This is a genomic window from Plantibacter sp. ME-Dv--P-122b, from assembly GCF_030209375.1.
Classification (GTDB): Bacteria; Actinomycetota; Actinomycetes; order Actinomycetales; family Microbacteriaceae; genus Plantibacter.
Map to the genome: position 1 here is coordinate 444,344 of NZ_JARVSC010000001.1, position 57,671 is coordinate 502,014.

The window sequence follows — 57,671 nt, forward strand, 5'->3', positions numbered from 1 at the left end:
GCGGTCGTCGGTCGATGAAGCCCTGCGCGGCGCGACCACACCCGACGTCGACGAGCTGCTCTAGCGGGGCGGACGAACGACCGCCCGCCCACCCGAGGCCGGGCAGGCGGGCGGACCCGTGTCAGCGGACCCGTGTCAGCGCGTGCGGCGGCGACGGATCAGTGCGTCGACGGCGAGTCGGCCCGGGCCGGCGAGCGTGAGTGCGAGCGACGCGAGGGCGAGCAGCATGACGTACTCGAAGCCACCGTCGGCGGCGTAGAACCCCGCCGGCAGGTGCACGAGCACCATCGCCACCGCCATGGTCACCGCGAGCAGGGCGCCCACGATGCGCGTGCCGAGGCCGACGATGAGCAGCAGGCCGCCGACCACCTCGAGACCGGCGACGACGACCGCCGCGACCTCCGGTGCCGGGATGCCCATGCCACCGAACCCGGAGGCGACGCCCGGGATGGAGTCGACGAGGAACTTCTGGAGGCCGTGGGCGATGAAGACCACGCCGAGGGCCAGGCGCAGGAGGAGAAGGCCGGCGTCGATCCCCGCCTGTCCGCGCGGCGCGGCGGGGGAGGCCGGGACCGGTGGGACGGTGGTGGCTTCGCGGTGGTCGGTGTGCTGGTGGTCGGAGAGCGTCGTCATGACGAGCCTTTCGAGTTCGTTTCCGGCGTCGGTGCCCCCGATCGGGACTCCTGTCCTCCGAGCCAAGCACGGCCCGGGTACCCGGCGATGTCCTCCGAATGGTTGTTCGGAGGCCCTTGTCAGGACGTCGATAGCCGGTTCATAGGAAACCGGCCGTGCGCGCGGCCCGCACGGTCCCCGGTAAACTCCAGTGACCGCACGAGGAGAATCCCACCGCATGACTGACACGACGCCAGAGCCGATCGACGACGCAGCAGAGCAGGCAGAGCTCTCCGAGCAGAAGGCCGTCCGGCTCGCGAAGCGCCAGCGCCTCATCGACGAGGCGACGTCGGGTGCCGGTGGCGCCTACCCCGTCACCCTCCCCATCACCGACACGATCCCCGCGGTGCGCGCCCGCTTCGGCGAGCTCCAGCCCGACGAGGCGACCGGCGTCACGGTCGGCGTCGCGGGCCGCGTCGTGCACCTGCGCAACACCGGGAAGCTCTGCTTCGCCAGCCTCCAGTCGGGCGACGGCAGCCGCATCCAGGCGATGGTGAGCCTGGCCAGCGTCGGTGACGAACAGCTCGCCGCGTGGAAGGAGCTCGTCGACCTCGGCGACCACGTCTTCGTCTCCGGCGAGGTCATCTCCAGTCGTCGTGGCGAGCTGTCGATCATGGTGGCCGAGTGGACCATCGCGGCGAAGGCGATCCTGCCCCTGCCGAACCTCCACAACGAGCTCAACGAGGAGACGCGGGTCCGCAGTCGGTACCTCGACCTCATCGCCCGCGACCAGGCACGCAAGAACGTGCTCGACCGGGCGAAGACGGTGGCCAGCCTCCGCAAGACCTTCACGGAGCGCGACTTCGTCGAGGTCGAGACGCCGATGCTCCAGGTCATGCACGGTGGAGCCTCCGCCCGTCCCTTCGTCACCCACTCGAACGCGTTCGACACCGAGCTCTACCTGCGCATCGCGCCCGAGCTGTACCTGAAGCGGGCCGTCGTCGGCGGCATCGACCACGTCTACGAGATCAACCGCAACTTCCGCAACGAAGGCGCCGACTCCACGCACAGCCCCGAGTTCGCGATGCTCGAGGCGTACGAGGCCTACGGCGACTACGGCACCATGGCCGACCTCACGCAGACCCTCATCCAGAACGCCGCACTCGCGACGAGCGGGAGCCACGTCGTCACCTGGGCCGACGGCACGGAGTTCGACCTCGGAGGCGAGTGGGACCGCATCTCGATGTTCGAGAGCCTGTCGGCCGCCGCGGGTGTGGAGATCACGCCGCAGACGCCGATCGAGGAACTCAAGGCGCTCGCCGCGCGTGAGGGCGTCGAGGTCCCGCACCCCATCCACGGCAAGTACGTCGAGGAGCTGTGGGAGCACTTCGTCAAGGGTGGCCTCGAGCGCCCGACCTTCGTCATGGACTTCCCGGTCGACACCAGCCCGCTCGTGCGCGCCCACCGCTCCATCGATGGCGCGGTCGAGAAGTGGGACCTCTACGTCCGCGGCTTCGAGCTCGCCACCGGCTACTCCGAGCTCGTCGACCCGGTCGTGCAGCGCGAACGGTTCATCGAGCAGGCGAAGCTCGCCGCGCAGGGCGACGTCGAGGCCATGCGTCTCGACGAGGAGTTCCTGCGGGCACTCGAGTTCGGGATGCCGCCGTCCGGAGGCATGGGGATGGGCATCGACCGACTCCTCATGGCGCTGACCGGTCTCGGTATCCGCGAGACGATCCTCTTCCCCCTGGTCAAGTAGCGGCCACCCGGCAGCACGACCACCGACAGTCAGGCGCGACGATGAGCATGATGGACCCCGGCGACCACCAGGACCCGAAGAAGCAGGGGCCGACGACGGCGCGCATCACGATCTGGATCGTGGTCGGCGGGATCGGCCTGTACCTCGTCGTCAGCGGTCTGTGGGGCGCCCTCGCCGGAGGCTCCTGAGCGAGCTCCCCGGCCCCGGGGCGAACCTTCCGGTCCCTGAGCCTGTCGAAGGGGGGTACGATTGACGGGTGATCGAAGACTACTGGCTCAACGCGCTCTGGTCGCTGCTGCCCACCGTGGTCGTCGGCATCATCTTCTGGGTCGTCATGCGCGCCATCCTGCGGTCCGACCGCAACGAGCGCAAGGCGTACGCGCAGGTCGAGGCGGAGCAGCGCGCGAAGCTCGGTCTCCCGCCGGTCGAGCCCTCCGCACCTCGCGAGGTCTGATCCGCCCGTATCACGTGGCGAGGTCACCCCACAGCTGTCCGGCATGGTCAGTAGGCTGGAGCCTCGGCAGCTGAGCGGATGGGCGACATGACGATCGAGTTCTCCTGGAACTGGCTGGGCATCACGGCCCTCGTCCTGGACTTCATCATCCGTGTCATCGCGGTGATCGTCGTCCCGCGCAACCGGCGCCCCACCGCCGGGATGGCCTGGCTGCTCGCGATCTTCCTCATCCCGTACGTCGGCGTCATCGCCTTCCTCCTCATCGGGAACCCGAAACTGCCGCGGGTGCGCCGGAAGAAGCAGTACGACATCAACGTCTACATCCGCCAGACGACCCGCGACCTCGTCAAGGCGAACCTGACGTCGAACGCGCCGGCCTGGTTCCGGTCGGTCGTGACGCTCAACCGCAACCTCGGGTCGATGCCCCTGCAGGGCGGGAACACCGCCAGCCTCATCGGTGACTACGAGGCCTCCCTCCACGCCATGGCCGAGGAGGTCGACCGCGCTGAGCAGTTCGTGCACGTCGAGTTCTACATCCTCACCTGCGACCGCACCACGAAGCCGTTCTTCGACGCGCTCGAGCGCGCAGTGGCCCGCGGCGTCACGGTCCGGGTCCTGCTCGACCACTTCGCGAGCTGGCGGACCCCCGACTACAAGCACACGCTGAAACGCCTCACCGCGATGGGGGCTCAGTGGGCGCTCATGCTGCCGCTCCAGCCGTTCAAGGGCAAATTCCAACGTCCCGACCTCCGGAACCACCGCAAGATGGTGATCGTCGACGGCGCGGTCGCGTTCATGGGCTCGCAGAACATGATCGACCGGAGTTACAACAAGCCGGGCAACATCAAGCGGGGTCTCCAGTGGCAGGAGCTCATGACGCGGGTGGAGGGCCCCGGGGTCGCGGGGATCAACACCATCTTCCTGAGCGACTGGTACAGCGAGACGGGCGACGTCCTGTCCCACGAGGTCGGCCTGCTCGAGGCCCGACCGGTGGGCGACCTCGAGCTGCAGGTCGTGCCGAGCGGGCCGGGGTTCGACGGCGACAACAACCTCAAGCTGTTCCTCACGCTCATCTATGCGGCGCAGCGGCGCATCGTCATCACGAGTCCGTACTTCGTGCCCGACGAATCGCTGCTCGCAGCGGTCACGACCGCGGTCCAGCGTGGTGTCCCGGTCGACCTGTTCGTCTCCGAGATCGGCGACCAGGCGATGGTCTGGCATGCGCAGCGTTCGTACTACGAAGCGCTCCTGCGGGCCGGCGTGCGGATCTTCCAATACCCGGCCCCGTACATCCTGCACGCGAAGCACTTCACGATCGACGACGACGTCGCCGTGATCGGATCGAGCAACATGGACATGCGTTCCTTCGGTCTCAATCTGGAGGTCTCGCTCATGGTCCGTGGGCGTGAGTTCGTCCAGGAGATGCGCGGCGTCGAGGACGGGTACCGCGAGATCAGCAAGGAACTGACGCTCGCGGAATGGCTGAAGCAGCCGCTGCGGTCGACGGTGCTCGACAACCTCGCCAGATTGACGTCCGCGCTGCAATAGTCGGACGGTGATCCCGCGGATATCTGTTGCCTCAGACAGAACGACCGCGCTGATACCCCCGAGGGCTGCCTCCTCGAGAAAGCGACGGCCCCCTTCGTCGCGCGCCGCTCGGAGAGCCCGTCCACGACGAGTGTCCGACATCGCAAGAAACTGTGGGTATTCCACATATCAGTCGACCAATTTGTGTATCGTGTGACCGCCCCCTCTCCTCCAGAAGGTCGGACCCACGTGAACACCATCCTCTTCCGCAGGGCGCTCGGAGCCCTGTCCATCGTCGCCGTCGCGGGCGGCTCCATGCTGCCGGTCACGGCACCGGAGACCACCTCGACACCCGCTGCCACCTCGACTCCCACCGCCTCGACCGAGGCGCTCGGGCTCAACACCTCACTGCAGCGCACCGCCACCGGGAGCGTTCCCTTCGATCCGGCGCCCGGCCCAGGACTCGACGTCTCACCCGACGACGCGATACTCCGGTCCCACGACGCCGTGACGTACACGATCGAGGCGCAGTTGCGCGGGGCCGCCCGGGACAACCGGGTGGTCGTCAGACAACGACTGCCCGAAGGGTTGCAGTGGCCCACCGTCGATCAGTTGCCCGGGTACTGCGTCGCGGGATCCACGGTCAGTCCCGACCGGGCCGTCCTCGACTGCGTCCGCTCCGACGTCCTCCCGAACTCGGTGAGTGCGATCGACCTCACCGCGATGCTCACCACCGCGCCACCGAACGGCACGGTCATCAGCGCGCCGCAGGACGGCATCGAGATCATCGCAGTCGATGCCGCCGACGGGTCCGAGATCCGGGCCAGCACGACCGCACCGGATCTGGTGGTGAGCAGCGGCCCGCGCGTCAACGTCGGCGTCCGACGGGGGCCGGTCGTCGACAGCGTGCAGGAGCAGGACGGTGCGCTGGGCTGGTACGTCGCACACGACACGTACCTCTCGATCACGGATTTCGGCACCGATGAGGGACGCGGCGCTCGCGGATCGGGGAACGTCGTGGGCGATGTCACCTTCGTCATCGATCTCAGTGGGTATCCAGCCGGCGCACGACTCGCGACCGTGAACCCCGAGGGGCGACCGGTGCCGCAGCGCTGTCTCACCGGGGCCTTCGACTCCGCGGTCTTCCCGAAGGCGACGGGCGGAGGCGACGACGCGGTCTCGGATTCCGGGACCTGGACCTGTGAGTCGGCAGCCGACGGTCGCTCCGTCCTCGTCACGGTCAGTGGGGCCGACCTGAGCGGCGACCACATCCCGTCGCGGTCGGCCTCCGGCGCCACGATCACCGCGCAGGGCTACCTCGCCGTTGCACGATTCGGCGTGTTCGTGCCTGAAGCGGACGTCCCGGCGAACGGCGCCCTGCCGGTGCGGCTGGACCTCGCCGATCTCCACGTGACCGGTGTCGCCGCCGACGGGACGCCCCTACCGAACGCTCCGGAGCCGCTGGCGGACAACGGCGCCACGGCGACGATCGCGCAGCGTACCGGCGGCGGAGACCACGCGAGCCGGTACTCGGACCGCCGGACCGACAACCGCAGGGTGCCCGGACAGAGCACGGCCGGCTCCGGCGACGGGCCTGTCGCCGGCGGCCAGCGGTTCGAGCAGACCGTCGCCTGGAACAACACCACGACGAGCCCCCTGACCGGCGCCGTGCTCTGCGCGGTGTTCGACCCGGCCACCCAGCAGGTCGGCGAGCGTCCCGGCGGAGGCGACCCGGCGGAGTTCCGCTCCACCGCCGGCGCCGTGATCGTCGACTACGGAACGACGCCCAGCGTCGACGCCGCGGCCGACGCCGAGACCCGGCAGTCGCAGATGGATGCGACCACCTGCGACGACGCCGACGACACCTGGATCTCCGACCCGTCACTCGTCGACACCGATGACATCACGAAGGTCCGGCTCCGTCCCGTCGACGGCGAGCTCCCTCCCCGCACGAGCGTGACCCTGTGGGTGCAACTGCAGGCCAGATCGGGCCTCGACGTCGGCACCATGATCACCGAGACCTACAGCATCAAGTCCTCCGGCAACGGCCCGGACCGGGAGTCGGCGACCGCTTGGGTCGAGGACGGGTGGTGGCACGGCCGCTACCGGGCGTCCGAGGGCAACGCTCAGTACCCCCGCGGTGACCAGCTGGTCGCCGCGAACGCGGCGGTCACGCTCAACAAGCGGGCCACCTCACCGGAGGTCGCGCCTGGCGCTCCGGCGCCGATCGCGGCAGGCTCACCGATCACCTTCGAGGTGCGTCCGCAGATCATCACCCCCGACGGGGTGGCTGATCGAGCCGACGCCGTGACGGTCACGGACTCGCTGCCGGCCGGGTTCCTCTTCGACGAGGGCTCGGCGACCCCGGCGGTCACGACCGCGGTCCCACAGGCGGACGGCAGCACGCTCCTCACCTGGGACCTCGGGCGGATCCGCCAAGGAGTCGAGCCGGTGATCGCCTACACCGCGGTCTCGGACCGGTTCTCAGTGGGACAGTTCCTCAATCGCGCGATCGTCGCGAGCCCGGACGACCCGGGTTCTCTGGCGGATTTCCCGGCGGAGCAGGGACAGCTCGACTCCCACTACTCCTGGCAGTCGATGGTGGTCACCACTCCATCCGGGCTGCAGATCGACAAGCACGTCGCCCGGTCCATCGTCGAGTTCGGCGATGCGATCGACGTCGACGTCGTCTTCGGGAACATGAGCGCCGGGGCCGTGCAGCGCGAGGTCCGGATGATCGACGTCCTCCCGTATCCGGGCGACGACCGGGGCTCGACCGGGCAGGGCGTCCTGGCGGGTCCGGCCTCGTCGGACGGAGCAGACCTCCGCTACACGGCGGCGCCCGGTGATGCGGTCGCGAGTCACGTCGATCCCGTCGTCGACGACGGCTTCGGCACGCTGCCGGACGGAGCGCGGTGGTGTGCGGCGAACGAGTTCGGCATGCCCGGCTGCCCGGCGTCCGTTGTGGAGGTGACCGCGATCGAGGCCACCGTCGCCGAGCTCGCGCCGTTCGCGCCAGTGGTCGTCGACTACGAGCTGACGACCGCCGGTGCCGCGGTCGACGCCCGGTTCGTGAACGACGCCGTCGTACACTCCGCGACGCAATCACTCGGAGCACAATCGCCCCGGGTCGCGGCCCAGCTGGTGAGCTCGGCCCTCGGCGAACGCGTCTGGTGGGATCTCGACGCGAACGGGCTCGACGACGACGGGCTCGACGGGACGCCGGGGCCTGGTGTCGCCGATGTCGAGCTCGAACTGACCGGCACCGACAAGCGCGGTGAGCCGGTCACCCGGTCCGTCACGACCGACGCCGACGGACGGTACCGGTTCGACTCGCTCCTCTCCGGTGCCTACCGGATCGACGTGCGACTCCCGGATGATCTGGTGGCCGACGCCACGTCCCCTCGCGTCGGCGACGACGACCTCCGGAACTCCGCGATCGACCCGGCGGCGTGGGTGATGCCGGACATCGTGATCGCGGACCCGTCGCCGAGCGGAACCGACGGCGAGGACCTCCGGTGGAACGGCGGTCTCATCGCGACCGATCCCGGGACCGTCCCGGATCCCGAGGGGCCGGGCGTGACGCCTGGTGCGCCGGAGGGCACGACCGGCCGGGACACCGCGAGTCCGCTCGCCGTCACCGGCGCCGGGCTCACGACCGGAGCCTTGCTCGCGGGCGGGCTGCTCGTCGTCGCCGGCCTACTCGTCCTGGCGCTGCGGCGGACGCGACGGCTCGTCGCATCGGAGCAGCCGACGGACAGCCCGGCCTCGACCGAGTGACGAGGCCGTGAGTCGGGCCGCGGGATCGATGTCCCGTGGCCCGACCCCGGCTCCGAATGTCCGCAGAATCGACCCCGGATCGAGGGGTGGGCGCTCCCTATACTGGGGTCAAGTCAGGCCCACGACGGCGTCGCCTGCTCCCGGTCGACCCTTCGCCTGACGCGATCGAAGGAGGCATCAGTGCACCACACCGATATTCCGACCCGCTCCGACATCGTCGAGCTCGCCACCGCTCGCGAGCCTGGCAGCGTGTCGATCATCCTCGCGACGAGCACCAACCCCTCGGATACGAGCCATATCCGCCTGGACCTCAAGAACCAGGTGAAGGTGGCGGTCGAGCAGCTGACGGCTGCGGGAGCAGACCGGGCGGCGATCGCTGCGTTCACGGGAACGGTCGACGACCTCCTGGAGGATCCGGACTTCCTCCGCTATCTGTCGTCGAGCCTCGCGCTCTACGTCAGCCCGTCCCTGACGCGCTACTTCAGGGTCCCGAACATCCTGCAGTCGTGCGCGGAGGTGTCGGACCGCTTCTACATCAAGCCGTTGATGCGCGCGCTCACCTTCCCGCAGTCGGCCTACGTGCTGGCGCTCGCGCAGAGCGGGGTGCGACTCGTCGCCGTGTCGCGTGACCTCCCTGCCACCAGCATCGAGCTCGAGGGGGTGCCAGCCGATGTGGCCGAGGCTGCCGGCGTCGACTCCATCCGCGGTCGAGGTTCCGACGGACGCAGCCCCCAGGGACGCATCCAGGGCTCCGAGGGACAGAAGGTCCGGATGCAGGAGTATGCGCAGGCGATCAACAAGGCGTTGTCACCGGTGCTCGCCGGCTCGAAGGAGCCGCTCATCATCGCGGGTGCCGAACCGATGACGGGGATCTTCCGGTCCGTCTCGAGTTACAAGCACCTCGTGAAGCCGGAGATCGAGGGCAACCAGCAGGAGCGCTCGGACGAGCAGCTCGCCGCAGCGGCCCGCCCGATCCTCGACGAGCTGTACGCCGCCGAACTGCACGCGTTGTGCGAGGAGTTCGGCACGCGAGCGTCGAACGGTCGTGCCGTGACCGACCTCGGCGATGTGGCACGCGCCGCGACGGCGAACGCGGTCGACACCCTCTTCGTCGACATCGACAGCAACCTGCCGGGCACGGTCGACGAGACCACCGGTGTCGTCACCCTCGCCGACGACGCCGACGCGACGAACTACGGTGTGATCGACGAGATCCTCCGCCGGGCGCTGCTCTCCGATGCCCGGATCCTCGCCGTCCGCGCCGACGACGTCCCCGGTGGGGGCGCCCTCGCGGCGACCGTCCGGTTCCCGGTCTGACCGAGCCGCGATCAGCCGACACCCGCAGCGCACGTGCCCGGTGCACGTGCGCTGCGGCGTTCCCGGTGGCCGCGCATCACGCCCACGGCGAACAGGGGCGAAGAGAGCTGCGGCGGTCGTTACGCTCCTACTAACGGCATCACCACCCTGCCCGGTGCCGGAGGAGAGTGATCATGTTCGAGAGATTCACCGACCGTGCGCGTCGTGTCGTCGTCCTGGCCCAGGAAGAGGCCAAGATGCTCAACCACAACTACATCGGGACCGAGCACATCCTGCTCGGCCTCATCCACGAGGGAGAAGGAGTCGCCGCCAAGGCACTCGAGTCCCTCGGGATCTCCCTCGATGCCGTGCGTGAGCAGGTCACCGACATCATCGGCACCGGCCAGCAGCAGCCGACGGGACACATCCCGTTCACGCCGCGCGCCAAGAAGGTGCTGGAGCTGAGCCTGCGCGAAGCGCTGCAGCTCGGCCACAACTACATCGGCACGGAGCACATCCTGCTCGGCCTCATCCGCGAGGGCGAGGGCGTCGCAGCCCAGGTCCTCGTGAAGCTGGGTGCCGACCTCAACCGTGTGCGCCAGCAGGTCATCCAGCTGCTGTCCGGCTACCAGGGCAAGGAAGCAGCCCCGGTCGGCGGCAACCAGAGTGAGCAGCAGGCGCAGGGCGGGTCGCAGATCCTCGACCAGTTCGGCCGCAACCTCACGCAGGCCGCGCGTGACAACAAGCTCGACCCGGTCATCGGTCGCGACAAGGAGATGGAACGGGTCATGCAGATCCTCTCCCGTCGCTCGAAGAACAACCCGGTCCTCATCGGTGAGCCCGGCGTCGGCAAGACCGCCGTCGTCGAGGGTCTCGCCCAGGCGATCGTCAAGGGCGATGTCCCGGAGACGCTGAAGGACAAGCAGCTGTACTCGCTCGACCTCGGCTCGCTCATCGCCGGCAGCCGCTACCGCGGTGACTTCGAGGAGCGCCTGAAGAAGGTCACCAAGGAGATCCGCACCCGCGGCGACATCATCGTCTTCATCGACGAGATCCACACCCTCGTGGGTGCCGGTGCCGCCGAAGGCGCGATCGACGCGGCCTCCATCCTCAAGCCGCTGCTCGCCCGCGGTGAGCTCCAGACCATCGGTGCCACCACGCTCGACGAGTACCGCAAGCACTTCGAGAAGGACGCAGCACTCGAGCGCCGCTTCCAGCCGATCCAGGTCATGGAGCCGTCGCTGCCGCACACGATCAACATCCTCAAGGGGCTGCGCGACCGGTACGAGGCGCACCACAAGGTGTCCATCACCGACGGCGCGCTCGTCTCGGCGGCGAACCTCGCCGACCGGTACATCTCCGACCGCTTCCTGCCCGACAAGGCCATCGACCTGATCGACGAGGCCGGTGCGCGCCTGCGTCTGTCGATCCTCTCGAGCCCGCCCGAGCTGCGCGAGTTCGACGACAAGATCGCCGGCGTCCGCGAGGCCAAGGAGACGGCCATCGAGGAGCAGGACTTCGAGAAGGCGGCGTCGCTCCGCGACGAGGAGAAGAACCTCCTCGGCGAGCGTCTGCGCCTTGAGAAGCAGTGGCGCTCGGGCGACGTCAAGACGACCGCCGAGGTCGACGAGGGTCTGATCGCCGAGGTCCTCGCCCAGGCGACCGGCATCCCCGTCTTCAAGCTCACCGAAGAGGAGTCCTCGCGACTCGTCTTCATGGAGAAGGCGCTGCACCAGCGGGTCATCGGTCAGGAGGAGGCCATCTCGGCGCTCTCCAAGACCATCCGCCGCACGCGTGCCGGCCTCAAGGACCCGAAGCGTCCCTCGGGCTCGTTCATCTTCGCCGGCCCCACGGGTGTCGGTAAGACCGAGCTCGCGAAGGCGCTCGCCGAGTTCCTGTTCGACGACGAAGGCGCGCTGATCTCCCTCGACATGTCGGAGTACGGCGAGAAGCACACGGTCTCGCGACTGTTCGGTGCTCCTCCCGGGTTCGTCGGCTTCGAAGAGGGTGGCCAGCTCACCGAGAAGGTGCGTCGCAAGCCGTTCAGCGTCGTGCTCTTCGACGAGATCGAGAAGGCCCACCCCGACATCTTCAACTCGCTCCTCCAGATCCTGGAAGAGGGCCGGTTGACGGATGGTCAGGGTCGCGTCGTCGACTTCAAGAACACCGTCATCATCATGACCACCAACCTCGGTGCTCGTGACATCGCCGGTGGTCCGGTCGGCTTCCAGATCGAGGGCAACGCCTCGACCGGGTACGACATCATGCGCGGCAAGGTGAACGAGGAGCTGAAGAAGCACTTCAAGCCCGAGTTCCTGAACCGTGTCGACGACATCATCGTGTTCCCGCAGCTGTCGAAGCCGGAGCTCCTGCAGATCGTGGACCTGTTCACGAAGCGTCTCTCGGAGCGTCTGCTCGACCGCGACATGACGATCGAGCTCACGCTGCCGGCGAAGGAGCGCCTCATCGAGGTCGGCTTCGATCCGACCCTCGGGGCTCGTCCGCTGCGTCGTGCGATGCAGCGCGAGGTCGAGGACCAGCTCAGCGAGCAGATCCTCCACGGCGAGCTCAACGCCGGCGACCACGTGCACGTCGACTTCGTGAACGGCGCGTTCGCCTTCACGACCTCGGCTCGCGGTGAGTCGGTCGGTGCCGGCGTGAACGCGCAGGCGTCGCTCGGTACGGGTTCGGCCACGCCGGATCTCGCGATCACGGGCGAGTAGCCCCGAGTCGCCGAAGGCCCCCACTCCGCGGAGTGGGGGCCTTCGTCGTGTCGGGACGGGTTCGTTCGCCCACCTTCGGGCGATCCGGGTCTCGCGCGCCCAAACCTGGGCGAACGAACGGCGGTGGTCAGCCGAGGCGGTCGAGGTAGCGGAGGATGATGCCCTCGCGGAGCGCCCAGGGGGAGACGTCGAGCTCGCGGACGCGGAAGGCGGCCATCGCCTCGGACAGGACGATGCCGCCGGCGACGATCTGGAACGTGCGGTCGGCGGTGATCCCGGGGAGCGCGGGGCGGGCGTCGGCGGGGATACGCGCGAGCCGGGGGTTCCAGTCGTCGAGCTGGCTGCGACGGAGCAGCGATCGTTCGGTGCCTCCGATGCCGTCGGCCACCGATCCTGCGAGGCGTGCGAGGGAGCGGATGGTCTTGGACGATCCGACGACGTGATGGGCGTCGGGCTCTTCGGCGAACGCGGGCAGTGCTGCGGTCAGCACCTCGCGGGCGTGCAGGCGGAGCGCCTCCTGCTGCGCGACGGTCGGTGGGTCGTCGTGCAGGAAGCCGACGGTGGAGCGGCCGGCGCCGAGCGGCAGGGAGATCGCGACATCGGGGTACTCGTCGCCGCCGGCCGCGATCTCGAGCGAGCCGCCGCCGATGTCGAGGAGGAGCATCTCGCCGGCCGACCAGCCGTACCAGCGGCGGACGGCGAGGAAGGTGAGCTTCGCCTCGTCGTCACCGGAGAGGACCTGCAGGGCGATGCCGGTCCGCTCCTCGACGAGGGCCAGGACCTCCGGCCCGTTCGTCGCCTCACGGATGGCCGAGGTCGCCATCGAGAGCAGTTCGTCGAGGCCGCTCTCCTGGGCGATCGCCGCCGCTGCACCGATCGACTCGAGGATGACCGCGACGCCCTCATCGCTGATCGATCCGTCGGGCGTGAGGTATCGCATCAGTCGCAGCACCGACTTGTGCGACGACTGGGGGATCGGCCGCGCTCCCGGATGGGCATCGACGATGAGCAGGTGGACGGTGTTCGATCCCACGTCGAGGACTCCGAGTCGCATGCGCTCACAGTACTGCCTGCGCCCCCGGGTCGGCCGTGGTCGGTCGCCAGCGCGGTGCGCTGACGTGAGCGCGGGTCCAGCGCGTGAGCGCGGGTCTCCGGAGGGGTGCGCCCACGTCCCTGACCCGCGGTGAGGCCGATTCTGCGCCACTCGCGTCGGCGCACCGCGCTGACGCCCACAACTTCGCGCTCGCGTCGGCGCACCGCGCTGGGGGGGGGGGGGGGGGACCTCGGGAGGGCGCAAGGCCGCGCGACTTCGTCGGCGCACCGCGTAGGATCGCCGCATGACCGCCGCCACCTCGGAATCGTCCGCTCCTCGAACCCTCGTGATCCTCGGTGCCGGGGGCGATCTCACGGCCCGACTCCTGCTACCGGGACTCGCGTCGCTCCTTGCCTCTCCGCGTGGAGAGTCGGTGCGCCTCATCGGGGTCGACCGCTCCGAGTCGAGCGATGAGGCCTGGCGGAAGCGCGTCGGTACCGCCTTCGCGGACGCCCCGTCGAAGCTCGCCGAGACGATCGTCGCCGAGACCACCTACGTGCAGGCCGACGTCTCCGACCCGGCGTCGCTCGAACGCGTCCTCGTGGCCGCCGGACCGAACGTCGCGCTCTACTTCGCCCTGCCGCCCGCCATCACCCTGCTTGCCTGCAAGGCGCTGCGGAAGCTGGAGCTCCCCAAGGGCATCATGCTCGCCCTCGAGAAGCCGTTCGGCACCGACTACGCCACCGCCCGCTCGCTCAACCGCCTGCTCCAGCACCTGGTGCCTGAGGAGCAGGTGTTCCGCGTCGACCACTTCCTCGGCAAGTCGACGGTCCTCAACCTGCTGGGCCTGCGCTTCGCGAACCGCATCTTCGAACCGCTGCTCTCGGCCGACAACGTCGAACGCGTGGACATCGTCTTCGACGAGCAGCTGGCGCTCGAGGGTCGCGCCGGGTACTACGACCGCGCGGGCGCCCTGATCGACATGATCCAGAGTCACCTGCTCCTCGTCCTCGCGTTCGCGGCCATGGAGCCACCGGCGAGCGTCGACGCCGAGGATCTGCGCGGCGGTATGGCCCAGGTGCTGCGGGCGACCCGACCGTGGAAGGCGAACGGCACGGAGAGTCGGCGTGCACGCTACGGCGCCGGGACGATCGGCGACCGCAAGCTGCCCGCCTACGTCGACGAGCAGGGCGTGGACCCGTCGCACCACACCGAGACGCTCGCCGAGATGACCCTCGCGATCGACAACTGGCGTTGGGCCGGTGTCCCGTTCGTGCTGCGGTCCGGGAAAGCTCTGGCGGACACCCGTCAGGAGATCGTCTTCACCTTCAAGCCGGTGCCGCACCTTCCGTCCGGCCTGCACGGCATGAAGACCCCGGCGCGGCTCCGCATCGGCCTGAAGCCCGCGTCCCTCGACCTCGATCTGATGATCAACGGCGAGGACGACCCCTTCGAGCTGGACCCGGTCGCCCTCCACGCCGAACTCCAGGCCGGGCAGCTCAGTGCCTATGGCGAAGTCCTGTCGAGCATCCTCGAGGGTGACCCGACCCTGTCGGTGCGCGGTGACGTCGCCGAGCAGTGCTGGCGGATCGTCGCACCGGTCCTCAAGGCGTGGCGCAAGGACGAGGTGTCGATCGACACCTACCCGGCCGGCACCGCGGGCCCGAGGTCCTGGCACTGATCCGTCCCCGGCGCCGCGGCTTCGGTGTCCGGCGCCAGCGCGGTGCGCTGACGTGAGCGCGCCCCACCGGACCGAGCGCGCCCCTCTGGAGGCCCGCACTCACACGGGTGGGTCGCGCTGGCGCCGCTTGGGCAGCGCTCGCGCGAGCGCACCGCGCTGACGCCTGACAGCCCGCGCTCGGTCGGGAGCACCGCGCTGGCGTCAGTAGACTTCTCGGAGGTTCTGACAGGAGGAGGCGGGATGGTCGAGCAGGCTCAGCAGGGGTACATCGTCCGTCGCGCCCGCACGAGCGACGTCCGCCGCATCCAGGCGCTCGTCGAGCCCCTGGTGCAGCAGCGCATCCTCCTCGGCAAGGACGACGTCGTGTTCTACGAAGCGGTCCAGGAGTTCCGCGTCGCCGAGACACCCGACGGCGAACTCATCGGATGCGGCGCGCTACACGTCATCTGGGAGGACCTCGGTGAGGTCCGCACGCTCGCCGTCTCCGCAGACCACCTCGGCACCGGGGTCGGCCACGCGCTCGTCGAGCGCCTCGAGCACGACGCGATCGAGCTCGGCCTGCGTCGCCTGTTCTGCCTGACCTTCGAAACCGGCTTCTTCACGAGGCACGGCTATCAGGAGATCGGCGAGGAGATCGTCCCGCCTGAGGTCTACGCACAGCTCGTGCGCTCGTCGGACGAAGGTGTCGCGGAGTTCCTCGACCTCGCACGGGTCAAGCCGAATACGCTCGGTAACACCCGCATGCTCAAGCTGCTCTGAACCACAGCTTGAAGGTTGGCGCTCGTCGGAGCGACCGATGAGACCGTTCACAACACTTTTCTGATCAGGCCTTTCCTTCGATTTCAGCGCGAATCCCGTGCTCGGATGAGCACGCCCGGATTTACGTGCCGTTCACATTCGCGGTGGTCTTCCGTCACGCATGTCGGTTAGCTTGTGAGGCACTACCCATCGTCTGTGCCTCGAATGGGGGGTGCGTTGTCGCGCGCTCCGAACGAGGACGGCCCTCGATTCGGAGCCACATGTCGTTCAAACACCCGTGGAGGCTGTCCGCCTTCGCCGCCCTTGCCGGGCTCGTCGCCGCACCCCTCGTGGCGACACCAGCCGTCGCCTCGACCGACGGCCTCGGCGTCGTCATCAACGAGGCCTACCTCTCGGGCGGGAGCGCCAACGCGCCCTACCTGAACAAGTTCGTCGAGCTCTACAACCCGAGCGATGCGGCCGTCGATGTCAGCGGCTGGTCGATCCAGTACCGCAACGCGACTGGGACGGGCCCGGCGTCTGGTGTGACCCCACTGACCGGCTCGATTGCCGCAGGCGGGTACTACCTCGTCGGCGCTGCCGGAAACCCCGGCGGAAACGGTGCGGCTCTGCCCACCCCCGATGTGTCGGGCACGCTCAACCCCTCGGGGTCGACCGGCACCATCGCACTGGTCGCCTCCACCTCGGCGGTCACGCTGCCGGTCGGCTCGACCGCCGCTGACCCCTCGGTGGTGGACCTGATCGGCTACGGCACGTCGAACACCTTCGAGACAGCTGTGACCCCGGGGCCCGCGAGCAACAGCGTTCCGCAGTCGATCAACCGGACGAATTTCGCCGACACCGACAGCAACGCGGCCGACTTCACGATCAGCGACACGGTCACGCCGCAGAACAGCGCCGGCGACACCCCGGTCGACCCCGAGCCCACGCCGGAGCCGACTCCCGAACCCACCGACCCGACCACCCCGGTCGAGCCCGGTACGGCGACGATCGCCGACATCCAGGGCACCGGCGCCGCGAGCACGATGGTCGGCCAGACAGTCACCACCTCGGGCTTCGTCACCGCGAGCTTCCCGACCGGCGGCTTCAACGGCTACTACCTGCAGACCGCGGGCACCGGCGGGACGATCGACCCCGCAACGCACCTCGCGTCCGACGGGATCTTCGTCTACTCGCCGGCCACCGTCGGCTCCGTCGCCGTCGGCCAGTACCTGCAGGTCACCGGCGTCGTGGACGAGTACTACGGCCTGACGCAGCTGAAGGTCACGGACGCGGCCGCCGTCACGGCGCTCGACGCCACCGGCGTCACCGCACCGACCGCCGCGAGTGTCGCCTTCCCGGCGACCGACGAGGAGCGCGAACGCCTCGAGGGCATGCTGCTCGACCCCGCCGGCGACTACACGGTCACCGACAACTACAGCACGAACCGCTACGGCGAGATCGCCCTTGCTGCATCGACGACGCCGTTCGTCACGCCGACGGTCCTCGGCAAGCCCGGTTCCGCTGAGGCGCTCGCAGCTGCGGCCCGGGTCCCGGCGGAGAAGGTCGTCCTCGACGACGGTGCGACCGTCGACTTCTCGAAGGCGGAGAACACCGGCACCCCGCTGCCGTACCTCTCGACCACCGCGCCAGTCCGGGTCGGTGCCGCCGTCGACTTCACCGCTCCGGTCGTCTTCGACTTCCGCAACAGCAACTGGAAGTTCCAGCCCACGCAGCAGCTGACCGGTGCCAACACAGCGACCGTGCAGCCGGCGACGTTCGAGAACACGCGCTCCACCTCGCCTCGCGGTGTCGGTGGCGACGTGTCCCTCGCGACGTTCAACGTCCTCAACTACTTCGCCACCACCGGCGACTCCCGCATCGGGTGCACCTTCTACACCGACCGTCAGGGCGGCAAGACCACGGTGAACAACTCCGACGCCGCCGGTTGCGGTGTCCGAGGTGCTGCGACGGCCGAGAGCCTCGCCCGTCAGCAGGCGAAGATCGTCTCCGCGATCAACGCCCTGGACGCCGACGTCGTCTCGCTCGAGGAGATCCAGAACTCCGCCTCGATCGGGCTCGATCGCGACGACGCCCTCACGACGCTGACGGCGGCGCTCAACGCCGATGCCGGCGAGGGCACCTGGACGTTCGTCCCATCGCCCGCGAAGGTTCCCACGGACGAGGACGTCATCCGCACGGCCTTCATCTACAAGTCCGCCACCGTCGAGACCGTCGGCGAATCGCGCATCCTGCTCGACTCGCCCGCCTTCGACAACGCCCGCGAGCCCGATGCCCAGGCGTTCAAGCCCAAGGGTGCGGACGACGCCGCGACGTTCCTCGTGATCGCGAACCACTTCAAGTCGAAGAGCACCTCGGCGGCAGCCACCGGTGACAACGCCAACACCGGTCAGGGCGCCTTCACCGGCGACCGCACGCGTCAGGCCAAGGCCCTCGTGACCTTCGCGGACACGGTCTCGAAGGACGTCGGCACGAAGAAGGTCTTCCTCGTCGGTGACTTCAACTCCTACGACGCCGAGGACCCGCTGGACGTGCTCCGTGATGCCGGCTACATCAGCCAGGAGGCCAAGACCGGCGAGTACACCTACGCGTACGACGGAGCGGTCGGGTCCCTCGACCACATCTTCGCGTCGCCGGAAGCCGACCAGAGCGTCACCGGTGCCGACGTGTGGAACATCAACTCCGTTGAGTCGATCGCCCTCGAATACTCCCGCTACAACGCGAACGTGACCGACTTCAACGTGCCGGACATGTTCCGCTCGAGCGACCACGACCCCGTGATCGTCGGCATCAGTGCCGACGCGAGCGAGTCCGCGACCGTCAACCTGCTCAATATCAACGATTTCCACGGTCGGATCGACGCCAACACGACGAAGTTCGCGGGCACGATCGAGCAGCTCAAGGCGATGTTCGCGCCCGACCAGACGGCGTTCATCTCCGCTGGTGACAACATCGGTGCCTCGCTCTTCGCCTCGTCGTCGCAGCAGGACCAGCCGACGATCGACGTGCTCAACGCGCTCGGCCTCAAGGCCTCCGCGGTGGGCAACCACGAGTTCGACCAGGGCTACGGCGACCTCGTCGACCGCGTCATGGCCAACGGGAAGAACGCCGCCTGGCCGTACCTCGGGGCCAACGTCTATCAGAAGGGCACGAAGAACCCGGCGCTCAAGGAGTACACGATCCTCGACATCGACGGGGTGAAGGTCGCCGTCGTCGGCGCCATCACGCAAGAGACGCCGACGCTCGTGTCGCCCGCCGGCATCGCCGACCTCGACTTCGGGGACCCGGTCGAGGCCGTGAACCGCGTCGCGGCGCAGCTCTCCGACGGCGACGAGTCCAACGGTGAGGCGGACGTCATCGTCGCGGAGTACCACGAGGGTGCCGGAGCCGGCACGCCGGACGGCGCGACCCTCGAGCAGGAGCTCGCCCAGGAGAGCGCCTTCACCGAGATCGTCACCACGACGAGCGCGGATGTCGACGCCATCTTCACCGGCCACACGCACAAGCAGTACGCGTGGGACGCTCCGATCCCCGGCGTGACCGGCAAGACCCGCCCGGTGCTCCAGACCGGCAGCTACGGCGAGTTCATCGGTCAGATCACGCTGACCGTCGACCGCGCGTCGGGTGACGTCACCGCCTACACCGCGAAGAACGTCGCACGCACCACGGTGGCCGAGGCCGACCTGGTCAAGCAGTTCCCGGCGGTCGCGACGGTCAAGACGATCACCGACAAGGCCCTCGCGGTCGCTGCGGAGATCGGCAACCAGAAGATCGGTGAGGCGAAGGCGGACATCACCCGTGCGTTCAACAACGGGGTGAAGGACGACCGCGGCGCCGAATCGACGCTCGGTGCGCTCGTCGCCGACTCGCTCCGCGCCTCGCTCTCGAGTGCCGACCGGGGCGGAGCCGACATCGGCATCGTCAACCCGGGTGGCATGCGTGAGGAGATCCTCGCGGGCGACATCACGTACGCCGAGGCGAACGCGGTGCTGCCGTTCCTCAACAACCTGTGGACGACCTCGCTCACGGGTGCACAGTTCAAGACCGTGCTCGAGCAGCAGTGGCAGCTCGACGCGGCCGGGAACGTCCCGTCCCGTCCGTACCTGCAGCTCGGCCTGTCGTCGAACGTGCAGTACACGTTCGACCCCACGAAGGCCCAGGGGCAGCGCATCACGAGCATCACGGTGAACGGCGCGCCGATCGATCCGAGCAAGAGCTACCGGATCGGCTCCTTCAGCTTCCTGCTGCAGGGTGGCGACAACTTCCGTGAGTTCGCGAACGGCACGGACACGCGCGACTCCGGTCTCGTCGACCGCGACGCGTGGATCGCCTACCTGACGGCGAACAGCCCGGTGTCCCCGGACTTCGCCCGCCAGAGCGTGCAGGTCACGAACGCGCCGACCGCAGCGGTCGCCGCCGGGAGGACGGTCTCGTTCGACGTCGCGAAGCTCGACCTTACCTCGACCGGCAGCCCGGTGAACACCTCGCTGGCAATCGAGCTCAACGGCTCGCCGATCGGAACGGTCCCGGTCACCGCGGGGGCTGCGACGGTGTCCTTCACTGTCCCGGCAGGTACCGCTGACGGCGCGGCGACGGTGCGCCTCACGGCACTCGAGTCGGGGACGACGCTGACGGTGCCACTCACGGTCGCGACGCCGCCGGTGGTCACGCCGCCGACGCCCGCACCGGAGTCCGCGCTCATCCAGGCGCTCAAGGACCTCATCAAGGCGATCACCGACTTCATCATCGGCAAGCTCGCCACGATCCACGTCGGCAAGGAGTACGCCGGCACCTGGGTCAGCGTCTGGCTGCACTCCGACCCGATCCTCGTCAGTGACGGCCTCGTGCAGGTCGACGCGGACGGCAACGTGCAGGTCACGGTTCCTGAGGACGCGCCGGTCGGTGCCCACCGCCTCGTCGTCCAGGACGCCGACGGCAACGTCATCGGCTGGCAGGACATCGTCGTGCAAGCCGCAGCGGTCGACCCCGGCACCGACCCGGGCACCCAGCCCGGTGCGGGCGGTGGGACCGGTTCGGGTACGGCCGGCGGCAGCCAGGACGGCAGCCTGAGTAAGACCGGTGCCGAGCCGTGGGGGAACGCGGCGCTCGCCGCACTGCTCCTCGTCGCTGGTCTCGCTCTCGTGATCGCCCGTCGTCGCTCGGCGCAGCAGCTCTAGGCGCTCGCACCACCCAGCACCATCCCGATGCCCGGTCATCGGTCGGACCACGGTCCGCACCGACGGCGGGGCATCGGGCGTTTCCGCGCCTCTGCACTTAATCTGTGAGCATGTCGAGCCTCACGAATCCCCGCGGACCGGAGCGGCCCGCCGTCTACTGGCGACGCAGGTTGATCGTGTTCGGCGTCCTGCTCGCCGTCATCGTCCTGGTCATCGTGCTCATCGTCCGTCTCGCGTCGGGTCCGGGCACCGAGAACACGGCCGCGACGCCGACCCCGACGCCCACCGCGACCCCCGCGCCGACGGCCGCGCCGGAAGCGTCGACGACCGCAGCGATCGATGAGGCCGCGACCACCGACCCCGGTTCGGCGGCCGCGTGCACCGCCGATCAGATCCGTGTCGAGGCCGTCGTGAACGGGACGAGCTTCGCGGCGGACGAACTCCCGCAGCTCTCGCTGAGCGTGACGAACACCGGGTCGGCCGCGTGCACGATGAACGCCGGTACGAGTCAGCAGGTGTTCACGGTTTCGAGCGGTGAGGAGCCGTACTGGACGTCGACCGACTGCCAGACGGCACCGAGTGACCAGCAGGTGCTCCTCGAGCCGGGGAAGACGGTCTCGTCGAACCCGCCGATCACCTGGGACCGCACGCGGTCGGCGCCCGACACCTGCGACCAGCCGCGCGATCCGGTGCCCGCCGGTGGCGCCTCGTACCACCTGAACACGTCGATCGGCGGCTTCGCCTCCGCCGACAGCGCGCAGTTCCTGCTCAACTGACGGAACCTGCTCGCTGAGCTGCCCCGGTCACTGAGCCGCCCCCCCGGTCACTGGGTCGTCCCGCCCTCGGTCGCTGAGCCGCCCCCAGGTCACTGAGCCGCCCCCGGTCACTGAGCCTGTCGAAGTGCTCGACCCGCGGCCCCGGACCGGCCTGCGACAATGGACGCATGGCGAAGCAGAAGCGACCCGAATTCCGTTCCGAGCCTTTGGCCGCGGCCCTCGCCGCCGGCGACATGGTGGCCGTGGCCCTCGCCCTGCGGAACGGTCGGTTCGTCGTCCCGCTCATGAAGCCGGGTAACCCCGACAAGCCGACCGAGACCGGCGAGGTCTGGATGTTCCGTCAGCCCGAGACTGCGAGGCTCGCGCTGCTCCTCTTCTCCGATGCGAAGAACAAGCCGGCCGCCCTGCCGCCCTACGTCGGCCTGCACGACGGTGCCTGGCTCGCCAGCTTCCTCCGCACCTACGGCGACGACATCGAGACGGTGCTCTTCGACGTGGCCGGCCCGCACTCGCTGCAGGCGTCGCCGGAGGAGCTGCTGCGGGTGCTCGAGCTCGAGGCGCCGGCGGCCGAGTAGTTCCCAGGCATCTCGCTCAGAACGCCGCGTCGAGCTCGCGTTCGCGTCGGGCGGGCTGTGCCGCTTCGGCTGCGGTCTTCGCGATGCCCAGCACCGACTTGAGGTCGTTGCTGACGTCGGAGTTGAGCAGCAGCTTGTAACCGAGTCGGTTGCCCTCGGAGCCACGCTGCTTCGCGACGCTCACCGGGCGCACTTCGCCGCTGAGACTGATCTCGCCGTAGGCCGCGAGGTCGCGGGGGAGGGCGAGGTCGCGGATGACGGAGACGAGCGCGAGGGCGATCGCGAGGTCGGCTGCCGGTTCGGTGATCTTCACGCCGCCGACGGTCGAGATGTAGACGTCATGGTCGGTGAGGTCGTAGGAGTAGCGGCCGTGCAGCACCGCGAGGATCATCGCGACGCGTGACGGGTCGACGCCGTTGGTGACCCGGCGGGGGTTCGGCGCCTGCGTCTTGTTGATGAGCGCCTGGACTTCGACGGGGAGCGCGCGGCGGCCCTCCATGACGATGGTGACGCAGGTGCCGGCCACGGGCTCGTTCTGGCTGAGGAAGAGCGCGCTCGGGTCGGGGACCTCGGCGATGCCGTCGCCGGCCATCTCGAAGCAGCCGACCTCGTCGGTGGCGCCGAAGCGGTTTTTCTGCGCGCGGAGGAAGCGGAGCGCGGTGTGGCGGTCGCCTTCGAACTGGCAGACGACGTCGACGAGGTGCTCGAGGAGCCGGGGGCCGGCGATCGAGCCGTCTTTCGTGACGTGGCCGACGAGCAGGATCGGGAGGTCGCGTTCCTTGGCGATGCGGGTGAGCACGGCGGAGACCTCGCGGACCTGGCCGGGTTGTCCGGCGAGGCCGTCGGACTGCGAGGAGGAGACGGTCTGGACGGAGTCGACGATGAGGAGCTTGGGCTGCACCTGGTCGATGTGGCCGAGGATGGTGGCGAGGTCGGTCTCGGAGGCGAGGTAGAGGTCGTCGTGAAGCGCGCCGGTGCGTTCGGCGCGGAGGCGGACCTGGCCGACCGACTCCTCCGCGCTGACGTAGAGGACGCGGGCGCCGGTCTTCGCGGCTCGGGACGCGACCTCGAGCAGCAGGGTCGACTTGCCGACGCCCGGCTCGCCGGAGAGGAGGATCGCGGCGCCGGGGACGATACCGCCGCCGAGCACTCGGTCGAATTCCGCGATGCCGCTCGACCAGCGTGGTGCCTCGTCGGCGCGAGCCTGGGTGATGGGGCGTGCAGCGCGCTCATCGGTGGCGCGGATCGGCGTCAGCTTGCCGAGGACCCCGGTGGGAGCCGAGGCTTCGACGACCGTGCCCCACTGCTGGCATTCGCCGCATCGGCCGGCCCATTTGGCGGTGGTCCAGCCGCATTCGGTGCAGCGGAATGCGGGGGAGGGTGCCTTGGCCATGCGGCCAGCCTAAGCGCGGCCGCCGACACCGCCGGCCCTCCGCGCCGCCTGTGGATGACCGGCACCGCTCAATTCGCGTCGGCGCTCGTCTTCTATTACACTCGACCCCGGTACCGTGTCCGAGCGGCCGAAGGTGCAACTCTCGAAAAGTTGTGTGCTTGAAAGAGCACCGTGGGTTCAAATCCCACCGGTACCGCCACGAAGAAGCCCCCTCCATCCCTGAGCAACACCGGGACGGAGGGGGTTTCTTTCGTTCCCGGACGCGGTCGTCGGCGGGCACGGGCGGCATAGCATCGAAGCGTGCAGACGGGGAAAGACGCGGAGTTCGAGGTCGAGCCTCGCTGGAAGGAAGAGGTCGTCTACTGGGAGGGGGCCGAGGGCTTCGTCTTCGACGCCGGGTGGGGCGTGGATCCGCCCGTGCTCTACATCCCGTTCCCAGAGGAGTGGGACGCCGTCACCGCGCCATGGATGCATGGCCGACGCGATGAGATCGTGGAACGGCTACGTCGACACTCCCGGCACCGGATCGAGGCTGGGCCCTACTCGGGGCCAGGGCGCCGGGCTACCCGCTGACCACGAGCTGAGTGATGGCCGCTCGAACACGAGTGACGTTCCACGCAGTCATCGCGCGCCCGTCGCCGTTGTGGAACGGTGCGCTTTCATTCATTCAGGAGCCTCTCGTCGAATCGATCAGGCATCATCACGGGGCCGGGACGCCTGGATCGCGTCTGCGACCTCGTGCTCGGAGAAGCCGTCTTCGACCAACTGCGCGCGGAGCTCAGCGTCGGCGCGCGCCAGCTTGCCCCGCGGCTGTCGACGGCGCATCCGCACGTACTGGGTGCCCAGCGCGAATACGAGGAAGATCACCAGCCCGGCGAGCAGGAGTCCGAGCGCCAGCAGCAGGCCACCACCCACGTCTTGGATCAGGCCCACGATGCACCCCCGGATGTCACGGTCGTTGCACCCAGGGTAGAGAACAGGCCGAGCAGAAGCGAGCTGCGACGACCGAAGACGGAAGGCGTCAACCGCCGTCCGAACTGAAAAACACCGATTCCCAGCGAAGCCCAGGGACACCTCACCTGAGCTTCAGAACACCGTCGCACAGTGATTCCATGATCAGATCGCGTGCCCTCGTCGTCCCCCTCGTCCGCACCGCCGCCGTCCTCGCCGGCGTCTCGCTCCTTGCTGGGTGCCAGGCCACCTCGGCAGCCGTGCCCGATCCGTCGGCCTCGGTCTCATCGGCGCGGAAGGGAAGCGCCGACGGCGGCTCGACGGGCGACCGCAGCGACTCGAAGACCGAGCAGAAGAACCTCGCCGCCGTGCTCAAGCTCTACACGGACGCCTTCCCCGACCCCGCCTCCTCGAAAGCGGTGGTCACGACCGACAAACTGGTCGCGGCCGACGCCGTCGCGCACGGCTCGGGCCAGAAGAGCGGGCCGAGCGGTGTGCTCGCCGAGTTCACCGCCGACCGGACGCGGGTCCCCGGGGCGCAGGCGGTCGTGAAGCACACCGCGGCCGACGGCGACCTCGTCGCCGTGCACTACCAGGTCGCCTCCGACCCGGCCGACGAACGGACGGGCGAGGCCGCTGTCGACCTGTTCCGGGTGCGGGACGGCGCCGTCGTGGAGCGCTGGGCGTTCGATCAGCCGATCGCGCCCGGGACGCCCGCGAGTGGGAACACCAACACGATGTTCAGCGACCTCTACAACCCGGCGAAGCCCGCGGTCGCGCCGTCGGAGAAGCAGGAGGAGCAGAACCGCACGTTCGCAGTGAGCGCGTACAACACGCTGTTCCGCGACCAGGACGTGTCGATCCTCGACAAGGCCTTCGACCCCGCCTACCTCCAGCACAACCCGGTCGCACCGAACGGAACGGCGGCGCTCAAGTCCTTCTTCTCCGGGTCCTCCACCTTCCCGCCGCAGGAGTCGGTCATCTCGCTGAGCGACGGCGACCTCGTCTGGACCTTCTCCCAGAGCGTCGGCGCGAAGGCTGACGACCCGATTCTGGCGGCGGACATCTTCCGCGTCGACGACAAGCTCATCCGCGAGCACTGGGACGTCGTGCCGACCGCCGGGTGAGTGGATCCACTCGGCCCACGATCGCGCGTGGACGATGGTTGCGGAAAGATGGCAGCGTGGATCGGAACACCATCTGGCAGAGCATCGACGAAGAACGCGCGGCCCTGGCGGAGGATCTCGCGGGGCTCGACGAGTTCCAATGGTCGACGCCCTCCCTGTGCGCCGGCCTGTCCGTGCGCGAGGTGCTGGCGCATCTCACCGTCAGCGGCGCGGTATCCGGACCTCGCTGGTTCGCCGGGGTCGTTCGCGCCCGCTTCGACTTCGATCGTCAGGCGGACGACCGCCTGCGGGAACAGCTGGGCGACACGTCCGACGAGACACTGCGTCGCTTCCGGGAGACGATCGGGAGTCGCACCTCACCCCCGCTGCCGCGTCTGGCATTGCTGGGAGAGATCGTGGTCCACGGTCAAGACATCCGCCGACCGCTCGGTCTCGTCCGCGACCACCCGCCCGAGACCCTGACGGCGCTACTGCGCTACTACGCCGGCTCCGACCAAGTCGTCGTCGCGAAGAGTCGGGTGCATGGGCTTCGGCTGGAGGCGGTCGACACCGCCGCCGTCGTCGGCGACGGGGAGATCGTGCGTGGCCGCACCCTCGCACTCATCATGGCGATGACCGGTCGCAGCGTGTTCTGCTCGGAACTCGACGGCGCCGGTGTCGAGCGCCTGCGATCGCGCTCCGCATGACGCGACGGGCGACCGAGTCATCCATCCCGAGCGGTCGCGCAGGATCGCTACCGATCCTCAGGCCCCCGCACCACCCCTGGCGACCCCGGCGGCACACCGCTAGGGTCGGGGACGGTCCCGATCCGGGATCGTCGAACGACGAACGAGAGGTGTGCAGGATGGCGAAACGACCAGGGGGAGTGACCATCGTCGCGGTGATCGTCTGGATCCAGGGCTTCTTGAGTGCCCTCGGCGGCGCGCTCCTGATGATCGGTGCGAACACGCCGAACGGCAACCTTCAGGGGATGAACGTCGTCGGCCTCGTGTCGCTGATCCTCGGGATCATCACCATCATCGTCGGCGTCGGCCTCCTGCGGGGGAGCAGCGTGGCGAGGGTGCTCACGACGATCGTCCTCGTGCTGTCGATCGCAAGCGCCGTCTACGCGATGGTCACCACCGGCAACGTCGCGACGCAGATCATCAGCCTGCTGCTCGCGGTCATCGGCCTCATCCTCCTCTACACGAAGGCCGCATCCGACTACTTCCGCTCGGCCTGAGCAGCGGGCACAGCCCTCTGCCGTCACGATGTCCACTTCGCCCGCAGTCGCAATCCGCCCCTACGAGGCGTCTGACGAATCCTCGTGGGTGCGATGCCGGGCGCTCGCTTTTCTGACGACCCAGTACTACGACGACGTGTGGCCTCGCCGCCCGGATGTGTCTGCACCGTCGTTCGGGCTGGTCGCGGTGGATGGGGAGGGGCGCGTGATCGGCTTGCTGGACGTCAGCATCGACGCTGAGGCCGCGACGATTCACTCGATCGCGACGCATCCCAGTCACCAGGGCGCGGGGATCGGCACAGCTCTCCTCGAAGCAGCTGTGGGGCGGCTGGCCGATGGGGGTGTCTCGAGTATCGACGCGTGGACCCGGGAGGACCCGGCCGCGAACGGCTGGTATCGGCGCAACGGCTTCTCCGAAACGTTCCAGTACCTGCATGTACACCTGGAAGACGGGGATGATGCCGAGGGATTCACGACTCCGCCCGGGTTCAGCGGTCCGGTCCGCGCGTTCGTCCATGCAGGCATCGAGCGCGAGCAGGAGCTCAGGGAACGCTTCGCTCGGGTGTACGTGTGCCGCCAGTATGTTCGGGATCTCTCCGACGGAACGTCGATCGAGGCTCGCGTCGAGGGTGCTGGTTAGGCTCTGGGGATGACTCAGGACTTCGCAACGCTGAACGCCCACGCCATGGAGGTCGCCGCCGCCTACGACGATCTCAGCACGACGCGGATCGGACGTCCGTGGACGAACCAGGAGGTCGCCCTCGGATTCGTCGGCGACGTCGGCGACCTCGCCAAGATCGTGATGACGCTCGATGGGACGCGTCGCATCGACGGCATCGGACTCGAACAGCTCGAGCACGAACTGTGTGACGCCATCTGGTCCTGTCTCGTGCTCGCCGACCGGTTCGGGATCGACATCGGCGAGGCGTTCCCCCATCAGATGCAGGATCTGGTGCAGCACGTGTCCGAGCTCCGCGCCGACGAAGCGGGCACTGACTCCGCGAAGCCCGCTGGCTAGACTCGCGACATGAGCGACGACAGCACGGCCAGCACCGATGACGGCGAGTCCTTCGGCGTCGAGCCCGGCACCTACCGGCACTTCAAGGGTGCGCGGTACGAGGTCATCGGCGTCGGACGCCACAGCGAGACGGAGGAGCCGTACGTCTTCTACCGGACGACCACGACCCCGCCGACGTCGTGGGTGCGACCGCTCGCGATGTTCGTCGAGACCGTCTCACGCGACGGCTACGAGGGACCGCGCTTCGCCCGCGTCGAGAAGGACGCTGACTGACCACGGAGGAGCACCGCATGACCGACACCCATTACACACAGCCCGACCCGGCCGACGAGCGCGACCTGTTGGTCGAACGCATCATCCACGCGCCGCGATCGGCCGTTTGGGCGGCGTGGATCGATCCCGCGACGCTCGGGCAATGGTGGGTGCCGGCGCCAGCGGTGTGCCGGGTGGTCGAGATCGAGCTGCGCCCCGGCGGGGCGTTCCGCACCGAGTTCAGCGAGGACGGCGTCGACTTCGTGCCGCAGATCACCGGATGCGTGCTGGAGGTCGTTCCGGAGCAGCGACTCGTCTGGACGACGGCGCTGACCGCAGGATGGCGGCCCGCCGAGCAGCCGTTCATCACCGCCGTGATCGACCTCGCCGACCACCCCGACGGCACCCGCTACCGCGCGACCGCGCTCCACAGCGGGGTCGCCCAGCGCGACGAACACCTCGAACTCGGCTTCCACGCCGGCTGGGGGATCGTCACGGAGCAACTCGCCGCGCTGGTGGAGCAGCGCTGAGCTAGCCCTCCGGTCACGCCGTCTCCGTGGCGGCCGATGCGCCGGGTTCGGGCGTCAGGATCATGCCGCCCGGCGTGTAGGAGGACTCGAGCAGGGCGCGCACCCACGCCTGGTTGACCGGAGGCTCGGGCTGCGCGAACCGGAACTGCAGCGGGACATCGCTTGTGATCCAGAGACTGGCCCGCCCGCCGCCCTCGACGGCCCCCTTCGTCCACTCGACGAAGAAGGACTCCCGACGACGCAGCTTGCTCCCGATCGCCGCCCTGAGGTGGGCGAGCACGCGGTCGTCGAAGTCGTAGTGACTCCCGGCACCGTAGATGAGAACGCCCATGCAGTGATTGTGCCGCATCGGCCCCGCCGCACCGCTCGGCGACGCCCCGCCGCTCCACGTAAACTCATGGGATGCCGAGTCCGACCCCCGCACCCGCACCCTTCGCCCTCCGCCCGGCGCTCATCCCGGGCATCATGGGCGCGGTCGCGCTCATGCTCGGCCTCGCGCTGCTCGAACTCGACGCCTTCACGATCGTGTTGTTCGTGGTGAGCATCCTCGCGCTCATCATGGCCGTGTTCGCCTGGCAGGCCAAGCAGCCGCTCTGGATGATCCCGACGCTGCTCGTCGCGATCGTGTGGAACCCGGTCCTCCCGCTCCCGTTCGGTGGCATCCCCTGGATCATCGCGCAGTTCCTCGGTGCCGTCGTGCTCGTCGCCGTCGGTGTCCTGCTCGAGAACAAGCACGCCGCCCCGCCCGCCTGACCGGAAATGTTTCGGGAACGCCTGCGGGTCGCCCCGGCTCTGGCAAGCTTGCGCTCATGACGCTTGAACGCAACTGGGCCGGCACGCACACCTTCGCAGCGCCGCGGATCGTGAACGCCACGTCGATCGACGAGGTCCGCGCACTCGTCGCGGAGGCCGCCAGGACGGGCACGCGGGTCCGCGCCCTCGGCACCCGACACTCGTTCACCGACCTCGCCGACTCCGACGGCACGCTCATCACGGTGCTCGACATCCCCGCCGACCCGGTGTTCGACGAGGCCGCCGGTTCGGTGACGATCGGAGCCGGGACCCGCTACGGGATCGCCGCCGCGTGGCTCGCCGAGCAGGGCCTCGCCTTCCACAACATGGGCTCGCTCCCGCACATCTCCATCGGCGGCGCGATCGCGACCGGCACCCACGGTTCCGGCAACGACAACGGCATCCTGTCTTCAGCGGTGAGCGGCCTCGAATACGTCGACGCCACGGGCGAACTCGTCCACGTCCGTCGCGGGGATCCCGGTTTCGACGGCCTCGTCATCGGGCTCGGCGCCTACGGCATCGTGGTGCGCGTGACGGTCGACGTGCAGCCCGCCTACCGCGTGCGCCAGGACGTCTATCGCGACGTCCCGTGGGACGCCGTCCTCGCCGACTTCGAAGGCGTCACCGGTGGTGCCTACAGCGTCAGCATCTTCACGAACTGGCTCGGCGACACCGTCGAGCAGATCTGGTGGAAGACCCGCCTGGCCGTTGGTAACGACGAGCTGCCTGTGGTCCCGGAGTCGTGGCTCGGCGTGCAGCGTGACTCCCTGACCGCCGGCAACCTCGTCGAGACGGACCCCGACAACCTCACGTTGCAGGGTGGTGTCCCCGGCGACTGGTGGGAGCGGCTGCCGCACTTCCGGCTCGAGTCGACGCCGAGCAACGGCGACGAGATCCAGACCGAGTACTTCATCGACCGCGCCGACGGACCCGCCGCGATCACGGCCCTCCGCGCGCTCGGCGACCGCATCGCCCCGCTGCTGCTCGTGACCGAACTGCGCACGGCGGCGCCCGACAAGCTCTGGCTGAGCGGTGCGTACCACCGGGAGATGCTCGCCGTGCACTTCACCTGGCGCAACCTGCCCGAGGAGGTTCGGGCCGTGCTGCCCGCGATCGAGGAGGCCCTCGCGCCCTTCGGTGCCCGCCCGCACTGGGGCAAGCTCAACCTGCTGACCGCCGAGCGCATCGCCGAGGTCGTGCCGCGGCTGGGCGACGCGCGGGACCTCTTCGAGGAGTTGGACCCCGCCGGGACCTTCTCGAACGCGCACCTGGAGCGCATCGGGGTCCGTCTGCCCCGGTAGCGGGTGCCGATGGCTCGGGTGCCAGCGCGGTGCGCCGGCGTGAGCGCGGGGTATCGGGTGTCAGCGCGGTGCGCCGACGCGAGCGCGGAGGAACCGGCGTGGGCGCGGGGTAAACGTGTGAGCGCGGGTCTCCGGAGACCCGCGCTCACGCGTGTGGCCCGCGGTGACGTCAGCGCACCGCGCTGGCGCAACCCCGTGGTCAGTCCTCGACTCGGATGCCGAACTGCTCGGCGAACATCGCCGCGAGCTCGCCGACCTGGAACGGGGTCATCGTCGCGCCCCGCAGATGCTCGATGCCCGCGATGCGACGCAGCTCGAGCGTCCGGAGGTCGACGTCGGTGAGCCTCGCCCGCGTGACGTCGAGACTGTTGAGGGTGCAGTCGACGAACCGCACCCGGGTGGCCGTCGCATCGGCGAGGTCGAGTTCGTCGATCGTGCAGTCCTCGAACAGGACGTCCTGCAGCACGGCCCCGCGCAGGTTGACGAACCCGAGCTTGCACCCGGTGACCCGCACCGACTGCCAGTTCGCGTCGTAGCAGTCTGCGGAACCGACCCGGGAGCCCTCCAGCTCGACGTCGCGCAGCCGACTCCGTGGAGCGAGGAGGATGGGCGCGTCCCACCGCTCGAGCCGGGAGTCGAGGAAGGACGCCGCACGGAAGTCGGTCTGGTCGGCTCGAATGCCCGCGAGCGAGGACTCGGAGATCGTGATGCCCGAGAGGTCACGGTGCGACAGGTCGAGGTCGGCGAACCGCAGGCCTTCGACGCTGTCGTGCGCGTCGAGGGCGGCCTCGTCGCCGTCGGTCAATCCGATGAGCCGGACGGGGTCGAGCCGTGGTGCCGTCGTTCCGGTGCGTTTCGCCATGCCGTGTGCTCCCGATGCCCGTGCGTGATGGGGTGATCCGGCCAGCCTACGGGCGGCCGCCGACGGGCTTCCGAGCCACCGCTCAGCTCGTTGTGAACCGACCGGGGAGGAACGGCAGGAGCGGTGCATGGTAGACGAGCGACGTGTCGACGTCGGCTGTCAGCGTGGTCCGGGCCGCACCGTACCGCCAGATCCGGTTGTAGAGGAAGACCTCGAAGGAGACGTCCGTCCCGCCGACCTGCCAGCTCCCCGTGCCCCACTGCGCCGGCTGGCCGCGCCCGTCGAACACCACCGTCGGACGCTGGAAAGCGCCGTACCAGGGACGTCGGAGTGTCACTTCGACGCGATGCTGCGTCGGCGACGGGTCCTGGGTGACTTCGCTGCTCATCGGCCCAGCCTAGGCCGAGCGGCGGCGTTCCCGTGGTGCCGGCGCAGGTGGGACGGCCTTCGCCGCGATGACGTCGGCGTCGGCGATGACGACCGGTCCGCGCTTGGTCTCGACCGTGCAACCGGTCGCCGACCGCTCGACGAGCTCACCGAGGGCATCGGTCGCACCCGCCTCAGCGCCCTCCGGCAGTGCGAACCGCACGACGACCCGCGAACCGAGCGGGGCCTCCCGGAGGAAGCGGACGGCCGCCGGACCGATCATCGCCTGGTCCTCGACCACGACCGAGACTCGAAGTTCACCAGGAGCTCGGGCGGTAGTCCTTGAGGAAGACGCCGAAGAGGTTCTCGCCGGCCTCACCGCGGACGATCGGGTCGTACACCCGCGCCGCGCCGTCGACGAGGTCGAGCGGGGCGTGGAAGCCCTCCTCCGCCAGTCGTACCTTGGTCGGGTGCGGGCGCTCGTCGGTGATCCAGCCGGTGTCGACGCTCGTCATGAGGATGCCGTCGGTCTCGAACATCTCCCGCGCGCTCGTCCGGGTGAGCATGTTCAGCGCGGCCTTCGCCATGTTCGTGTGCGGGTGGCCTGGACCCTTGTACCCGCGACCGAAGACGCCCTCCATCGCGGAGACGTTGACCACGTAGGTGCGCGGGAAGTCGGACGCCGCCATCGAGGCGCGCAGCCGACTGATGAGGATGAACGGGGCGGTCGCGTTCGCCAGCTGGACCTCGAGCATCTCGATGGGCTCGACCTGGTCGACGTTCTGCACCCAGCTGTTGCTGTGGTCGACGTCGGGCACGAGTCCGCCGGCGTCGATCGCGGTGCCGGCGGCGAGGCGTTCGAGCGAGGACGACCCGGCCGTCATGGCCGCCTCGGTGAGGGCGTCGGCCTTGGCGGCCGCAGCGGCGAGGATCGGGTGTGCGGACACCGACGCCGCGAGCGACAGCGGGTGTGCGTCGTTCGTGTGGCCGAAGGTGACGAGCTCGGGCAGTGGGCCGTCGGGCAGCGGAGCGAGCTCGGCGTCGACGAGCGGCTGGTACGCGCCCTTCGTGCGGCGGACCGTCTGCGCGGCGTTGTTGATGAGGATGTCGAGCGGGCCCTGCTCGGCCACGGAGTCCGCGAGGGCGATGACCTGGGCCGGGTCGCGGAGGTCGATGCCGACGACGCGCAGGCGGTGCAGCCACTCGGCGCTGTCGGGGAGCGCGCTGAAGCGGCGGACGGCGTCGCGTGGGAACCGCGTCGTGATGGTGGTGTGGGCGCCGTCGCGCAGGAGCCGCAACGCGATGTACATGCCGATCTTCGCGCGGCCGCCGGTGAGGAGGGCGCGCTTGCCGGTGAGGTCGGTGCGGGCGTCGCGCTTCGCGTGGCTCATCGCCGCGCACTGCGGGCAGAGCTGGTGGTAGAAGGCGTCGACCGTCGTGTACGGCTGCTTGCAGATGTAGCAGTTGCGCGGCACCAGCAGTTCGCCGGCGGTCGGAGCGGTCGTGGTGGTGGCGAGCGGGATGCCCCGCGTCTCGTCGTCGATGCGGTCGGGGGCGCCCGTCGCGGTGGCGGCGATCACGGCGCGGTCGGCGTCGGCGATCCGGGCCCGACGGTCGAGCCGGCGCTCCTTCTTGACCGCCTTGAACATCTTGGCGGTGGCGCGGCGCACCTGGAGGTAGTCGGGGTGCTCCTCGTCCATCGTCGCCATCGTCTGGAGGACGCGGAGCGTGACCTCGAGATCGGTGGGATCGATACCCGCGTCGTCGCCGGGAGCGTGGTTCGCAGGCTCGTCGTGGGGGAGAGAGGTCATTGCTTCATTCTACGAGCCGCCGGACGTGCCTCGGTCGGTGCTGTGGTCAGCGCGGGGCGCTGGACCGACCGCGACCCACACGCGTGAGCGCGCCCCTCCGGAGGGGCGCGCTCACGCGGGAGACCGGCGCTCGCGTCAGCGCACCGCGCTGGCCCGAGGGAAGGGTGTCCGTCGTGCGTGAGACCATGGGGCGATGACTCCCGAGCCCGCACCACTGGTCGACGTGGCCGACCTCGTCCGGCTCGTCGGGCGGGTGGCGTTCGACCGCGGCCGGGTCTACGCGAGGGACGGTCGAGTCACTGCTGCCGACTGGGACCCCGACAAGCGTCGGCTCCACGGGATCGTCGAAGGCTCCACCGACGTCCCGTACGCCTGCATCATCGACCTCGGCGACGACGCCGGTGGCTTCGCGAAGATCGAGGGCAGCGCGTGCTCCTGCCCCTTGCGCGGTGACTGCAAGCACATCGTCGCGACCCTTCTCCAGAGCAATTCGGCCCATCTGCGAGCGGAGGGGCGCTCCGACCGGTGGGTGGCCCCACAGCGGCCGCCTTCAGCGAAGGAGGCGTCCTGGCGTTCCGACCGCCGTTGGACAGCGCCCATCAACGACCCCGTGCTCGACGATCCGGCCGAGCACCAGCCGATGTACGCCCTCGACGAGCTCGACGACCTCCCCGCCTCCTGGCGTCCGGAGGCGGAACGGCGAGCAGCGCGATGGACACCGAGTCCGCAGACGCCGCCGGCGCCGCCCAGCTGGCGGAACCGACTCGACTCCCTCGCCGGCGACGCCGGTCGCGCCACGGCACCGACGGCCATGGGCCTGCAGTTCGAGGTCCGCGAGAGCATCCCGCGCACCGCCGAACGCTGGCGCGGACCGACCTCCCGCACGGCCGACGGCCCGCCCGAGCCACGGCACCCCCGCCGCATCGCCGTCCGACCCGTGGTCAAGAAGGTCGGCGGCGGCTTCGTGAAGTCGACGATCTCCTGGACCTCGTTCACGCACCAGGGCCACCGGCTGTCGCTCGATCCTGCACACCAGCAGTGGTTCACGCAGTTCCAGGCGCTCCTGCGTGCCACCCGGCCGCCAGCCGGGGCCTACGCCGGCGCCGGCGACTCGGACTGGCTCGTCCTCGACGACTTCGGCAGCCCCGTCCTCTGGCATCTGTTCGAGGAGGCGGCCCAGCTCGGGATCGAACTCGTCGGCACGCGCAAGGGCACGGTCACCCTCGGCACCACAGCCGCCATCCGGCTGGACGCTGCGCACGACGACGAGGGCGTGGTCCTCCGATCCGTCGTGACGATCGACGGCACCGACGTCGACGCGGCCACGAGCGGCGCCCTCGGCGACCACGGGCTCTACCACTACACGCTCGAACCCCAGCAGGCGATCGTGCTCGCCCCGCTCGCCGAACCGCTGACGGACGAGGCCCGTGGACTCCTCGGACCGGGCGAGCCCGTCGTCGTCCCCGAGGCCGAGGTGCCGGAGTTCCTCGAGCACTACGTCCCACGACTCCGCCGCAGCATCTCGCTGAGTTCGACGGACGGCACCGTGGCCCTGCCCGAGATCGTGCCACCGGTGCTCGTGCTCACGGCGTCGTTCGAACCGAAGCAGACCCTGCGCCTCGCCTGGTTCTGGCAGTACGCCCCGGCGCAGCGCGTGCCGATCGGTGGCGGCACGCCGGCGCTCGCCGCAGGACGACCGCTCGTGTCGACGGTGCCGAACGGCGCTCCCGTCGACGCCGCCACTGGAGGTGCGACCGCCGAGGTCCTGCGCGACGAACGTGCCGAGCGGGCCATCCTCGACCGGGTCGGTGCCGCCATCGCCGCCGCAGCGGAACCGGAACGCCGGGCGCTCGCCGCCGGATCGTTCGACGAGCTGACGACCCCGGGCGTCTGGCCGCCCAGGCCGCAGGTCCTGACGGAGTTCGACGCGGCACTCGTCACCGAGCGCACCCTCCCCATCCTGGAATCGCTCGACGACGTCCTCGTCGAGGTGTCCGGCGACCGCCCCGAGTACCGGGAGCTCACGGGCACGCCCCACATCTCGGTCACCACGGTGGAGACGGAGCAACGCGACTGGTTCGACCTCGGGATCGTCATCCACATCGGCGAGTACAGTGTCCCCTTCGAGCCCCTCTTCAAGGCCCTCTCGAAGGGGCGCACGAAGCTGCTCATGGTCGACCACACCTACCTCTCGCTCGAGCACCCCGCCTTCGACCGCCTGCGCGAGCTGCTCACCGAGGCGGCCGCGCTCAAGGAGTGGGAGACGAAGCCGAGCATCAGTCGCTACCAGGCGAGCCTCTGGGCCGACTTCGAAGACCTCGCGGACGAGACCGAGCAGGCTGTCGTCTGGCGCGAGGCTGCCGCCGGACTCAACGCGATCGACGCGGTCCCCGACACCCCCTTGCCGTCGGGACTCCAGGCCGACCTCCGGCCCTACCAGTCCGAGGGCTTCCGCTGGCTCGCGTTCCTGTGGCAACACGGACTCGGCGGCATCCTCGCCGACGACATGGGGCTCGGCAAGACGCTGCAGACCCTCGCCCTCGTCGCCCACGCGCGCGAGACCACCGGCACCACCGCGCCGCCGTTCCTCGTGGTCGCCCCGACGTCGGTCGTCTCCAACTGGGTCGCCGAGGCCACGCGCTTCGTGCCGGACCTCGTCGTCCGCAGCATCACGGCCACGCAGGCGAAGGGCAGCGCGTCGATAGCCGACCTCGCGGCGGGCGCCGACATCGTGGTCACCAGCTACGCGCTCTTCCGGCTCGACGCACCGGCGTACCAGGCGGTCGAGTGGTCGGGGCTCATCCTCGACGAGGCGCAGTTCGTGAAGAACCACCGCGCCAAGCTGCACGAATGCGCGGTCGACCTCCGCGCACCCTTCAAGCTCGCGATCACCGGCACGCCCATCGAGAACACGCTCATGGAGCTGTGGTCGCTGCTGTCGATCGTCGCGCCCGGGTTGTTCGCGTCGGCGCCGCGTTTCACCGAGCACTACGTCAAGCCGATCGGGAAGGGCCTCGACTCGAGTCGGCTGCAGACCCTGCGCCGACGGATCCGTCCGCTGCTCATGCGCCGGACGAAAGAGATGGTCGCGCCCGAACTGCCGCCGAAGCAGGAACAGGTGCTGCGCATCGAGCTCGCACCGGCGCATCGCAAGCTCTACGACCTCGTCCTCCAGCGCGAACGACAGAAGCTCCTCGGACTCGTCGACGACCTCGACCGCAACCGGTTCATCGTGTTCCGCTCGCTCACCCTGCTGCGCATGCTGAGCCTCGACGCGAGTCTCATCGACGCCGAGGAGCACGCGGGCATCCCCTCGAGCAAGCTCGACGCGCTCCTCGAACAGCTCGACGACGTCGTCGCCGAGGGGCACCGGGCGCTCATCTTCAGCCAGTTCACGAGTTTCCTCGGTACCGCCGCGCGTCGGCTGGAGGAGCAGGGCATCGCCTACGAATACCTCGACGGATCCACCCGCCGTCGGGGTGAGGTCATCGACCGCTTCCGCACCGGTGACGCCCCCGTCTTCCTCATCAGCCTGAAGGCCGGTGGGTTCGGTCTCAACCTGACCGAGGCGGACTACGTCTTCCTGCTCGACCCGTGGTGGAACCCGGCAGCCGAGGCGCAGGCCATCGACCGCACGCACCGCATCGGCCAGACGGAGAACGTCATGGTCTACCGGCTGGTCGCCGCCGACACGATCGAGGAGAAGGTGATGGCGCTCCAGGCGAAGAAGTCGGAGCTCTTCGCCGCGGTCCTCGACGACGATGCGGTCTTCAGTCAGGCGCTCACCGCGGAGGACATCAGAGGCCTGCTCGAATAGCCGCCCGGCACCCACGACCGCCGTCGGGATAGGGCCGGTCGAGCGACCGATAGCCTGATCGCTATGGAACTCGGGGTGTATGCGGTCGTCGGTATCGCGGTGATCGTCGCCGTCGCGGCCTTCTCCCGCAAGCTCGGCGTCGCCGCACCGATCATCCTCGTGATCGTCGGTGTCGGGCTCTCGTACCTCCCGGGCGTCCCGGAGATCGAGGTCGAACCGGAACTCGTGCTCGACGTCGTCCTGCCGCCCATCCTCTACGCCGCGGCGATCAGCGTCCCGATCATGGACTTCCGCCGGAACCTCGCCACCATCACGAGCCTGTCGGTCGTGCTCGTCATCGTCACCGCATTCGGTGCCGGCTTCCTCCTCTTCAGCCTGCTGCCCGACCTCAACCTGGCCGCCGCCATCGCCCTCGGCGCGATCATCAGCCCGCCCGACGCGGTCGCGGCGACCTCCATCGGACGCCGTCTCGGGCTCCCGCCCCGCCTGTTGACGGTGCTCGAGGGCGAGGGGCTCGTGAACGACGCGACCGCGCTCGTGCTCCTCCGATCGGCGAGCGCTGCAGCGGCCGGCGGCATGCTCACGCCGTGGGCGACGGTCGGCGACTTCGTCTACGCGGTCGTCCTGGCGATCATCGTCGGTTTCATCGCCGGGTACGTCACCGTCTGGCTGCGGTCGAAGCTCAACGACTCCGTCCTCGACACCGCGATCTCCATCGCCGTCCCGTTCGTGGCGTTCATGCCGACCGAGGCGCTCGGTGGGTCCGGCGTGCTGGCCGTCGTCATCGCCGGCTTGTACACGGGGCACGCGAGCTCGGCCGCGTTCTCGGCGCAGGCACGCATCAGCGACCGCATCAACTGGCGGACCATCCAGTTCCTGCTCGAGAACGCCGTGTTCCTCCTCATCGGACTCGAGATCCGCACGCTCATCGGCGCCGTCGACGCCGAGATCCTGTCCGTCGAGGAGTCCATCGGGATCGGTCTGGTCGCGACGGCCGCGCTCATCGCGCTGCGGTTCCTGTGGGTGGGGCCGCTCGTGGTCGGGCTCCGCGCGCGGGAACGCTGGGCTGAGCGGCAGACCCTGCAACGGTGGCTGTCGATGGGGTACTCGGAACGGTTCCCGAGACAGAACCGCCGCTGGCACCGGCGGCGGCGACGGGAGCGCGCCTATGAGCGGCAGCGCGCCGACCTCGAGCAGTTGCGGCTCGAGCAGATCGACTGGCGAGGCGGCGTCATCCTCAGCTGGTCGGGCATGCGCGGCGTCGTGACGCTCGCGGCCGCACAGTCGCTGCCGCAGAGCACCCCGTACCGCGAGCAGCTCGTCCTCATCGCCTTCACGGTCGCCGTCGTGACGCTCGTCGTCCAGGGCGGCACGCTGCCGTGGCTCATCCGGTTGCTGAAGGTGCAGGGGATCGACGAGTCCGAGGACCGCCGACAGCTCGCGACCCTGCTCGACGAGATCAGCTACGCGGGCATCAGCGTGCTGGAGGATCCGGCCTCGGCGGTCGGTATCGAGGAGGAGATCGACCCCGATCTGCTCGAACGCGTCCGGCAGTCGACGTTCCTGCGGGCGGAAGCCGCCTGGGAACGCTCGCGCGAGTCGGTCTCGCCGAGTGAGACGCACGCCGAGACACCGCACCGGCTCTACCGCCAGCTGCGCCTCGCCGTCGTGCAGGCCGAGCGTGAGCGGCTTCTCGACGCCCGGGCACGCGGTGCGTACCCGTCGCGCATCCTCGCCGAGGCGCAGACGATGCTCGACATCGAGGAGACGCGCCTGCGGCCGCCTCGCGCCGACCACTGAGGCTGGGTGACTTTTCTCAGGAGTCCTCAGGCGCGCCGCCCGGGAAACGGACCGACGCGCCGGCGAACTCCTGAGAAAGGACCGATGCGGTCAGGAACTTCCGCCGGGGTTGGTGATGTTCGCGACGCGCTCCGCCTCGCGCTCGGCGGCGGCGTCGCGTTCGGTCTCCGAGCCGGGGTTCGTGATGTCGGCCTCGCCGCTCGCCGCCGGGTCGTCGGCGGCGACGTCCGGCCCGGGGTTCGTCGTGGACGCCACGCGCTCGGCTGCCGCGTCGTCGACGGCCTCGTCGTGCGGGCCCGGGTTGTTGATGTCGGCGTTGTGGTCACTCATGGGGTGCTCCTTCCGAGATCCGCCTGGGGCGGTCTCCGTCTCGCGCATCGTCGCGCTGATCCGCTCTCACGGTAGGTCCGTGGGCAGGTGGCTGCAAGGGGTGGCGCCGGCCGATCAGACGCGAGCGGCGAAGGCGTCGACTCCGGTGAGCTCGGCGGAGAGCGCCCAGAGTCGGGCCGCCTCCTCCGGATCGGTCGCGTGGTCGGCGACGCCGGAGGCCGGGGAGACCGCGGTCTCGGCCGGGCCGGCGATGTCGCAGTCCTCGCAGAACACCCCGCCGAGGCCGTCGAGCGACGGCGAGGTCGCGGCCCAGACCTCGGTTGCGGCACCCTGCTCGGGCGACTTGAAGCCCGAGACGAGGAGGTTTCCGTCGGCGTCGACCCAGCCGAGCGCCATCATCTCCTCGCGCGGCAGGTGCCGCTGCAGCGGCGTGAGGATGCCACCGGGGTGGACGGAGAACGCGCGGACGCCCTCCTCAGCACCGAGCGTGTCGAGCTGGAGGGCGAAGAGCGCGTTGGCGGTCTTCGCCTGCCCGTAGGCCTCCCACTTGTCGTAGCCGTGCTCGAACTGGACGTCGTCCCAGCGGATCCCCGAGCGCTTGTGGCCGCTGGAGGACAGCGCGACGACCCGCGATGAGCCGCCCTTCACGATGGCGGGCCAGAGGCGGTTGACGAGGGCGCAGTGGCCGAGGTGGTTCGTCGCGAACTGGAGTTCCCAGCCGGGGCCCACGCGCGTCTCGGGAGCCGCCATGACGCCGGCGTTCGTGATGACGAGGTCGATGCCCCGGCCGGTGGCGAGGAAGCGGTCGGCGAACGCCTCGACGCTCGCGAGGTCGGCCAGGTCGAGTTCGTCGACCTCCACACCGTCGATGCCGGCGAGCTCCTCGCGAGCGGTCTCCGGGCGCCGCGCGGGAACGATGACGTGGGCACCCGCGCCGACCAGGGCACGGACGGCCTCACGGCCGATACCCGAGTAGCCGCCGGTGACGATGGCGAGCTTGCCGGTGAGGTCGATGCCCTCGAGCACCTCCGCCGCGGTGCTCGAGTGGCCGAAGCCGGAACCGATGGGGTGCTGCGGGGTGCGCGTGCGATTGGTCATGCCTTCACGCTACGACTCCGCGGAGGGCGGCGGAACCGGAAGGACCTGGGAAGATGTGCAGCCCTCGACGGTCCGTGGTCGTCGCCGGCCGCACCACCTGGTCTCAGCGGGTGGACAGCACGCGCACGGAGGGCAGTGGGTGGCCGTGCAGCAGCGCGCGGACCTCCTGCAGGCGGCGACGCACGCCCCACATCGTGACCTTCTTGAGCGACTCGGAGACGATGCCACCGCTCATCTTCGACTCGCCCGACACCCGCTCGGTGAAGACGATGGGCGTCTCCACGACCCGGAGCCCGCGCTGCAGCGCCCGCCAGAGGAGGTCGACCTGGAAGCAGTAGCCCTGCGACGCGACGTCGGCGAGGTCGATCCGGCGCAGCGCCTCGCTGCGGAACGCGCGGAACCCACCGGTGGCGTCGGCGACACCGATCCCGAGGGCGAGGCGCGTGTAGAGGTTGCCGCCGCGACTCAGCGCGAGCCGGTGGGCGGGCCAGTTCTCGACGACGCCACCCGGGACCCAGCGCGAGCCGAGCGCGAGGTCGTGGTCGTCGAGGAGCGCGATCAGGCGGGGCAGGTCCTCGGGGTGGTGGGAGCCGTCCGCGTCCATCTCGACGATGACCTCGTAGCCGCGGGCGAGCGCCCAGGCGAAGCCCGCGAGGTACGCCCCGCCGAGCCCGTCCTTCACGGCCCGGTGGAACACGTGCACCTGCGGGTGCTGCTCGGCGAGCTGCTCGGCGAGGAACCCGGTGCCGTCGGGGGAGGAGTCGTCCACGACGAGGATGTCGACCCCGGCGACGGCGAGCGTGCGGTTCACGATCGGCTGCAGGTTGTCGAGTTCGTTGTAGGTGGGGATGACGACGAGGGAGCGGTTCACGTCGGTTCCTTTCGGGTCGTTGGGAGTGGTTCGGAGCGGCCCCCCGACAGGCTCGGGGACCGGGGTGGGGCTCGGGGACCGGGGTGGGGCGGGGCGCGGGGAGCGTCCTACGGTGTCGTGCCGACGAGCGACGCGAAGACCACGTAGTTGTTCGCGTAGGTGTTCGCGGCGTCGTCGAAGGGGCCGTTGCAGGTGATGAGCCGAAGCTGCGCGTCGGGGGTCGGCCCGTAGACCTCCTCGGTGGGGAAGGTCTTCTTCTCGACGTCGATGGCGCGGTCCACGGCATAGGTGGCGGTCGAGCCGTCGGACATCGTGACCGTGACCTGGTCGCCCGCCACGAGCTGCTTGAGGTGGACGAACACCGCCTCACGGAGGGTCGTGTCGAGGTGACCGGCGATGACCGCCGGACCCACCTGGCCGGGCAGGACACCGGCCCGGTACCACCCGGCGTCCTCCCACTCGACGGGCGGCAGGAGGACACCGGACGCGTCGCGTTCGAGCGGTTCGACCGCCGCGTCGACACCGATCGACGGGATCTGCACCCGGCTCACACTCAGCGCGCTGACATCGGCGGTCGGCGCCTGGGCGACCGGGTCCTGCTTCGCGCCGGCGGCGCCACGGTCGGTCGCCTCCGATGAGGTGATGGGACCGTCGGCGGCGTTCGGCGAGGTCGGCGTCTGCCCGGCGTGCGTCGTGGCGCAGCCCGAGAGGGCGAGCGCCGTGAGGAGTGCTCCGGCGGCGGCGAGCATACTGATCGACCGGCGGCGTGCGCGGGTCATGAGGTGGCTCCTTCGGTGAGCGGCGGGCACCCGTCCAGCTCACCGGTCGTGAGCATCATGGGCGCGAGAGCTGCCCAGGCGGCGCCGAAGTAGCTCGGCACCTCCTGCGCGAGTTCGTCGGCGGCGCGGAGGTCGTCCGCCGACTCCGGCAGGTTGCCCACGGCCGCGCGCGCGGCCGCTCGGGCCTGAAGGGCGAGCGGGTGCACGTCCGAGGTCAGCGGTGATCCGCCGAGATCGGTCTCCGCCCGCAGCTCCTTCGACCGAGCGAGGGTCGAGGCGAGACGCGCGGCGGTCGCCTGGTCGGCGGCGTCGCAGGACTCGGCGTAGCGGATCGGGAGCCGGGCCGCGTCGTACCCGTAGCGGACGCTCTGCCCGGTCCCTGCCGCGCCGGGCATGGCGTCGACGGTGCCGTCGGCGTGCACCTGCGCCCAGTCCGGCGGGAGCGGGCTCTCGTCGAGCAGGGTGGTCGTGACCGCTGCGGAACCCGCCTGCAGTTCGGCCCACCGCGGGTCACCCGTCGCCGCACCCAGCACCGAGAAGGCGACGGGGGAGGCATAGGACGGGTTGTACGCGTAGGGCTCGGTCGCTGCGGCCCAGACGCCGGGCAGCAGGATCCGGCCCGCGGCGGTCTCGGCGGTCATGCGGTCCGCGATCACACCGGCGAGCGTGACGCCGGCCTCGGTGAACCGCGGCTCGTCGAACCGGGTGCCGGCGATGACCAGCGCGCGGGCGGCGTCGAGGTCCGCGTCGCTGGCGGGTTCGTCGTCGACGACCTCACCGTCGCTCCACCGCCAGGCGAGCAGTCCGTCGGTACGCTGCAGGTGTTGCTCGGTCCAGTCCCAGATCTCGGTGAAGGACTGCTCGTCCCCGACCCCGGCCGCGACGAGCAGTCCGTAGGCCTGCCCTTCGCTGACCGTGTCGTCACCCTGGTCCCGGCGCACGACGCGGCCGTCGTCGACCCAGTCGGCGAGGAACGCGTCGGCGGCCTCGGTGGTGGTCCGATCCGTGACCGTCGCAGTCGGGTCCGGCTGTCCGTCGGCGTCGGAGGAGCCGGGTGACGCGGCGGTCGGGCCCTGGAAGAGGTTCGCCGGGAACCCGGTCGCCAGCGAGGCGATCACGGCGGTCGCGGTGACCGCGGCGACCGCGGTCGCGGCGATGCCGATCGTCTTCTTGGCGCTCATGGTCAGCTCACCGCCGTCCCGAAGTCGTGCACGAGCCGGGCGAGCTTCGCGTCGAGGTCGTCGAGGACGCCTCGCAGCGTCGACGACTCCTTGGCGAGTCCACCGCCACCGGTCTCCACCGGACCCTCGGGAGCGTCTCCGGCCGCGGAGCTGTCGAGGACGGGCATGAGGGTGACGCCACCTGCGGCGTTGTCGAGCACGAAGAGCGTGCTCACCGTGCCGGGCGCGAGGTTCACGGAGGCTTCGGCCGCCTGCTTGCCGCCGGTCAGCTCGAGATCCCACGGGCCGGCGGGGACGCTCGCGTAGTCGGTCGCCGTGCCGGTGGTGGCGCCCTTCGCGATGGGCATGCCGGTCGAGGTGCTGACGTCGACGCTCTTCACGTCGGTCGACGCCTGGATCAGCCGGATGCGCGCGGCACCCTCGGTCGGACCGGTGAGGTCGTCCTCGAACACCTTCGTCTGCAGGTCCTTGTTGGGACCGTAGGCCGCGACGGTGGCCGCTTCCCCGGCCGTGATGGTCACGTTGGTGCTGATGACCGGCTTCGTGCTGTCGGGCGACCCGGCGGGCACCATCGACACCACGTAGGTGCCGGCGGCCAGGTCGGTGTAGGGGGAGACCTGGCCGTAGGCGACGTCGTCGAGTTCGAACACGGTCGCGCCGCCGGAGAGTGCCGACAGTTTCACGTCGACGGTCTTGGTGTCGGCTGAGAGGTGGCCGACGCGGATCCAGCCGGAGCCTGCAGCATCGGTGGTGGCGGCGCTCGCGGCGGTGGTGCCGAAGCCGATGAGTGCTGCCGTCGCGACGGCGGCGAGGCCGCTGAGGGCGAGTCGCCTCGTGGTGGTGGTTCGCATGGTGGAACTCCTGTTCTTCGGGTGGTTCGGGGGTTCGGATGGTTCTGGCGTCCGGCTCGAGCCGGTGCTCGGGAAGCCGGTCAGCGGACGACGTCGGGTTCGACGACCGAGTAGGTGACCCGCACGCCGGCCGCCGTCTCCTCGACGCGGTCGGCCGCGTAGTCGCCCTGGATCGAGCGGATGGAGTCGGCCAGACGGCTGTCGCCCGCCTCGGTGCCGGTGCGGAGCACCATCGTCCGGCGCACGTCGCCCGTCTCGCCGTCGAGCACCGGGGTGCTCTCGAGCCGGACCGGCGTCGTGGCGAGCACCTGTCCGAGGGCGAGCAGGGCGCGGGAGTCGAGCTGGCCGTCGCTGACGGTCTGCGCGGCCTCCGCCGAGACGCTGAGCGAGGGGTTCAGCAGGAGCTGCGCACCGAGGGCCGCCCGAGCCGCCGTGCGTCCGGCAGCCTGCTCGGCCGCCGCGTCGAGACCGTCGGCGTCGATGCGGCGGACCTCGACGGCCTGCGTCCCGGAGCCGAAGGTCGCGACGAGCTCGGAGTTGTCGATCGCTCCCTTCACCTCGGGGAAAGTGGTCGGGAAGGTCCGCATCGAGTCGGTCGTGACGATGTAGTCGGCGTCGCGCCAGCCGTTGGGCGACTGGGCTTGGACGGCGGAGTCGGTGTCCATCTTGTAGTACCAGATGACGTTGTCCCGGTCGAAGCCGCTCTCGACGAGGTCGACCCACATCGCGTCGTCGACGATCACGCGGGACTCCTTCGGCACATTGGTCTGGACCCACTGCTGGGCCTGCCGGACCGGCTTGTCGAGGTCGGCGAGGAGGAAGCCGCGGAGCTGGGTCGCCGTGTTGGGGACGGCGACGACGGCTGCCGCGAGCACGGCGGCGACCCACACGGCTCCGGCCGCACGTCCGCCGAGGAGACGACGACGCGGCGCTCCCGCCTCGACGGTCGAGCGGCGACGGAACCGGCGGATGGCCGCGCCGGTCACGCCCATGATGAGGATCGTCATGAACGGCAGCAGCATGATGACGTAGGGCACCGGCAGGTACCCGCCCGGACGCAGCATGAAGAGGCCGAGGAAGACGGTCATCGCGGCGATGACACGCAGTCGCGAGATGAAGAGCCCGGCGACGGCGGCCACCGCTCCGGCGACGAGGAGTGCCGCGTCCAGCTGCCACCACATGCTCAGGGTCTTGGCCGACAGGCTCTCGGGGTCGAAGAGGGAGCCGCTGGCGACGCGCGATCCGAGCTGGAAGAACACGCCGCCGAGGAGGCTCACGCGGTCCGGGCCGGGGACGAGTTCGCCCTTGATGGCGGCGAAGAGCACGTAGGTGAACCCGATGACGACGACGATGGTCGCAGCGACCGGCAGCGTGTACCGGCGGGTCTCCTTCCGAGCCGCGCGCCACATGGTCCAGGCGAGGAAGGGCAGAGCGAGCAGGAAGGTCTCCTTGCTCAGCACGGCGATGCCGAACGCGGCGGCGGAACCCGCGAAGCCGACGAGCTGGTGCTTGCGGCTCGTCGCGAGGATGAAGGCGCCGAGGAGCCAAGGCACCGCGACGTTGTCGAGGTAGACGGTGCGGTGGAACTGCACCGCGAGTGGCGAGATCGCGAACACGAGTGCGGCGACGGCGGCCATGGCCCGGCTGAGGTGCAGGCGGCGGGCGAGGACCCACACGAGCACGACGGCGATGAGCGTCGCGACCAACATGGCCTCACGTGCCGCGACCACGGCGATGTCGTAGCGGTCGAACGCGCCGGTCAGCCCCGTGTAGGCCGCGATCTGCAGCCAACCGAGCGGCGGGTGGTCGTACCAGTAGGTGTAGTGGGCGAGTTCGCCGAGCTTCAGCACGCTCCACGCCTGGGCGGTGTAGGTGCCCTCATCGTCGATGCGTTGCGGGGATCCGCCCAGGTTCATCGCCTGCACGACGGCGGCGATGGCGAGCACGGGCAGGAGGAAGGCCAGGGTGCGACCGTGGCGCGAGAGCCAGCGGCGCACGACGCCGGGGCCTCGCTGCGTCGGTGGTCCGGAGGCGAGCCAGCCGAGGCGGTCGCTCTCCAGATGGAGCTCTGGTCGGCCGGGGGCTGCCGGTCGTTCGAGGATGCCGGTCATCGGGTTGCTCCGTTCTGGAGGACGAGCTCGGGTGCGCGGTCGGGCAGGTCGACGGAGACGGGAGCGGCCTCGGTGGCCTCGGCGACCTCCTCGCTGCGGTGGGCGCCGGTGTGCTCCGTCTTCTCCCAGGAGTGGTCGCCCTTCCACTCGCGGAAGACGGAACGGACGGCGGCCAGCCCGAGGAAGATCTGGTACGGGAAGGTGCCGAGGATCAGCCGGGCGTAGTCGCGGAAGCGGACCTTCTGGCCGTAGAGGCGACCGAACTCACCGAGCCCGGAGGCCTCCACCGCGAGGGTGACGATCGTCGGCGCGAGTGGGATGAAGGTGAGGAGGGCGATCGGCGCGGGCACTTTCGCGAACAGCACCAGCAGGACCGAGACGGGGATGAGGAGGCCGGTCGCCGCCTGGAGGAACGGCATCGAGAGCAGGTAGCGGGCGAACATGCGCTGACGGAACGTCGGCAGCTTGCGCCACTCGCCCTTCTTCAGGACCTGCAGGAAGCCCTGGTTCCAGCGCGTGCGCTGCTTGTACAGCGACTGCAGGGTGCCGGGCGTCTCCTCGCGGGTGACGACCTCCGGGCTGTACGCGACGACGACCGTCGCGCCGGCACTCGAGAGCCGGACGCCGAGCTCGCAGTCCTCGGCGAGGCAGCCGTCGTCCCAGCCCTCCGACCAGTCGAGCCAGGTCTTCTTGACGAACACCGTGTTGCCGCCGAGCGGGATGAAGCGGGAGTCCGCGTGGAAGTGCAGGCGCGACCGGAACCAGAAGTAGTACTCGAGCACGTTCCGGAGCGACCACCAGCTCGACTGGAAGTTCATGAGCTGGACGCCGCCCTGGACGACGTCGGCGCCGCTCTCGGTGAAGCGGGAGTCCACGAGCGTGAGCAGGCGCGGATGCACCTCGTCCTCGGCGTCGAACACGCCCACGACGTCGCCTCGGGCGATCTGCAGCGCCCGGTTGAGGGCCTTCGGCTTGTTCTTCGGGACGCTGTCGTCCACGACGACCTTGATGAGCTCGGGGTGGCGGGCGGCGGCCTCGCGGACGACGCGTTCGGTCCCGGGGTCGTCGTGGCCGACGATCGCGATGATCTCGAAGTCGGGGTGGTCCTGTTCGGCGAGGCGGTCGAGGGTCTGGCCCATGACCTCCTCCTCATGCCGACCGGGGACGAGCAGGGTGAAGGAGTGCTTCGCCGGCAGCGGGACTGCGGCGAACCCGGTGTTCTTCAGGTGGCCGGTCGACCGCCAGGCGTGGAGCATCCAGTAGAGCGTGGTGACGGCGATGATCGTCAGCGCGGCGGCGAACAGCAGCATGGTGCCGTAGCCGAGCCATTCGCCGATGCTCCAGGAGCCGGGGTCGGCCGCCGACGCCGGGTCCACCAGGGTCCCGCGGTTCGGCAGCGGTTCCACGGGTGCCGCGGGCTGCGGGGTCAGCAGGGGAGCGGGCTCGTCCGCGGCGGCGAACGGGCGGGAGGGGATGAGCGCGAGCGCTCCGAGCAGCGGTGCGAGTGCGGGTGCCATCAGGACAGGCCTCCAGAGGTCGGCAGTGCGTGGGTCGGTGCGGATCGACGGCGGGTCGTGGTGCGCGGTGCGGCGGCGGGTGCCGGTGCGGCCGGGCTCGAGACGGGCGCTTCCTGCGTCGTCGTGCTCCGACGGCGACTGGTCGCCGACTCGGCGGGCCGGAAGACGACGAACCGGTAGGCGAGGAAGCGGAACACCATGCCGAGGACGAGTCCGACGCCGTTGCCCGCGATGTTGTCGGCGAGCGGCGTGGTGTAACCGAGGACGTAGTGCGAGACGAAGAGACACCCTGCGGCGATCCCGAGGCCCAGGACGTTCATGAGCGCGAAGAGGGCGCCTTCCTTCCACACCGCGCGGCGGTGCTCGGTCCGGAACGTCAGCGCCCGGTTGCCGAGCCACGCGACGATCGTGGCGACGGCGACGGAGATCACCTTCGCGCCGATCGGCTTGTCGTCGAGCACGGTGAACCGGAGGAGGTTGTACACGCCGACGTCCACGACGAACGCGGTACCGCCGACGAGGCCGAAGGTGACCAGCTGGGAGACGAGCTTGGGGAGACGCAACGGCTGGCGTGCACGGCGGGGACGCGTTCCCGGAGCGATGGATCGTTCGGGGACGGACGGCTGGCTCGGGTGCACGACGGAAGATTCGGGCTTCACGGTCATGCACGCCGTTCGGGGGCATCGCGAACCGCGGTTTGGTCGATGCCGACACCGCCCAGGGTTTTGCCAGGTTCACGAAACAGGGCCGAAATCCCTTGCTTTTCCGCGGAAGTCGACGTACTCGCGAGGCTGTGGGGGACAACACCCCGGCCCCCTGAACTGGGCCTGCGCCCGCCCGTCAACCGGCACGACGGCGATCCCTCGGTCGCCTACGATGGGGGCAACGCCCGGTGTGCTCGGGCGTCGTGTCGCCCTGATTCGCGGGTGCGCGAGGACGACCGGCACAGAGGGAGACATCTGGTGGGAAAGCTGATCTACGGGAGTTCGTCGCGTGAACTCGAACTCGACGACCGGATGCTCGCGCACGTGAAGTCGATCGCGGTCATGAAGCTGCGGCGCAACGAGTCATTCACGATCTCCTGGCCGCGTTCGCTCGAGACCGGAGGCGGACGCGTGACGATCTGGGTGCACCCGTCGATCTCGTTGCAGTTCGAGTTCGACCAGGAGCAGCGACCGGAGCTCAACCGCAGCTGGCTCGAGTCGATGATGCAGGACGCCAACAAGACCGGCGACCTCGCCATCGGTCGCGAAGTCCCCGACATCGACCAGCGGGCGCGCCCGACCAACGTCAGTGAGCCCCGCCCCCGGAAGTCCTCCGCGTGAGCGACCGGGTGATCGTCCTCACCGGTGCCAGCGATGGCATCGGTGCCGCGGCCGCGAAGGCGTTGACGGACGCGGGCGAGCAGGTCGTGGTGGTCGGGCGGTCACCGGAGAAGACCGCAGCCGTCGCGCAGCGGATCGGGGCTGACTCGTTCATCTCCGACTTCGCCGAACTGGCGCAGGTCCGGCTGCTCGCCGAACAGCTCCTCGAGCGGTACTCGCGGATCGACGTCCTCGCGAACAACGCCGGCGGCATCTTCGGTGCCGACCGCCGGGTCACGGTCGACGGCCACGAGCAGACGTTCCAGATCAACTACCTGGCACCCGCGCTCCTCACCCATCTCCTGCTGGCCCGCCTCGTCGAGTCCGAGGCGACGGTCATCAACACCTCCAGTGTCGCCAACCGCCTGTTCGGGAAGCTCGACCTCGACGACCTCGACGCCGAACGGTCCTACTCGCCCACGCGCGCCTACGGCAACGCGAAGCTGGCGCAGATCCTCTTCACGAAGGAGCTCGACCGCCGGTACGGCCCGCGCGGCCTGTCCGCCGCGGCGTTCCACCCGGGGGTCATCTCGACGAACTTCTCCAGCTCACCCGACGGCGCGATGCGGTTCCTCTACGCGAACCCGCTCGGGCGTCGCCTGCTGAACACCCCCGAGGAGGGTGCCGACACCCTCTTCTGGCTCGCCGAGAGTCAGCCGGGCCTCGACTGGACCTCGGGCGGCTACTTCGTGAAGCGGAAGCCCGCGCGCACGAACAAGCTCGCCGACGACGTCGCCCTCGCCCGCGGGCTCTGGGAACGGACCGAGGAGCTGCTCGCCGAGCACCGCTGAGCGGTTCCGTCGGTTCGCCGCCGCGGCTCCCGCGCCACCCGGCCCGGGTGACGGGAGCCTAGGCTGGTGGGATGCGATGGAACGAATGGACGACGGCGCTCGTCGTCGCCGGGGTCCTCGCGCTCGCCGCGCTGCTGATGCTCCTGGTGCTCGGACCCGAGGCGCCGGTCGTGTGGGGACTCGTCTCCGGCGTGCTGCTCGCCATCGTCGTCGGTGCCATGGCGTTCGTCAAGCGCGAGCGCTGACCGTTCCGGTCGCCGCCCTTCGACAGGCTCAGGGACCGGAAGGGCCCGGTCACTGAGCTTGTCGAAGTGCCAGAAGGGACCTCCCGATCCTGTCCAGGCCTGGGCGAGTCGGGCGACGGTGCGCGAGGATGGAGCCATGACGACGAAGCGCATCCTGTTCATCGGCGGCAGTGGCATCATCTCCTCGGCGTCGGTCGCCAGAGCGGTGTCGCTGGGCCATGACGTCACCGTCCTGAATCGCGGACTGTCCCACGTCCGCCCCCTCCCCGAAGAGGTCGAGCTGCTCCGCGCGGACGTGCGCGACACCGACGCGGTGACCGAGACGCTCGGCTCGCGCGAGTTCGACGTCGTGGCGCAGTTCACCGCGTTCACGCCGCCGCAGGTGCAGGCGGACATCGACCGCTTCGCCGGGCGGATCGGCCAGTACGTGTTCATCAGCTCCGCGTCTGCCTACCAGAAGCCGCCGCAGCGCCTGCCCGTCGTGGAGTCGACGCCGCTCCGGAACCCGTTCTCCCAGTACGCCCGCGACAAGATCTCCTGCGAGGACGTCCTCGTCCACGCCTACCGCGAGCAGGGGTTCCCGGCCACGATCGTGCGCCCGTCACACACCTACGACCGGACGCTCATCCCGACGATGGGCCGGCGCACCGACCTCGACCGCATGCGCTCGGGCAAGCCGGTGGTCGTGCACGGCGACGGGACGACCCGCTGGACCATCACCCACACCGAGGACTTCGCGGTCGGGTTCGTCGGCCTGCTGGGTCGTCGCGACGTGCTCGGGGAGGCCTTCCACATCACGGGCGATCACGCACCGAGCTGGAACGACATCACCCGGTGGATCGCGGAGGCGGCCGGCGTGGAGGCCGACATCGTGCACGTGCCGTCCGACGTCATCGCGAAGCTCCACCCGCCGCTCGGCCCGACGCTCCTCGGCGACAAGGCGTTCCCGATGGTCTTCGACAACACCCGCATCCGCAGTCTCGTCCCGGAGTTCCGGCCCGCCATCCCGTTCTGGGACGGCGCGGCGGAGATGGTCGCGTTCCACGACGCGAACCCGCACTGGCAGCCGGCCGAACCGGAGCTCGACGCGGCCTTCGACCGGATGGTCGCCGCCGTCGGTCACTGAGTGGCAGTCGGTCACTGAGCGGCCTTCGGTCCCTGAGCGGCCTTCGATCCCTGAGCTTGTCGAAGGGCGCACTTCGACACTTCGACAGGCTCAGTGCGGCGCAGCTCAGGGACCGGCGGGGGTGGCCTCCGCGGCCCGGAGGTCCTTCCGGAGGATCTTGCCCGACGCCGACTTCGGGATGGCGTCGACGAACGCCACGCGCCGGATCTTCTTGTGCGGGGCGACGCGCTCCGTGACCCAGGCCATGAGCGCCTCGGCGGCGACGTCCTGGCCCGGCTGCAGGACCACGAACGCCTTCGGCACCTCCTGGCCCTCATCGTCGAGCACCCCGATGACGGCCGCGTCGGCGATCGCCGGATGGCCGAGCAGCAGCGCCTCGAGTTCCGCCGGCGCCACCTGGTAGCCGTGGTACTTGATGAGCTCCTTCAACCGCTCGATGATGCGCACGGTGCCGTCACCGCGGACGGTCGCGATGTCGCCGGTGTGGAGGAAGCCGTCGGCCTCGAGGGTCTCGCGGGTGGCTTCCTCGTTGCCGAGGTACCCGAGCATGACGTTCGGCCCGGCGCAGAGCAGCTCGCCCGCCGCGCTCTCCTCCTCCGAGCCCTCGGCGGGGTAGTCCACTTCGGCGCCGGTCTCGGGATCGACGATCCGGCACTGCATGTTCGGGAGCGTCGTGCCGACGCTGTCGAGGGACGCCCCGTCGGCCTGGAACGCGATCGCGTGGCTGACCGGGCTGAGTTCCGTCATGCCGTAGCCCTGTCGCATCCGACAGCCGAGACGCTCCTCGACCGCCCGCCCGAGCGTCGCATCCAGGGGTGCGGCACCGGAGAAGATCGTGTGGACGCTCGAGAGGTCGAACTCGTCGACGAGCGGGTGCTTCGCGAGCGCCACCGCGATCGGCGGGGCGATGAACACGTAGCTGCAGCGGAAGTCCTGGATGATCCGGAGGAATTCAGCCAGGTCGAATCGCGGCATGGTCACGAGTGAGGCGCGCCGCGACAGGGCGAGGTTGAGCAGCACCGTCATCCCGTAGATGTGGAAGAACGGCAGGACCGCGAGGATCCGGTCGTCGGCGACCATGCCGAGCTGCGGGATCGACTGCTGCACGTTCGCGACGAGGTTCCGATGCGAGAGCATCACGCCCTTCGGCCGACCCGTCGTGCCGGAGGAGTAGGGCAGCACCGCCACATGCGTTGCCGGGTCGAACGAGACGTCGGGCGCGGGGAGGCGGCGCATGAGGAGGTCGCTCAGCGACGCGTGCCCCTCCGCGCCGTCGAGGACGACGACGCGGTCGGAGGGGATGCCGCAGGCGCTCGCCGCAGCCCAGGCCTGCGGGAGCAGCGGGGAGACGGTGAACAGCATCGTCGCTCCGGCGTCGCGCAGCTGCGCCTCGATCTCCTCGGCGTTGTAGAGGCCGTTCACCGTCGTCGCCGTCGCGCCCGCGCGCAGGATGCCGTGGAACACGGTCGCGAAAGCGGGCACGTTCGGCGCGTGGAGGGCGACGACGTCGCCGACCCCGATGCCGGCTGCCGCGAGGGCGCCGGCCAGGGCGTTGATCTGGCCGATGAGCTGTCTATAGCTCGTCTCCGCGCCGGTCGTGCCGTCGCGGAGGGCGATGCGGTCGAGGTCGCTCGGGGCGATGCCGCCGAACAGGGTGTCGTAGACGCTCAGGTCGGGGATCTCGACGTCGGGATGCGGGCTGGTGAACACGAGTGATCTCCTTCGAACACCGGTGATGGTGGAGTGAGTCTATCCACGCCGGGTGCTCGTTAGGCTGAACCCGTGAACGCGTCCCGCCCCATCCTCGGTCTCCTACTCGACGTCGACGGCCCCATCGCCAGTCCGATCACCCGGACGATCAACCTCCCGAGCATCGCGGAGGACCTCGCGACGCTCGCGAACGCCGGGGTCCCGATCGCCTTCAACACCGGGAGGAGCGACGCGTTCCTCCGTGAGGTGGTCGTCCCGCCGCTCCTGGCCGCCGGGCTCGCGGACGACGTCCGGCTCTACGGCATCTGCGAGAAGGGCGCCGTGTGGTTCGGCTTCTCGGCGGCCGGGGTCGACGAGCTGAGCCTCGATCAGGACGTCGCGATGCCGGAGGGCTACGGCGACGTCATCGAGCGCCTGGTCGACGAACGGTATGCCGAGACGGTGTTCTTCGACCACACCAAACGAGCGATGGTCTCGGTCGAGCAGCACGTCGAGGTGCCGGCAGCGGATTACGCGGTCGTGCGGAAGCACTTCGACGACGACGCCCGGGCCGAGCTCGCCCGGCGCGGGTTCGGGGTCGAGCACGCGCCCGGCCGCTACCCGGACGACGCCGGCCTCGTGCAGTACCGCATCGATCCCACGATCATCTCCACCGACATCGAGTCGGTCCGGCTCGGCAAGGACCTCGGCGCCGAGCGCGCGCTCGAACTCCTCGAGGCCGACGGCGGTGCGCTCCCGCTCGCCTGGCGCACGGTCGGTGACTCCCGGAGCGACTACGCGATGGCGGACTGGTTGTTCGAGCACGGGTACGAGGTCGCGCACGTGGACGTCCGTCCGGCCGACGGCGTCCCGGAGAAGCCCTACCCGGTGCTGACCCACCCGACGCTCATCCACGACGAGGCGGGTGCGGCCTTCCTGGCCCGCTGGGTCGCCATGGTGCAGGGGACCGCGACCGACGACGCCGACGTGAGCTGACGATGGCCGGCGAGGAGGGGCGTCCGACGGGCCGCCGTCGACCCGGTCCGACGACGGAGCGCGGGCTCGATCGCGTCGTCAACTTCAGCGACGCCGTCGTCGCCATCGCGATCACGCTGATCATCCTCCCGCTCGTCGACCTCGCGCAGGAGGACGACGGCGGCCCGGTGGCCGTGTTCCTCGGCGACAACTGGACCGGTCTCGCCGCAGCGGCTCTGAGCTTCGTCGTCATCGCCAACTTCTGGCGCGACCACCACCGCCTGTTCGAGCGCACCGCCAAGTACTCGACGCGGCTCGTGACCTTGAACTTCCTCTGGCTCGCCGGGATCGTGTTCTTGCCGCTGCCGACGGTGCTCCTCTTCGACGGGACTGGTGACGACCGCGGCGCACCGACGCTCTACATCGCGACGATGCTCGTGTCGATGGTCGCGGTGCGACTCCAGCAGGTGGTCGTCGAGCGGGACGGGTTGCTCAGCGACGAAGCGGCGGCCGCGCCGCACCAACCCTGGGTGCTCGTGTGGTTCCCGATCGGCCTGATGCTGCTCGCCGGGATCCTGGCCGCGACGGTGCCGGGGCTCGGTGCCCAGGCGCTGTACCTCCTGCTGCTGTCGCTCCCGATCGGGTGGATCGGCAACCGGCGGCACCGGGACGTCCCCGGTTCCTGAGCCGGGTCAGGTCTGGCAGTGGGGACACCAGTAGGTGTCGCGGAGGGCGGTCGGGTCGGCGCCGAGCTTGCCCCGCTGGATCCGCGTGCCGCAGCGGAGGCAGCGTTGACCGTCTCGTGAGTACACCCAGGTCTTCCGGCCGGGCCTCGTGTCGCCCGTCGTGACGCGGTTGCGGCGGTCGCGATTCGCGTTGATGAGCCGGTAGCCGAGTCGCACGGCACCCGGCAGGTCGACCTCGGCGGTGGGCCTCGTCGGGAGGACGCCACGGATGAAGCACAGCTCGTTGACGTACTCGTTGCCGAGCCCTGCGAGGTTGCGCTGGTCGAGCAGCGCAACGTGGATCTCGCGGCCGTCGGCCTCGAGGTTGTGGATGGCGCGCTCCTCGTCCCAGTCCGGACCGAGGAGGTCGGGACCGAGCCAGCCGAAGCGCTCCTTGTCCTCGCTGGAGGGGAACACCTCGACGAGGCCGAGTTCGAACCCGACCGTCACCCAGTGTTGTGTCGACACGATCGCGCGCGCCTTCCACGCCGGCCGCCGCCAGTGCTCGCCCGGCTGGTAGACGTGCCACAGCCCCTCCATCTTGAGGTGCGTGTGGAGCGTGTGGTCGCCGATGTGATGCAGGAGGTGTTTACCACGCGGGATGACGTCGTGGACGACGTCGCCCCGGAGGTCGACGGTCGCGAAGGCGGGCACCCGCAGGTCGAACCCGGTGACGACCTCGCCGGCGAGCGCCTGCCGCAACCGGTGCGCGGCTTGGAAGACCGTGTCACCCTCTGGCATGAACCGCTCCGTCCGTTCCGGCTACGGTGCCACCGGCAGGGTGTCGGGCGCAACCCGTGGCGGAACGGCCGTGTGTCCGTTCACCCACGCCGCAGCCGCAATCCACGGGGCGTCTCGACGAATCCGGCGTCGCGCAGGGCGTGACCCGTCGGGGTGCCGAGAACGAAGGCGCCGTTGACCTGCTCGATACCGAGCTTCTCGATGCGGCCGGCCCGCACCGTGGCCGCGAGGGAACGCGCCCCGGCACGGAGCTGATCGTCGTCCTCCGAGAACACGAGCGCCGTCTTGCCACCGCGTTCCAGGTAGTAGACCGGTGCTCCATCGACGAGGACGACGAGCGCACCCGCCTTCCGTCCTGGCCGGTGCTTCACCCCGGTCACCTCTTGACCTGGCCACCCGAGGGCCGCGCCGTAGGGGTTCGCCGGGTCGGTCGCGGCGAGGGTGACAGCGTCGAGCGGTGGTTCGTCGTCGGTCCGGATGAACCCGCGCAGGCGGTCTACGGTGCCGGAGGAGGCGAACTGCGCCCCGCCGAGGCGCTCCACGAAGTACCCGCGACGGCAGCGGCCGTTCTCCTCGAACTGCTTCAGCACGCGGTAGGCGAGGGCGAAGCCGCCCGTCACGCCCTCCGCGACGACGGAGCCGCGCGTCACGACGCCGTAGCGCTCGAGCAGGGTCTCGCCCGTGGCGACGGCACGGATGGTCGCGTCCTGCTCGGCCAGGGGCAGGATCGACCACCGGCCACCGAGGGTCTGGCTCGCCCGCGTCGACATCGAGGGGCGCTGCAGGTTGCGTCCGCGGTACAGCTTCGAGCGTGGGGTCTGCCGTTGCACCCGGTGCGCCGAGTTCCCCGAGCCGGAACCCACCAGGGTGCGGAGCGGCGAGAAGGTGTCGTTCGTGACGAGCCCGGCCCACACGAGCTCCCACAGGGCGTCGACGAGGAGCTTGTCGTCCGTCGAGCCGACCGACTCCGCGAGCTGCCGGAAGAAGTACGCGCCGCCCCCGCCGAGTGTCGCGAGCAACTCGGTCTGCAGGGCGTCGGGGGTGTGCGGCGTCGGAGCGAGGGGCAGCGTGAGGGGTGCCGTGTCGGCGAGGTGGAGCGCGACCCAGCCGTCGTTGCCGGGGATCGAACCGCTGCCCGACCACACGACCTCGCCCGTCGCGGTGAGCTCGTCGAGCATTGCGGGGCTGTAGTCGGCGACGCGCGAGGGCAGGATCAGCGACTCCCAGGCCGACGCCGGGATGGGCGCGCCGGCGAGCTGGTCGATGACCGTCGCGACGCCGTCGACGCCGCGGAGCGTCCCGCCGAGGTGCTGCCACACCGGCAGGAACCGGGCGAACGCCTGCTGCTCGACGGGCTCGACCTCGTGTCGCAGAGCGGCGAGCGAACGGATGCGGAGCTTGCGCAGCACGCCGGCGTCGCACCACTCCGTCGCGTCGGTGGGGCTGCGGTCGGCATCGTCGCCCTCGCCCACCTGCTGCCGGCCGGCGGGGAGGAACTCGCCCTTGACGACGCGGCCGGCGTCGGCCAGCCGGGCGAGCGTGTGCTGGACCACCGCGGTCCCGAGACCGAAGCGCCTGGCCGTCTGCCCGGTCGTGAACGGCCCGTGCGTGCGCGCGTGGCGGGCGAGGAGGTCGCCCAGCGGATCGGCGACCGGCTCGGTGAACGCGACCGGTACACCGATGGGCAGCGGGGTGCCGAGGGCGTCGCGGAGTCGGCCGGCGTCCTCGATCGCGGCGAAGCGCTCCTCGCCGGCGATCGGGACGCGGATGACGCGCTTCGAGCGTTCGAGTTCGGCGACGGCGGCCGCCGAGCGAGCCGGATCGGGGGACCAGCCGTCCGGGTCGTCGCCACGACTCGCCTCGCCGTCGGTGGAGACGGCGAC

52 protein-coding genes and 1 tRNA gene (2 of these 53 running past the window's edge) are annotated in these 57,671 nt (G+C 69.9%); 32 read left to right on the top strand and 21 right to left on the bottom strand.

Translation table 11 applies throughout. From position 1 onward, the window contains the following. Positions 1–64 carry the 3' portion of a Rossmann-like and DUF2520 domain-containing protein gene (locus QRN19_RS02150; protein ID WP_285024952.1) on the top strand. 650 nt of this gene lie to the left of the window's left edge, so the window shows 64 of its 714 coding nt (coding positions 651–714); the start codon falls outside the window, past its left edge; it ends in the stop codon at positions 62–64. A gap of 71 nt (positions 65–135) precedes the next feature. Here the strand turns inward: QRN19_RS02150 and QRN19_RS02155 are convergent, their stop codons facing one another. Further along, positions 136–633 (bottom strand): DoxX family protein, encoded by a 498-nt coding sequence (locus tag QRN19_RS02155; RefSeq protein ID WP_285024953.1) that lies wholly within the window; start codon positions 631–633, stop codon positions 136–138. 217 nt (positions 634–850) lie between these two features. On the opposite strand from QRN19_RS02155, the gene lysS reads away from it, so the two are divergent. The 7 genes from lysS to QRN19_RS02190 all read left to right on the top strand — a co-directional run bounded on the left by lysS (position 851) and on the right by QRN19_RS02190 (position 12,151). Continuing rightward, a complete protein-coding gene (gene lysS, locus QRN19_RS02160) occupies positions 851–2,371 on the top strand; it encodes a lysine--tRNA ligase (protein WP_285024955.1) in 1,521 nt (506 codons plus the stop codon). A 41-nt stretch (positions 2,372–2,412) separates the two neighbouring features. Further along, complete coding sequence (locus tag QRN19_RS02165) at positions 2,413–2,559, top strand: hypothetical protein (RefSeq protein WP_153303387.1); 147 nt, start codon at positions 2,413–2,415, stop codon at positions 2,557–2,559. Between the two features lie 68 nt (positions 2,560–2,627). Next, the gene (locus QRN19_RS02170) at positions 2,628–2,825 is read left to right on the top strand and encodes a hypothetical protein (RefSeq protein ID WP_194718988.1); all 198 of its coding nucleotides are present in this window, start codon (positions 2,628–2,630) and stop codon (positions 2,823–2,825) included. Between the two features lie 78 nt (positions 2,826–2,903). After that, on the top strand, positions 2,904–4,373 hold the full coding sequence (gene cls, locus QRN19_RS02175; RefSeq protein WP_285024957.1) for a cardiolipin synthase: 1,470 nt from the start codon (positions 2,904–2,906) through the stop codon (positions 4,371–4,373). Positions 4,374–4,601: 228 nt separating this feature from the next. Then, entirely contained in the window at positions 4,602–8,132 is a 3,531-nt protein-coding gene (locus QRN19_RS02180; protein ID WP_285024958.1) for an SdrD B-like domain-containing protein, read from the top strand. Between the two features lie 180 nt (positions 8,133–8,312). Beyond that, positions 8,313–9,449, top strand: coding sequence for a baeRF11 domain-containing protein (locus QRN19_RS02185; protein WP_285024959.1), 1,137 nt, complete (start codon positions 8,313–8,315; stop codon positions 9,447–9,449). A gap of 173 nt (positions 9,450–9,622) precedes the next feature. Then, complete coding sequence (locus QRN19_RS02190; RefSeq protein WP_064294324.1) at positions 9,623–12,151, top strand: ATP-dependent Clp protease ATP-binding subunit; 2,529 nt, start codon at positions 9,623–9,625, stop codon at positions 12,149–12,151. Positions 12,152–12,278: 127 nt separating this feature from the next. On the opposite strand, the gene QRN19_RS02195 is transcribed toward QRN19_RS02190, so the two are convergent. Further along, complete coding sequence (locus tag QRN19_RS02195; RefSeq protein ID WP_285024962.1) at positions 12,279–13,205, bottom strand: Ppx/GppA phosphatase family protein; 927 nt, start codon at positions 13,203–13,205, stop codon at positions 12,279–12,281. Between the two features lie 283 nt (positions 13,206–13,488). Here QRN19_RS02195 and QRN19_RS02200 point away from each other — a divergent pair, with 283 nt between their 5' ends. The 5 genes from QRN19_RS02200 (at position 13,489) to QRN19_RS02220 (ending at position 22,152) form a co-directional block, all read left to right on the top strand. Beyond that, positions 13,489–14,865: a glucose-6-phosphate dehydrogenase gene (locus QRN19_RS02200; RefSeq protein WP_285024964.1), complete on the top strand. Its 1,377-nt coding sequence runs from the start codon at positions 13,489–13,491 to the stop codon at positions 14,863–14,865. Between the two features lie 240 nt (positions 14,866–15,105). Next, positions 15,106–15,624 carry an amino-acid N-acetyltransferase gene (locus QRN19_RS02205; RefSeq protein ID WP_071259661.1) on the top strand — a complete coding sequence of 173 codons (519 nt, stop codon included), beginning with the start codon at positions 15,106–15,108 and terminating at the stop codon, positions 15,622–15,624. 260 nt (positions 15,625–15,884) lie between these two features. Next, positions 15,885–20,801, top strand: coding sequence for an ExeM/NucH family extracellular endonuclease (locus tag QRN19_RS02210; protein WP_285024965.1), 4,917 nt, complete (start codon positions 15,885–15,887; stop codon positions 20,799–20,801). Positions 20,802–20,911: 110 nt separating this feature from the next. After that, positions 20,912–21,577: a hypothetical protein gene (locus tag QRN19_RS02215; RefSeq protein ID WP_285024968.1), complete on the top strand. Its 666-nt coding sequence runs from the start codon at positions 20,912–20,914 to the stop codon at positions 21,575–21,577. Between the two features lie 167 nt (positions 21,578–21,744). Further along, on the top strand, positions 21,745–22,152 hold the full coding sequence (locus QRN19_RS02220) for an SseB family protein (protein ID WP_086474535.1): 408 nt from the start codon (positions 21,745–21,747) through the stop codon (positions 22,150–22,152). Between the two features lie 16 nt (positions 22,153–22,168). Here QRN19_RS02220 and radA read toward each other — a convergent pair whose 3' ends face one another. Continuing rightward, positions 22,169–23,545 carry a DNA repair protein RadA gene (gene radA, locus QRN19_RS02225; protein ID WP_285024971.1) on the bottom strand — a complete coding sequence of 459 codons (1,377 nt, stop codon included), beginning with the start codon at positions 23,543–23,545 and terminating at the stop codon, positions 22,169–22,171. A 109-nt stretch (positions 23,546–23,654) separates the two neighbouring features. Here radA and QRN19_RS02230 point away from each other — a divergent pair. Both QRN19_RS02230 and QRN19_RS02235 read left to right on the top strand, forming a co-directional pair. Continuing rightward, positions 23,655–23,744, top strand: a tRNA-Ser gene (locus QRN19_RS02230). A gap of 101 nt (positions 23,745–23,845) precedes the next feature. Continuing rightward, positions 23,846–24,118, top strand: coding sequence for a hypothetical protein (locus QRN19_RS02235; RefSeq protein ID WP_285024972.1), 273 nt, complete (start codon positions 23,846–23,848; stop codon positions 24,116–24,118). 117 nt (positions 24,119–24,235) lie between these two features. Here the strand turns inward: QRN19_RS02235 and QRN19_RS02240 are convergent, their stop codons facing one another. Beyond that, positions 24,236–24,478 carry a hypothetical protein gene (locus QRN19_RS02240; protein ID WP_285024973.1) on the bottom strand — a complete coding sequence of 81 codons (243 nt, stop codon included), beginning with the start codon at positions 24,476–24,478 and terminating at the stop codon, positions 24,236–24,238. A gap of 179 nt (positions 24,479–24,657) precedes the next feature. Between QRN19_RS02240 and QRN19_RS02245 the strand changes: the two genes are divergently transcribed. The 7 genes from QRN19_RS02245 (at position 24,658) to QRN19_RS02275 (ending at position 28,645) form a co-directional block, all read left to right on the top strand. Continuing rightward, positions 24,658–25,623 carry a nuclear transport factor 2 family protein gene (locus QRN19_RS02245; RefSeq protein WP_285024975.1) on the top strand — a complete coding sequence of 322 codons (966 nt, stop codon included), beginning with the start codon at positions 24,658–24,660 and terminating at the stop codon, positions 25,621–25,623. Between the two features lie 56 nt (positions 25,624–25,679). Continuing rightward, on the top strand, positions 25,680–26,309 hold the full coding sequence (locus QRN19_RS02250) for a maleylpyruvate isomerase family mycothiol-dependent enzyme (RefSeq protein WP_285024977.1): 630 nt from the start codon (positions 25,680–25,682) through the stop codon (positions 26,307–26,309). A gap of 158 nt (positions 26,310–26,467) precedes the next feature. Next, positions 26,468–26,845, top strand: a complete 378-nt coding sequence (locus tag QRN19_RS02255; protein ID WP_285024978.1) for a hypothetical protein — start codon at positions 26,468–26,470, stop codon at positions 26,843–26,845. Between the two features lie 28 nt (positions 26,846–26,873). Continuing rightward, positions 26,874–27,485 (top strand): GNAT family N-acetyltransferase, encoded by a 612-nt coding sequence (locus QRN19_RS02260; RefSeq protein ID WP_285024979.1) that lies wholly within the window; start codon positions 26,874–26,876, stop codon positions 27,483–27,485. Between the two features lie 9 nt (positions 27,486–27,494). Then, a complete protein-coding gene (locus tag QRN19_RS02265; RefSeq protein ID WP_285024980.1) occupies positions 27,495–27,863 on the top strand; it encodes a nucleoside triphosphate pyrophosphohydrolase family protein in 369 nt (122 codons plus the stop codon). A 9-nt stretch (positions 27,864–27,872) separates the two neighbouring features. Next, complete coding sequence (locus QRN19_RS02270; protein ID WP_285024981.1) at positions 27,873–28,136, top strand: DUF1653 domain-containing protein; 264 nt, start codon at positions 27,873–27,875, stop codon at positions 28,134–28,136. A 17-nt stretch (positions 28,137–28,153) separates the two neighbouring features. Continuing rightward, positions 28,154–28,645, top strand: a complete 492-nt coding sequence (locus QRN19_RS02275; protein WP_285024982.1) for an SRPBCC family protein — start codon at positions 28,154–28,156, stop codon at positions 28,643–28,645. Between the two features lie 13 nt (positions 28,646–28,658). On the opposite strand, the gene QRN19_RS02280 is transcribed toward QRN19_RS02275, so the two are convergent. Beyond that, complete coding sequence (locus QRN19_RS02280) at positions 28,659–28,976, bottom strand: DUF7882 family protein (RefSeq protein WP_285024983.1); 318 nt, start codon at positions 28,974–28,976, stop codon at positions 28,659–28,661. A gap of 71 nt (positions 28,977–29,047) precedes the next feature. Between QRN19_RS02280 and QRN19_RS02285 the strand changes: the two genes are divergently transcribed. Both QRN19_RS02285 and QRN19_RS02290 read left to right on the top strand, forming a co-directional pair. Beyond that, on the top strand, positions 29,048–29,398 hold the full coding sequence (locus QRN19_RS02285) for a DUF6804 family protein (RefSeq protein WP_064294309.1): 351 nt from the start codon (positions 29,048–29,050) through the stop codon (positions 29,396–29,398). 56 nt (positions 29,399–29,454) lie between these two features. Then, positions 29,455–30,738 (top strand): FAD-binding protein, encoded by a 1,284-nt coding sequence (locus tag QRN19_RS02290; protein WP_285024985.1) that lies wholly within the window; start codon positions 29,455–29,457, stop codon positions 30,736–30,738. Between the two features lie 199 nt (positions 30,739–30,937). Here QRN19_RS02290 and QRN19_RS02295 read toward each other — a convergent pair whose 3' ends face one another. The 4 genes from QRN19_RS02295 to QRN19_RS02310 form a co-directional block, all read right to left on the bottom strand. After that, positions 30,938–31,600: a pentapeptide repeat-containing protein gene (locus tag QRN19_RS02295; protein WP_285024986.1), complete on the bottom strand. Its 663-nt coding sequence runs from the start codon at positions 31,598–31,600 to the stop codon at positions 30,938–30,940. 82 nt (positions 31,601–31,682) lie between these two features. After that, a complete protein-coding gene (locus QRN19_RS02300) occupies positions 31,683–31,988 on the bottom strand; it encodes a hypothetical protein (protein ID WP_285024987.1) in 306 nt (101 codons plus the stop codon). 9 nt (positions 31,989–31,997) lie between these two features. Then, on the bottom strand, positions 31,998–32,267 hold the full coding sequence (locus QRN19_RS02305; RefSeq protein ID WP_285024988.1) for a putative acetyltransferase: 270 nt from the start codon (positions 32,265–32,267) through the stop codon (positions 31,998–32,000). A gap of 16 nt (positions 32,268–32,283) precedes the next feature. Then, positions 32,284–33,777 (bottom strand): SDR family NAD(P)-dependent oxidoreductase, encoded by a 1,494-nt coding sequence (locus QRN19_RS02310; protein ID WP_079705193.1) that lies wholly within the window; start codon positions 33,775–33,777, stop codon positions 32,284–32,286. A gap of 193 nt (positions 33,778–33,970) precedes the next feature. Here QRN19_RS02310 and QRN19_RS02315 point away from each other — a divergent pair, with 193 nt between their 5' ends. Beyond that, entirely contained in the window at positions 33,971–37,594 is a 3,624-nt protein-coding gene (locus QRN19_RS02315) for a DEAD/DEAH box helicase (protein ID WP_285024991.1), read from the top strand. A gap of 63 nt (positions 37,595–37,657) precedes the next feature. Further along, on the top strand, positions 37,658–39,394 hold the full coding sequence (locus QRN19_RS02320) for a cation:proton antiporter (protein WP_285024992.1): 1,737 nt from the start codon (positions 37,658–37,660) through the stop codon (positions 39,392–39,394). A 90-nt stretch (positions 39,395–39,484) separates the two neighbouring features. Here QRN19_RS02320 and QRN19_RS02325 read toward each other — a convergent pair whose 3' ends face one another. The 9 genes from QRN19_RS02325 to QRN19_RS02365 form a co-directional block, all read right to left on the bottom strand. Next, entirely contained in the window at positions 39,485–39,724 is a 240-nt protein-coding gene (locus tag QRN19_RS02325; RefSeq protein WP_285024993.1) for a hypothetical protein, read from the bottom strand. A gap of 114 nt (positions 39,725–39,838) precedes the next feature. Next, the gene (locus QRN19_RS02330; RefSeq protein ID WP_285024995.1) at positions 39,839–40,822 is read right to left on the bottom strand and encodes an SDR family NAD(P)-dependent oxidoreductase; all 984 of its coding nucleotides are present in this window, start codon (positions 40,820–40,822) and stop codon (positions 39,839–39,841) included. A 103-nt stretch (positions 40,823–40,925) separates the two neighbouring features. After that, positions 40,926–41,693 (bottom strand): polyprenol monophosphomannose synthase, encoded by a 768-nt coding sequence (locus tag QRN19_RS02335; protein WP_285024996.1) that lies wholly within the window; start codon positions 41,691–41,693, stop codon positions 40,926–40,928. Positions 41,694–41,800: 107 nt separating this feature from the next. Beyond that, entirely contained in the window at positions 41,801–42,472 is a 672-nt protein-coding gene (locus tag QRN19_RS02340) for a class F sortase (protein ID WP_285024997.1), read from the bottom strand. Then, entirely contained in the window at positions 42,469–43,653 is a 1,185-nt protein-coding gene (locus QRN19_RS02345; RefSeq protein WP_285024998.1) for a glycosyl hydrolase family 8, read from the bottom strand. Before QRN19_RS02345 ends, QRN19_RS02340 begins: the two co-directional genes overlap by 4 nt. A 2-nt stretch (positions 43,654–43,655) precedes the next feature. Continuing rightward, the gene (locus QRN19_RS02350; RefSeq protein WP_285025000.1) at positions 43,656–44,504 is read right to left on the bottom strand and encodes a DUF4397 domain-containing protein; all 849 of its coding nucleotides are present in this window, start codon (positions 44,502–44,504) and stop codon (positions 43,656–43,658) included. A gap of 80 nt (positions 44,505–44,584) precedes the next feature. Beyond that, complete coding sequence (locus QRN19_RS02355; RefSeq protein WP_285025001.1) at positions 44,585–46,615, bottom strand: ArnT family glycosyltransferase; 2,031 nt, start codon at positions 46,613–46,615, stop codon at positions 44,585–44,587. After that, complete coding sequence (locus QRN19_RS02360; RefSeq protein ID WP_285025003.1) at positions 46,612–48,132, bottom strand: glycosyltransferase family 2 protein; 1,521 nt, start codon at positions 48,130–48,132, stop codon at positions 46,612–46,614. Before QRN19_RS02360 ends, QRN19_RS02355 begins: the two co-directional genes overlap by 4 nt. Beyond that, complete coding sequence (locus QRN19_RS02365) at positions 48,132–48,791, bottom strand: GtrA family protein (RefSeq protein WP_285025004.1); 660 nt, start codon at positions 48,789–48,791, stop codon at positions 48,132–48,134. Before QRN19_RS02365 ends, QRN19_RS02360 begins: the two co-directional genes overlap by 1 nt. Before the next feature lie 303 nt (positions 48,792–49,094). Here QRN19_RS02365 and QRN19_RS02370 point away from each other — a divergent pair, with 303 nt between their 5' ends. From QRN19_RS02370 to QRN19_RS02385, 4 genes are all read left to right on the top strand, one after another. After that, complete coding sequence (locus QRN19_RS02370) at positions 49,095–49,457, top strand: DUF7882 family protein (protein ID WP_085510196.1); 363 nt, start codon at positions 49,095–49,097, stop codon at positions 49,455–49,457. Continuing rightward, on the top strand, positions 49,454–50,287 hold the full coding sequence (locus QRN19_RS02375; RefSeq protein WP_285025007.1) for an SDR family NAD(P)-dependent oxidoreductase: 834 nt from the start codon (positions 49,454–49,456) through the stop codon (positions 50,285–50,287). Before QRN19_RS02370 ends, QRN19_RS02375 begins: the two co-directional genes overlap by 4 nt. Positions 50,288–50,358: 71 nt before the next feature. Continuing rightward, on the top strand, positions 50,359–50,532 hold the full coding sequence (locus QRN19_RS02380) for a hypothetical protein (protein ID WP_285025009.1): 174 nt from the start codon (positions 50,359–50,361) through the stop codon (positions 50,530–50,532). 136 nt (positions 50,533–50,668) lie between these two features. Further along, positions 50,669–51,658, top strand: a complete 990-nt coding sequence (locus tag QRN19_RS02385; protein WP_285025010.1) for an NAD-dependent epimerase/dehydratase family protein — start codon at positions 50,669–50,671, stop codon at positions 51,656–51,658. Between the two features lie 105 nt (positions 51,659–51,763). On the opposite strand, the gene QRN19_RS02390 is transcribed toward QRN19_RS02385, so the two are convergent. Beyond that, positions 51,764–53,368, bottom strand: a complete 1,605-nt coding sequence (locus QRN19_RS02390) for an AMP-binding protein (RefSeq protein WP_285025011.1) — start codon at positions 53,366–53,368, stop codon at positions 51,764–51,766. 72 nt (positions 53,369–53,440) lie between these two features. Here QRN19_RS02390 and QRN19_RS02395 point away from each other — a divergent pair, with 72 nt between their 5' ends. Beyond that, positions 53,441–54,343, top strand: a complete 903-nt coding sequence (locus QRN19_RS02395; RefSeq protein ID WP_285025012.1) for an HAD family hydrolase — start codon at positions 53,441–53,443, stop codon at positions 54,341–54,343. 2 nt (positions 54,344–54,345) lie between these two features. After that, on the top strand, positions 54,346–55,008 hold the full coding sequence (locus QRN19_RS02400; protein WP_285025013.1) for a TMEM175 family protein: 663 nt from the start codon (positions 54,346–54,348) through the stop codon (positions 55,006–55,008). A 6-nt stretch (positions 55,009–55,014) separates the two neighbouring features. Here the strand turns inward: QRN19_RS02400 and QRN19_RS02405 are convergent, their stop codons facing one another. Then, positions 55,015–55,788: a DNA-formamidopyrimidine glycosylase family protein gene (locus tag QRN19_RS02405; protein ID WP_285025015.1), complete on the bottom strand. Its 774-nt coding sequence runs from the start codon at positions 55,786–55,788 to the stop codon at positions 55,015–55,017. An 80-nt stretch (positions 55,789–55,868) separates the two neighbouring features. Further along, positions 55,869–57,671, bottom strand: the end of a protein-coding gene (locus tag QRN19_RS02410) for an ATP-dependent helicase (protein ID WP_285025016.1). The gene runs 3,042 nt beyond the window's last position; 1,803 of the gene's 4,845 nt are visible here — the last part of the coding sequence; the start codon falls outside the window, past its right edge; it ends in the stop codon at positions 55,869–55,871.

Coding starts and splice junctions, on each gene's coding strand:
- QRN19_RS02155 (WP_285024953.1), bottom strand. CDS start 633: ATGACGACGCTCTCCGACCACCAGCACACCGACCACCGCGAAGCCACC.
- lysS (WP_285024955.1), top strand. CDS start 851: ATGACTGACACGACGCCAGAGCCGATCGACGACGCAGCAGAGCAGGCA.
- QRN19_RS02165 (WP_153303387.1), top strand. CDS start 2,413: ATGAGCATGATGGACCCCGGCGACCACCAGGACCCGAAGAAGCAGGGG.
- cls (WP_285024957.1), top strand. CDS start 2,904: ATGGGCGACATGACGATCGAGTTCTCCTGGAACTGGCTGGGCATCACG.
- QRN19_RS02190 (WP_064294324.1), top strand. CDS start 9,623: ATGTTCGAGAGATTCACCGACCGTGCGCGTCGTGTCGTCGTCCTGGCC.
- QRN19_RS02195 (WP_285024962.1), bottom strand. CDS start 13,205: ATGCGACTCGGAGTCCTCGACGTGGGATCGAACACCGTCCACCTGCTC.
- QRN19_RS02200 (WP_285024964.1), top strand. CDS start 13,489: ATGACCGCCGCCACCTCGGAATCGTCCGCTCCTCGAACCCTCGTGATC.
- QRN19_RS02205 (WP_071259661.1), top strand. CDS start 15,106: ATGGTCGAGCAGGCTCAGCAGGGGTACATCGTCCGTCGCGCCCGCACG.
- QRN19_RS02210 (WP_285024965.1), top strand. CDS start 15,885: ATGTCGTTCAAACACCCGTGGAGGCTGTCCGCCTTCGCCGCCCTTGCC.
- QRN19_RS02215 (WP_285024968.1), top strand. CDS start 20,912: ATGTCGAGCCTCACGAATCCCCGCGGACCGGAGCGGCCCGCCGTCTAC.
- QRN19_RS02220 (WP_086474535.1), top strand. CDS start 21,745: ATGGCGAAGCAGAAGCGACCCGAATTCCGTTCCGAGCCTTTGGCCGCG.
- radA (WP_285024971.1), bottom strand. CDS start 23,545: ATGGCCAAGGCACCCTCCCCCGCATTCCGCTGCACCGAATGCGGCTGG.
- QRN19_RS02245 (WP_285024975.1), top strand. CDS start 24,658: ATGATCAGATCGCGTGCCCTCGTCGTCCCCCTCGTCCGCACCGCCGCC.
- QRN19_RS02255 (WP_285024978.1), top strand. CDS start 26,468: ATGGCGAAACGACCAGGGGGAGTGACCATCGTCGCGGTGATCGTCTGG.
- QRN19_RS02260 (WP_285024979.1), top strand. CDS start 26,874: ATGTCCACTTCGCCCGCAGTCGCAATCCGCCCCTACGAGGCGTCTGAC.
- QRN19_RS02265 (WP_285024980.1), top strand. CDS start 27,495: ATGACTCAGGACTTCGCAACGCTGAACGCCCACGCCATGGAGGTCGCC.
- QRN19_RS02270 (WP_285024981.1), top strand. CDS start 27,873: ATGAGCGACGACAGCACGGCCAGCACCGATGACGGCGAGTCCTTCGGC.
- QRN19_RS02275 (WP_285024982.1), top strand. CDS start 28,154: ATGACCGACACCCATTACACACAGCCCGACCCGGCCGACGAGCGCGAC.
- QRN19_RS02280 (WP_285024983.1), bottom strand. CDS start 28,976: ATGGGCGTTCTCATCTACGGTGCCGGGAGTCACTACGACTTCGACGAC.
- QRN19_RS02285 (WP_064294309.1), top strand. CDS start 29,048: ATGCCGAGTCCGACCCCCGCACCCGCACCCTTCGCCCTCCGCCCGGCG.
- QRN19_RS02290 (WP_285024985.1), top strand. CDS start 29,455: ATGACGCTTGAACGCAACTGGGCCGGCACGCACACCTTCGCAGCGCCG.
- QRN19_RS02295 (WP_285024986.1), bottom strand. CDS start 31,600: ATGGCGAAACGCACCGGAACGACGGCACCACGGCTCGACCCCGTCCGG.
- QRN19_RS02300 (WP_285024987.1), bottom strand. CDS start 31,988: ATGAGCAGCGAAGTCACCCAGGACCCGTCGCCGACGCAGCATCGCGTC.
- QRN19_RS02310 (WP_079705193.1), bottom strand. CDS start 33,777: ATGACCTCTCTCCCCCACGACGAGCCTGCGAACCACGCTCCCGGCGAC.
- QRN19_RS02315 (WP_285024991.1), top strand. CDS start 33,971: ATGACTCCCGAGCCCGCACCACTGGTCGACGTGGCCGACCTCGTCCGG.
- QRN19_RS02320 (WP_285024992.1), top strand. CDS start 37,658: ATGGAACTCGGGGTGTATGCGGTCGTCGGTATCGCGGTGATCGTCGCC.
- QRN19_RS02325 (WP_285024993.1), bottom strand. CDS start 39,724: ATGAGTGACCACAACGCCGACATCAACAACCCGGGCCCGCACGACGAG.
- QRN19_RS02330 (WP_285024995.1), bottom strand. CDS start 40,822: ATGACCAATCGCACGCGCACCCCGCAGCACCCCATCGGTTCCGGCTTC.
- QRN19_RS02340 (WP_285024997.1), bottom strand. CDS start 42,472: ATGACCCGCGCACGCCGCCGGTCGATCAGTATGCTCGCCGCCGCCGGA.
- QRN19_RS02345 (WP_285024998.1), bottom strand. CDS start 43,653: ATGAGCGCCAAGAAGACGATCGGCATCGCCGCGACCGCGGTCGCCGCG.
- QRN19_RS02350 (WP_285025000.1), bottom strand. CDS start 44,504: ATGCGAACCACCACCACGAGGCGACTCGCCCTCAGCGGCCTCGCCGCC.
- QRN19_RS02355 (WP_285025001.1), bottom strand. CDS start 46,615: ATGACCGGCATCCTCGAACGACCGGCAGCCCCCGGCCGACCAGAGCTC.
- QRN19_RS02360 (WP_285025003.1), bottom strand. CDS start 48,132: ATGGCACCCGCACTCGCACCGCTGCTCGGAGCGCTCGCGCTCATCCCC.
- QRN19_RS02380 (WP_285025009.1), top strand. CDS start 50,359: ATGCGATGGAACGAATGGACGACGGCGCTCGTCGTCGCCGGGGTCCTC.
- QRN19_RS02385 (WP_285025010.1), top strand. CDS start 50,669: ATGACGACGAAGCGCATCCTGTTCATCGGCGGCAGTGGCATCATCTCC.
- QRN19_RS02400 (WP_285025013.1), top strand. CDS start 54,346: ATGGCCGGCGAGGAGGGGCGTCCGACGGGCCGCCGTCGACCCGGTCCG.
- QRN19_RS02405 (WP_285025015.1), bottom strand. CDS start 55,788: ATGCCAGAGGGTGACACGGTCTTCCAAGCCGCGCACCGGTTGCGGCAG.